This is a genomic window from Nitrosomonas sp. Nm84, from assembly GCF_003201565.1.
Classification (GTDB): domain Bacteria; phylum Pseudomonadota; class Gammaproteobacteria; order Burkholderiales; family Nitrosomonadaceae; genus Nitrosomonas.
The window spans coordinates 1-49,644 of the sequence record NZ_QJJP01000011.1 but is presented as its reverse complement, the minus strand read 5'-3'; the positions used below and the strand labels follow the sequence as shown (position 1 = coordinate 49,644).

At 45.9% G+C, this 49,644-nt stretch carries 41 protein-coding genes and 1 pseudogene; 21 read left to right on the top strand and 21 right to left on the bottom strand.

Features of this window, described 5'->3' with window-relative positions; genetic code table 11:
* The 3 genes from C8R34_RS16450 to C8R34_RS07360 all read right to left on the bottom strand — a co-directional run.
* Positions 1-2,969, bottom strand: a 2,969-nt coding sequence (locus C8R34_RS16450) for a hypothetical protein (protein ID WP_207896455.1), incomplete at its 3' end; no start/stop codon positions are given.
* The gene (locus C8R34_RS07365) at positions 2,962-3,231 is read right to left on the bottom strand and encodes a hypothetical protein (protein ID WP_110339331.1); all 270 of its coding nucleotides are present in this window, start codon (positions 3,229-3,231) and stop codon (positions 2,962-2,964) included. The genes C8R34_RS16450 and C8R34_RS07365, both read right to left, overlap by 8 nt.
* Before the next feature lie 684 nt (positions 3,232-3,915).
* Positions 3,916-4,809 (bottom strand): hypothetical protein, encoded by an 894-nt coding sequence (locus C8R34_RS07360; protein ID WP_110339329.1) that lies wholly within the window; start codon positions 4,807-4,809, stop codon positions 3,916-3,918.
* Between the two features lie 289 nt (positions 4,810-5,098).
* Here C8R34_RS07360 and C8R34_RS07355 point away from each other — a divergent pair, with 289 nt between their 5' ends.
* Complete coding sequence (locus C8R34_RS07355) at positions 5,099-6,589, top strand: YdiU family protein (protein WP_110339327.1); 1,491 nt, start codon at positions 5,099-5,101, stop codon at positions 6,587-6,589.
* Here C8R34_RS07355 and C8R34_RS07350 read toward each other — a convergent pair.
* Entirely contained in the window at positions 6,568-6,756 is a 189-nt protein-coding gene (locus tag C8R34_RS07350) for a hypothetical protein (protein WP_110339325.1), read from the bottom strand. The genes C8R34_RS07355 and C8R34_RS07350 overlap by 22 nt on opposite strands.
* Between C8R34_RS07350 and bioA the strand changes: the two genes are divergently transcribed.
* Together bioA and C8R34_RS07340 are read left to right on the top strand one after the other, a co-directional pair.
* Positions 6,755-8,095: an adenosylmethionine--8-amino-7-oxononanoate transaminase gene (gene bioA / locus C8R34_RS07345; RefSeq protein ID WP_110339323.1), complete on the top strand. Its 1,341-nt coding sequence runs from the start codon at positions 6,755-6,757 to the stop codon at positions 8,093-8,095. The two genes, C8R34_RS07350 and bioA, sit on opposite strands and share 2 nt — an antisense overlap.
* A gap of 33 nt (positions 8,096-8,128) precedes the next feature.
* Complete coding sequence (locus C8R34_RS07340) at positions 8,129-9,526, top strand: MBL fold metallo-hydrolase RNA specificity domain-containing protein (RefSeq protein ID WP_110339321.1); 1,398 nt, start codon at positions 8,129-8,131, stop codon at positions 9,524-9,526.
* 31 nt (positions 9,527-9,557) lie between these two features.
* On the opposite strand, the gene C8R34_RS07335 is transcribed toward C8R34_RS07340, so the two are convergent.
* From C8R34_RS07335 to C8R34_RS07320, 4 genes are all read right to left on the bottom strand, one after another.
* A complete protein-coding gene (locus C8R34_RS07335) occupies positions 9,558-10,775 on the bottom strand; it encodes an HD-GYP domain-containing protein (RefSeq protein WP_110339442.1) in 1,218 nt (405 codons plus the stop codon).
* Between the two features lie 103 nt (positions 10,776-10,878).
* Entirely contained in the window at positions 10,879-13,641 is a 2,763-nt protein-coding gene (locus C8R34_RS07330; protein WP_110339440.1) for a valine--tRNA ligase, read from the bottom strand.
* 161 nt (positions 13,642-13,802) lie between these two features.
* On the bottom strand, positions 13,803-14,159 hold the full coding sequence (locus tag C8R34_RS07325) for a hypothetical protein (protein WP_110339319.1): 357 nt from the start codon (positions 14,157-14,159) through the stop codon (positions 13,803-13,805).
* 27 nt (positions 14,160-14,186) lie between these two features.
* Entirely contained in the window at positions 14,187-14,627 is a 441-nt protein-coding gene (locus C8R34_RS07320; protein ID WP_110339438.1) for a DNA polymerase III subunit chi, read from the bottom strand.
* Between the two features lie 61 nt (positions 14,628-14,688).
* Between C8R34_RS07320 and C8R34_RS07315 the strand changes: the two genes are divergently transcribed.
* Positions 14,689-14,883: a hypothetical protein gene (locus tag C8R34_RS07315; RefSeq protein ID WP_146207583.1), complete on the top strand. Its 195-nt coding sequence runs from the start codon at positions 14,689-14,691 to the stop codon at positions 14,881-14,883.
* On the opposite strand, the gene C8R34_RS07310 is transcribed toward C8R34_RS07315, so the two are convergent.
* Positions 14,880-16,376, bottom strand: coding sequence for a leucyl aminopeptidase (locus tag C8R34_RS07310; protein WP_110339315.1), 1,497 nt, complete (start codon positions 16,374-16,376; stop codon positions 14,880-14,882). The two genes, C8R34_RS07315 and C8R34_RS07310, sit on opposite strands and share 4 nt — an antisense overlap.
* A 329-nt stretch (positions 16,377-16,705) precedes the next feature.
* Here C8R34_RS07310 and C8R34_RS07305 point away from each other — a divergent pair, with 329 nt between their 5' ends.
* The gene (locus C8R34_RS07305; RefSeq protein WP_110339436.1) at positions 16,706-18,166 is read left to right on the top strand and encodes a GGDEF domain-containing protein; all 1,461 of its coding nucleotides are present in this window, start codon (positions 16,706-16,708) and stop codon (positions 18,164-18,166) included.
* A gap of 52 nt (positions 18,167-18,218) precedes the next feature.
* Positions 18,219-19,058: a phosphoserine phosphatase SerB gene (serB, locus tag C8R34_RS07300; protein ID WP_110339434.1), complete on the top strand. Its 840-nt coding sequence runs from the start codon at positions 18,219-18,221 to the stop codon at positions 19,056-19,058.
* 141 nt (positions 19,059-19,199) lie between these two features.
* On the opposite strand, the gene C8R34_RS07295 is transcribed toward serB, so the two are convergent.
* Positions 19,200-20,810 (bottom strand): NAD-dependent malic enzyme, encoded by a 1,611-nt coding sequence (locus C8R34_RS07295; protein ID WP_110339313.1) that lies wholly within the window; start codon positions 20,808-20,810, stop codon positions 19,200-19,202.
* Positions 20,811-20,994: 184 nt separating this feature from the next.
* Here C8R34_RS07295 and C8R34_RS07290 point away from each other — a divergent pair, with 184 nt between their 5' ends.
* Together C8R34_RS07290 and C8R34_RS07285 are read left to right on the top strand one after the other, a co-directional pair.
* Positions 20,995-21,420 carry a group III truncated hemoglobin gene (locus C8R34_RS07290; RefSeq protein WP_110339311.1) on the top strand — a complete coding sequence of 142 codons (426 nt, stop codon included), beginning with the start codon at positions 20,995-20,997 and terminating at the stop codon, positions 21,418-21,420.
* Positions 21,421-21,607: 187 nt separating this feature from the next.
* Complete coding sequence (locus C8R34_RS07285) at positions 21,608-23,263, top strand: diguanylate cyclase (protein ID WP_258364410.1); 1,656 nt, start codon at positions 21,608-21,610, stop codon at positions 23,261-23,263.
* 150 nt (positions 23,264-23,413) lie between these two features.
* On the opposite strand, the gene C8R34_RS07280 is transcribed toward C8R34_RS07285, so the two are convergent.
* Positions 23,414-24,220: an SH3 domain-containing protein gene (locus C8R34_RS07280; protein ID WP_110339309.1), complete on the bottom strand. Its 807-nt coding sequence runs from the start codon at positions 24,218-24,220 to the stop codon at positions 23,414-23,416.
* A gap of 161 nt (positions 24,221-24,381) precedes the next feature.
* Complete coding sequence (locus C8R34_RS07275; protein ID WP_110339307.1) at positions 24,382-25,221, bottom strand: inner membrane protein YpjD; 840 nt, start codon at positions 25,219-25,221, stop codon at positions 24,382-24,384.
* A 144-nt stretch (positions 25,222-25,365) separates the two neighbouring features.
* Between C8R34_RS07275 and ffh the strand changes: the two genes are divergently transcribed.
* The gene (ffh, locus tag C8R34_RS07270; protein WP_110339305.1) at positions 25,366-26,715 is read left to right on the top strand and encodes a signal recognition particle protein; all 1,350 of its coding nucleotides are present in this window, start codon (positions 25,366-25,368) and stop codon (positions 26,713-26,715) included.
* Positions 26,716-26,834: 119 nt separating this feature from the next.
* Here ffh and dut read toward each other — a convergent pair whose 3' ends face one another.
* The 3 genes from dut to C8R34_RS07255 all read right to left on the bottom strand — a co-directional run bounded on the left by dut (position 26,835) and on the right by C8R34_RS07255 (position 30,188).
* Positions 26,835-27,284 carry a dUTP diphosphatase gene (gene dut / locus C8R34_RS07265; protein WP_110339430.1) on the bottom strand — a complete coding sequence of 150 codons (450 nt, stop codon included), beginning with the start codon at positions 27,282-27,284 and terminating at the stop codon, positions 26,835-26,837.
* 196 nt (positions 27,285-27,480) lie between these two features.
* Positions 27,481-28,479 (bottom strand): copper oxidase, encoded by a 999-nt coding sequence (locus C8R34_RS07260; RefSeq protein ID WP_110339303.1) that lies wholly within the window; start codon positions 28,477-28,479, stop codon positions 27,481-27,483.
* Positions 28,479-30,188: a multicopper oxidase domain-containing protein gene (locus C8R34_RS07255; protein ID WP_110339301.1), complete on the bottom strand. Its 1,710-nt coding sequence runs from the start codon at positions 30,186-30,188 to the stop codon at positions 28,479-28,481. Before C8R34_RS07255 ends, C8R34_RS07260 begins: the two co-directional genes overlap by 1 nt.
* A 312-nt stretch (positions 30,189-30,500) precedes the next feature.
* Here C8R34_RS07255 and C8R34_RS07250 point away from each other — a divergent pair, with 312 nt between their 5' ends.
* The 11 genes and pseudogenes from C8R34_RS07250 to C8R34_RS16445 all read left to right on the top strand — a co-directional run bounded on the left by C8R34_RS07250 (position 30,501) and on the right by C8R34_RS16445 (position 44,112).
* Positions 30,501-31,718 (top strand): efflux RND transporter periplasmic adaptor subunit, encoded by a 1,218-nt coding sequence (locus C8R34_RS07250; protein ID WP_110339299.1) that lies wholly within the window; start codon positions 30,501-30,503, stop codon positions 31,716-31,718.
* 22 nt (positions 31,719-31,740) lie between these two features.
* Positions 31,741-34,902 carry an efflux RND transporter permease subunit gene (locus C8R34_RS07245; RefSeq protein WP_110339297.1) on the top strand — a complete coding sequence of 1,054 codons (3,162 nt, stop codon included), beginning with the start codon at positions 31,741-31,743 and terminating at the stop codon, positions 34,900-34,902.
* 65 nt (positions 34,903-34,967) lie between these two features.
* Positions 34,968-35,456 (top strand): annotated as a pseudogene (locus C8R34_RS17250) (shikimate kinase); the annotation flags it as partial.
* Between the two features lie 108 nt (positions 35,457-35,564).
* Complete coding sequence (aroB, locus tag C8R34_RS07240) at positions 35,565-36,665, top strand: 3-dehydroquinate synthase (protein WP_309146181.1); 1,101 nt, start codon at positions 35,565-35,567, stop codon at positions 36,663-36,665.
* A 2-nt stretch (positions 36,666-36,667) separates the two neighbouring features.
* The gene (locus C8R34_RS07235) at positions 36,668-37,789 is read left to right on the top strand and encodes a deoxyguanosinetriphosphate triphosphohydrolase (protein ID WP_110339293.1); all 1,122 of its coding nucleotides are present in this window, start codon (positions 36,668-36,670) and stop codon (positions 37,787-37,789) included.
* Positions 37,790-37,962: 173 nt separating this feature from the next.
* Positions 37,963-39,036, top strand: a complete 1,074-nt coding sequence (gene hemE, locus C8R34_RS07230; protein ID WP_110339291.1) for a uroporphyrinogen decarboxylase — start codon at positions 37,963-37,965, stop codon at positions 39,034-39,036.
* Between the two features lie 31 nt (positions 39,037-39,067).
* A complete protein-coding gene (locus C8R34_RS07225; RefSeq protein ID WP_110339289.1) occupies positions 39,068-39,757 on the top strand; it encodes a response regulator transcription factor in 690 nt (229 codons plus the stop codon).
* Positions 39,738-41,012, top strand: coding sequence for a HAMP domain-containing sensor histidine kinase (locus C8R34_RS07220; protein WP_110339287.1), 1,275 nt, complete (start codon positions 39,738-39,740; stop codon positions 41,010-41,012). Before C8R34_RS07225 ends, C8R34_RS07220 begins: the two co-directional genes overlap by 20 nt.
* 150 nt (positions 41,013-41,162) lie before the next feature.
* Positions 41,163-42,119: a sodium-dependent bicarbonate transport family permease gene (locus tag C8R34_RS07215; RefSeq protein ID WP_110339285.1), complete on the top strand. Its 957-nt coding sequence runs from the start codon at positions 41,163-41,165 to the stop codon at positions 42,117-42,119.
* 46 nt (positions 42,120-42,165) lie between these two features.
* Positions 42,166-42,483 carry a DUF190 domain-containing protein gene (locus C8R34_RS07210; RefSeq protein ID WP_110339283.1) on the top strand — a complete coding sequence of 106 codons (318 nt, stop codon included), beginning with the start codon at positions 42,166-42,168 and terminating at the stop codon, positions 42,481-42,483.
* Positions 42,484-42,861: 378 nt separating this feature from the next.
* Entirely contained in the window at positions 42,862-44,112 is a 1,251-nt protein-coding gene (locus C8R34_RS16445; protein ID WP_110339281.1) for a hypothetical protein, read from the top strand.
* A 163-nt stretch (positions 44,113-44,275) separates the two neighbouring features.
* On the opposite strand, the gene ald is transcribed toward C8R34_RS16445, so the two are convergent.
* Genes ald through queD form a run of 5 tightly spaced genes read right to left on the bottom strand, consistent with a single transcriptional unit; the run spans position 44,276 to position 48,077 of the window.
* On the bottom strand, positions 44,276-45,388 hold the full coding sequence (ald, locus tag C8R34_RS07200; RefSeq protein WP_110339279.1) for an alanine dehydrogenase: 1,113 nt from the start codon (positions 45,386-45,388) through the stop codon (positions 44,276-44,278).
* Between the two features lie 21 nt (positions 45,389-45,409).
* A complete protein-coding gene (locus tag C8R34_RS07195; RefSeq protein WP_110339277.1) occupies positions 45,410-46,150 on the bottom strand; it encodes an SDR family oxidoreductase in 741 nt (246 codons plus the stop codon).
* Between the two features lie 36 nt (positions 46,151-46,186).
* Positions 46,187-46,831, bottom strand: coding sequence for an ankyrin repeat domain-containing protein (locus tag C8R34_RS07190; protein WP_258364409.1), 645 nt, complete (start codon positions 46,829-46,831; stop codon positions 46,187-46,189).
* Positions 46,821-47,606: a TatD family hydrolase gene (locus tag C8R34_RS07185; RefSeq protein WP_110339273.1), complete on the bottom strand. Its 786-nt coding sequence runs from the start codon at positions 47,604-47,606 to the stop codon at positions 46,821-46,823. The genes C8R34_RS07190 and C8R34_RS07185 overlap by 11 nt, the downstream gene beginning before the upstream one ends.
* Before the next feature lie 21 nt (positions 47,607-47,627).
* Positions 47,628-48,077, bottom strand: coding sequence for a 6-carboxytetrahydropterin synthase QueD (gene queD / locus C8R34_RS07180; RefSeq protein ID WP_110339271.1), 450 nt, complete (start codon positions 48,075-48,077; stop codon positions 47,628-47,630).
* Positions 48,078-48,123: 46 nt separating this feature from the next.
* Here queD and C8R34_RS07175 point away from each other — a divergent pair, with 46 nt between their 5' ends.
* A complete protein-coding gene (locus C8R34_RS07175; RefSeq protein ID WP_110339269.1) occupies positions 48,124-48,984 on the top strand; it encodes a radical SAM protein in 861 nt (286 codons plus the stop codon).
* 418 nt (positions 48,985-49,402) lie between these two features.
* Here C8R34_RS07175 and C8R34_RS16440 read toward each other — a convergent pair.
* A partial coding sequence (locus tag C8R34_RS16440; protein WP_181415482.1) for a hypothetical protein occupies positions 49,403-49,644 on the bottom strand: 242 nt, incomplete at its 5' end.

Sequence of the window (49,644 nt, the reverse complement as noted above, 5' to 3'; positions counted from 1 at the left end):
TCATAATAATGGCCATTGTTCGGGTTATAAAACTTCCCAACCTGATCGACGAAATAGTCATGCCAAGACACACCGTTATCGTCGCTGACCTGTATCGTCAAATCGTCCGTTCCGGAATAATCCAAATTGCCCTGATAGGACAGGCTACCCAAGGCGGTATTCAGATCAGCGATACTGCCGCTAAATTGCAGGGTACTTCCGGACGTCGTGCCGGTAATGCCGGCGGTGGTGCCCAGTGTCAGGGTACCGTAATTGGCAGCGATCTTGACGGTCAGGCTGGCGGGATTATTGGCATCGCTGACGGTCAGTCCACTAATGCTGATCGGCGTGTCCTCGTTGCCCGCGACCGACGATCTTCCCTTGATCGACGGGGCGTCTTGAACATTGACCGAGAATGCGGCATTGGTGGTTTTGCCGTCGCTCTCCGATAGCGCAAGATTAAAATTACGCAAACCGACGGTAGCGCTTTGGTAGCCGATATTTTTAATGAATTCGGATACATTGGTTGTGGTCGCGTTACTATTGAGGGTAACAGTCAAGGTATGGCCGTTTTGACCATCATTGGTGGCATGCACGGTCCCGATCGTCGTTCCACCAACGGTAACGGTTTCACCCGCTGCAAGCGTATGATTACCGCCGGAAGCAGCATTGGCACCATCCAGAGAGAAGCTTCCGTTAGCGGTACCGGATGTGGTGGTGATGACCAGGGTGCCGCCATTGAAATTGGTTGTGTCGCCATCGGTGATGGTGACCGCCGTGCCGGTATCGATCGGCACAGCCCAATTGACTGTCGTCGCGGCGGCATCGCCGTTCAGGTTGTTCAGAATCGGAGCATCGTTGACTGCATTGACCGTGACGGTCAACGGTACGGTTCCCAGTGTGCCGAATCCAGTGCCGCCATATTCGACGATGTAGCCTTGTATACCGGGTGTGTTCCCGGGAACGTCATTCCAAAATCCATTTAACAGAAGGTTAGGATAGTCTTCACCCGATTGATCATTGGGCTCACCGGATATCCAATGACTATAGCGCCCGTTCACAGCGCTTCCATTCGCCGCCCCTGACCAGAATTGCGTACCCGCTTCAGGTCCGGTTACCCAGCGCCAATCACCCTCGATAGCTGCATCACTGGCCCCGAACCAGCCCGAGCCACCCAGCCTGGCGGTAATATAATCACTTTCCGATTGCAAGGTAATCGTTGCCAGATAACCATTCAAACCATATAGCGTGCGACTCTCTGCAGCTGCCTTGGCGCTTGCCCAGTCTATCCCGTAAATGCTGACATACTCATAATAATGACTATTGTTTGGGTTATAAAACTTCCCAACCTGATCGACGAAATAGTCATGCCAGGACGCACCGCTATCGTCGCTGACCTGTATCGTTAGATCGTCCGTTCCGGAATAATTCAAATTACCTTGATAGGACAGGCCGCCCAAGGCGGTATTCAGATTGGCAATGCTGCCGCTAAATTGCAGGGAATTTCCGGATGTCGTGCCGGTAATGCCGGTGGTCGTGCCCAGCGTCAAGGAGCCTTGATTGGCTGCTATCTTGACGGTCAGGCTGGCGGGATTGTCGGCATCGCTGACGGTCAATCCAGTAATGCTGATCGGCGTGTCCTCGTTACCCGCTACCGACGATCTTCCCTTGACCATCGGATTGTTTTGAACATCGACTGAGAATGCGGCATTGGCGGTTTGGCCGTCGCTCTCCGATAGCGCAAGATTGAAATTACGCAAACCGGCAGTAGCACTCTCAAAGCCGATGTTTTTAATCAATGTGGCGACATTGGTTGTGGTCGCATTACTATTGAGTGTGATGGTCAGGGTACGGCCGTTTTGGCCATCATTGGTGGCATGCACGGTACCGATCGTCGTTCCACCGACGGTGATGGTTTCACCCGCTGCGACCGTATTATTACCACCGGAAGCGGCATTGGCGCCATCAAGGGAGAAGCTGCCGTTGGCGGTACCGGATGTGGTGGTGATAACCAGGGTACCGCCATTGAAATTGGTTGTATCTACATCGGTGATGGTGACCACCGTGCCGATATCGATTAGCACAACCTGATTGATTGTCGTCGTGGCGGCATCGCCAGAAAGATTATTCAGAACCGGAGCGTCATTGACTGCATTGACCGTGACGGTCAGCGGTACGGTTTGCAGCGTGCCGAATCCAGTCCCGCCATATTCGACAACATAGCCTATTGCATAGTTGAGAAAATTATTTGGTGCATCAGCCCACTTATCCGCCTGATAAAAAAGACCATAATTTTCGCCCGCACCGTAATTATTCGGCTCTCCGCTGTACCAATTGTTATATAAACCACCGATAGCACTTCCAGAGCCATTTCCGGACCAGAACTGCGTACCTGCCTCAGGTCCGGTTACCCAACGCCAATCACCCTCTGTAGCTGCATCGCTAGACCCCATCCATCTAATGCCACCTAGTTTCGGTTTAATAAAATCATTTTCCAGTTGCGAGGTAACCGTTGTCAGATAGCCATTCAAACCGTAGACTGTACGGCTTTCCGCAGCAGTTTTGGCAGCTGCCCAAGTTATACCGGTAGCGTTGACGAATTCATAGTAATGGCCATTGTTTGAGTTATAAAACTTCCCGGGCTGATCGACGAGATAGTCATGCCAGGATACACCGTTATCGTCGCTGACCTGTACCGTCAAACCGTCCGCTCCGGAGTAATTCAAGTTGCTTTGATAAGTCAGGCTATTGAGTGCCGTATTTAGGTTTGCAATGCTGCCTTCGAACTCCAGTGATGCGCCTGCAGTCGTTCCGGTAATTCCCGTTGTCGTGGTAAGCGCCAAGCTACCGTGGCTGACACCCACTTTAACCCTGAGACTCGATGGATTGTCGTTATCGCTAACGGAAAAACCGTTAATTAAAATGGCACTGTCTTCATTACCCGTAATCGCCGATTTGCCAATAATAACTGGCACAAAGTTATTAGCCATTTTCCACCCAATCAATTTGAAAGTTATCCATGGCCGTTACGCGTAAATCTTGAGCAAATAAGAATGCAGGCAATACACTGGCAATCCCAACCGCACTATTGGTCACGACTGGTCTTGTGCGAGTTGAATCGGCCATATTGTTGGTCATACCATGCTCAACAACAAGCGATTCGATTGCTATTGTGTTATAGGTTTTAAGATTTAAGTCATGCTTATTGCTTCGATTGTTAGGCGTGAAACCTTGCAGAACACTGATAGCCATTAAGTATATCCTTAGTCTTTAAAACCGTATGAGATTGAAATATGTAAGCAAGAAACTACATCGCGTAGGAATATGTTACCCATATATCCGCATCGCTGAATCGTGTAAAACGCCGCTTTTTACTTCTTATTTCATTCAATGAAACCTTTGCACGGCAACGATCCTAGGGTACTGGGTCGGGTGTTATAACTATGTTCTAAAACTGATTATTGAAGTGATTGGCATGAGTTTTTCGGAATATGATGCAACTCGCCGCACCCGGAAAGGGAATTTCTTGAAGGAAATCGATGAATTGATAGATTGAAACTCGACAGGAAGCAATCGCGATGCATGTCCTATCCGATAAGGAGGTATTCCATTATTGAACGCTTCTTCAGTCGCTTGAAACGTGAATGGCTGACACTGACAGATAATGTTTATCAAACCAGAGAATCTGCTATTGCTGATACTTAAGCTTGCTTTAATTGACGCAAAGGAAGAATGGGGCGATAAAATTCATCGCATTGAATAACTGAGCTTGATCTAACAGACGCATCGTCAAATCGGGCAATTGTCAGATTAGGTCTGAATTACTACAGTTTATTTTAACGAAAAAGTGCCCCATTACTATTAGACACTATTTGCACAAAATCTAGGACACTTTCTGTCATTGAGATTGCTTCCACTACATCAAGTTACACGCTTTTAAACTTTACAGTAAGAAGGAATCCAGCTTTTTTCGATAATATAATCAGGCAATTGATTGAAATCAAAAGATTCTCCATCATTGATCATTTGTTTTACATCAAATAGTATGCCAACTTCTGGGATATCATTAAAAAACATTGTATAAAATGGTTTAACTAACCATTTAGAAACTCGTATCCCGACAGGGCCAATGAAATTTCTGCGCTGTCCAACGTGGGCCACTTCATCAATCGTAATTTCATCCAACAGTTCTTTGAGACGCATCCGAACTTCTGGTTCATTTACAAATAGCTCATCAATTAAACGATTTAAATGGCGATAGTAGGTAACCCCCATTAATTCCGTCACAAAAGCAGGTGTATCCAGTAAGAAATCGGGAAACTTTGGAAACTGCTCATAAATTTTTTCTTTAATCGGACTTAATGGCACCCACTCTACTTTATCCAAACCGCAGGTACGCAACATTTCATCGAACAAACGAACATGGCAGAACTCTTCTGCCAAATGTACACGACTGATCTTATCTTCAATTGAATGTGAATTATCCATATTTGGCACGGCATCCCACGCACCTTTAATGCCAACCCACTCATGTCGAGCAAATTTATACATGCCCGTTAACATTAGCGTCATATGATCCAGAGTCTTGGGATCATCCTGCATATCCACATAATTACGATAGAAAGCATCAGGGTTGGCTAGTGGCACCCTTAACTGAATCGGGTTATCTTTAAAGGAGTTGAATTTATTACGTTTCTTTACTAAATCTTTATCTTCTTCCAGTAATTCACCATTGTGATGCTGAGTAAAGAGCCAGTAATTCTCAAAATTGTTAGTTCGTTCTTGTTTAGATGCAGGTGTAAAAATAGAGCGAAACTTAGGTGCATTCATCGCGTGGCCTTTAAATGGTTAGTAATTCATTTTGATATTGAATGATGCGGATACTTAAAGCAGGCACATTCTTAGAATCTCAAATCAAGACCCTATGAGTCCAATTTCCAACAACCTTTTTTCTTCATTTTAATTCGAGCGACTCCAGATTATTACCACTTACTGATTGGCGGTTGTAGCGGAATTTCCCAGCAAAACGTTTGCAACCTATTCCCGCACAGCATGTCTCATCGGCTTATACTCTACAATACCTGTCTCGACAAATAATACTTAACGCAACACATACAATATGGTGCACACAAAAACAAATATAAAACCTACGAACGATCGCATTGGCTGGCGGTTTGATAACAGCTATGCCCGTTTGCCCAAATCTTTCTATGTGCAACTCCTCCCGGTACCAGTGCGCGCACCATGGATAGCGGTATTGAATCATGCGTTGGCAGAATCACTAGGATTGGATCTTCGTTCGTTGTCCGAGGAAGAAGCCGCGCAACTGTTTGCCGGCAATGTACTGCCTGACTCGGCTCACCCCATTGCGCAAGCCTATGCCGGCCATCAGTTCGGCAACTTTACAATGCTGGGCGATGGACGTGCGATATTACTGGGCGAGCATCTCACTCCGGCTGGAGAACGGTTTGATATTCAGCTGAAAGGCTCCGGTCAAACGCCCTTCTCACGGCGTGGCGATGGCCGTGCGGCGCTTGCACCCATGCTGCGCGAATACATCATTAGTGAGGCGATGCACGCGTTTAACATTCCCACCACACGCAGCCTTGCTGTCGTCACCACCGGTGAATCTATAATGCGGGAAACCATGCTCCCCGGCGCGATTCTCACCCGTGTAGCGGCCAGTCATATTCGGGTGGGTACATTTGAGTACATCGCGGGAACGGGGGATGAAGAAGGCATTAAAACTCTGGCCGATTATGTTATCCAACGCCATTACCCGGATCTTAGCTCAGCCGAGAACCCCTATCTCGCACTCTTGAACACAGTAATTGAACGTCAGGCCTCGCTCGTGGCAAAGTGGTCGCTGGTTGGTTTTATTCACGGCGTGATGAATACGGACAACATGACTATCAGTGGTGAAACGATTGATTATGGCCCTTGTGCCTTTATGGATGCGTACGACCCGCATACTGTATTCAGTTCGATCGATCATCATGGCCGCTATAGCTATCGCAATCAACCCCATATGGCGCAGTGGAATCTTGCACGCTTTGCAGAGACACTGCTGCCGCTACTCCATCCTGTACAAGAGCAAGCAGTGGTACTGGCAGAAGAAGCTATCCACGCTTTCCCGCATATTCATCAGACCCACTGGCTGGACGGGATGCGCAAAAAATTGGGATTATTCACTGAAGAAACAGAAGATATTCAACTCATCGAAGCCTTGCTGACATTGATGCGAGAACATCAGGCCGATTACACCAACAGCTTCCGTGCACTGGCGTCGGAAACCTTGCCCACTACTGCCGTATTCCATGATGCAGCATTTATTGCATGGCACGCACATTGGCAAGCAAGACTGTCGCGTCAGTCCGAATCCAGACAGTCATCGTTCTGCCTGATGCAGCAGCATAACCCTGCGATCATCCCACGCAACCATCGCGTTGAAGAAGCCCTGGCAGCAGCCACTGAGCATGGGGATTACTCGCCAATGCAACGACTGCTTGCGGCGCTGACAAATCCATACGCCGATGTTCCGGAATATGACGATTATCGTACTCCGCCAGCACCTTCAGAGCGTGTGTATCAAACGTTTTGTGGCACGTAATTCTGACGCAAATTGATACCCACAGGCGATTGTGATCGGATACCAGGCACCCGCTCAGATTCCGCTATCTTTTCACGCACACAGCGCTTTTCCTGGATGTTTGCCATCGCCACCGATACAATCTGAAACAAACCGCCACTGAATTTAATTTTCCATCTAATAAACATGCTGAACACTACCCCTACACCGTCGCCACCTTCTTCCGCACAACTCCAGACAAGAAGCCTCGAAACGGTATGGCATCCTTGCACACAAATGAAACAGCACGAAACCTACCCACTCGTTCCGATTGTCAGCGGCAAAGGTGTGTGGCTTTATGATGCTGCCGGCAAGCGCTATCTTGATTCGATCAGTTCCTGGTGGGTCAATCTTTTTGGACACGCCAATCCTACGATTAATGCGGCAATTCGCGATCAACTTGAAAAAATAGAGCATGTCATGCTGGCGGGCTTTACTCATGAACCGGTTGTCGCATTATCGGAGCGACTCAAGACCATCGCACCCGGCTCGCTCGGACATTGTTTTTACGCCAGCGATGGTGCTTCGGCGATTGAAATCGCATTAAAAATGAGCTTTCATTACTGGCTTTTGTGCGGACAGCCGCAGAAGAACCATTTCATCAGTTTGCAGAATGACTACCATGGTGAAACACTGGGGGCATTATCGGTTACCGATGTAGCCATCTTCAAAGAAACCTATGCACCGCTGCTGCGCCCGTGCACGCATGTTCCCACGCCGGATTGGCGTTATGCGGAACCGGGTGAATCAGCGGAAGCGTATGCCCTCCGTGCCGCGGCAGTGTTGGAACGCCACCTGGCCGATAACCATGCGCAGATTGCTGCACTTATTCTTGAGCCGCTGGTTCAAGGCGCAACGGGCATGGGCATGTACCATCCGGTTTATCTGCAACGCGCCCGGGAAATCTGCACCCGCTACCAGGTTCATTTAATCGCCGATGAAATTGCAGTAGGTTTTGGCCGCACGGGCACCCTATTTGCTTGCAACCAAGCTGACATCGCACCGGATTTCTTGTGTTTATCCAAAGGCTTAAGTGGCGGCTATCTGCCGCTGTCGGTCGTTATGACACCGGATGCGATTTTTCAGGCTTTTTATGATGACAAAACAGCGCGCGCTTTTTTACATTCGCACTCGCATACCGGCAACGCATTGGCTTGCCGTGCAGCATTAGCCACACTGGATATTTTTGAACGAGATCAAATCATTGAAACAAACAAAACCAAGGCAGCGTATCTGAATACGATTGCAGCACCGCTTGCGGCCCACCCCCAAGTGAAAAATTTTCGTAACTGCGGCATGATCTGGGCTTTCGAGGTCGAAACGAACGATCACGATTTTGCAGCAAAGTGCTTTCAAGCAGGTTTGGAGCAACAATTAATATTGCGTCCGTTGGGAAAAACCATTTATTTTATGCCGCCTTATATCATCAGTGAACAAGAGATGGATTTGCTGGTCGATGGTACATTACATGTGCTGAATACACTCTAACAGGCTACCAAACAATATCGGAGCTTTAATACCATGCAACTTACTTTCTTAGGCGCAGTCGGCGAAGTGACCGGATCCAGTTATCTTATTGAAACGGGATCCGGTCGCTTTTTAGTCGATTGCGGCATGTTTCAGGGTGGGCGGGAAGCGGATAGAAAGAACCGCACTGCCTTTAGATTCGATCCAAAAACTATCGATTTTGTCTTGCTAACCCATGCCCATATCGATCATTCCGGCTTATTGCCACGCTTGAGCGCATGGGGCTTCCGCGGCCCGGTTTATTGCACAGCGGCAACTGCGGACTTACTCCAGGTCATGCTCAAAGACAGTGCGCATATTCAGGAAAAAGAAATCGAGTGGCGCAATAAATCGCGCCGCCGCAGCCACGCAACGCAGGAACTTGCGCCGCTCTATACCCTCACGCAGGCGGAAATGCTCCTGAAGCAATTAAACCGTGTGGATTACGATACGAACATTTCGCCCCACCCTTCCATACGCTGCTGTTTCCGTGATGCCGGGCACATTCTGGGTTCATCGATCATAGAACTATGGGTCAAGCAGCATTCGGGTCACAAAAAATTTGTATTCTCCGGCGATCTGGGACAACCCGGTCATCCGATTGTGCGCGATCCCACGCCCATTCAACAAGCGGATATCCTGTTGATCGAATCAACCTACGGTAACCGCTTGCATCGCAGTATGCCAGACACGCTCGATGAATTGGCTTATGCCATCAACGATACACTGGTGCATAAAGGCGGCAACGTGATCATTCCGGCTTTTACCGTTGGCAGAACACAAGATTTATTGTTCCTGCTGACCGATCTGTATCGTCAGGGCAAGCTGGGGGACATGGATATTTATGTGGATTCACCGATGGCTCGGGCAGCAACGGAAATCACGCTCAAGCATATTGCGCTGCTGGATCAGGAAACTTCGGAAGCATTGCAATGGATGAATCAGAATGTGCAAAAACCCCGGATTCACTTTGTGCAGGATATTGAAGAATCCATGCAGCTCAACCAAATGAAGCACGGCATCATCATTATATCGGCCAGCGGCATGTGCGATGCCGGACGCATCAAGCATCACCTCAAGTATAATCTTGACAGACCCGAGTGCAGCATATTGATTACCGGATTTCAGGCTGCGAGAACGCTGGGCAGGCGATTAGTGGATGGTGCCAGGCAAGTCAGAATTTATGGCCAGGATGTTCGCGTAAGGGCTACTATTTATACCATTGGCGGACTTTCAGCACACGCCGATCAAGCGGGTTTAATCCACTGGCTGAGCCATTTCCAGACAATGCCAGAGAAAATTTTTGTGGTACACGGCGAGTCTGGTAACGCTTCTGCTCTGGTTACCGCCATTGAGCAAAAACTGCACTGGAATGCATGCGTTCCGGAACAGCTATCAACCATCTCCTGCTAGCGGATCGCTGAAATCCGGATTGCAATAAATCTCAGATGCCTTGTATTATACTGACATCAAGCTGCCACTTAAATGGGTCTTCAACACTCTCAATACTATCCATGCCTTTTGATAAATCTAGAATTTCCATTGGGATATGTGTATTGGCGCGAGCGGAAAAGAAAACCTTGATAATGGGCGTAGTTAAGCTTTTCTTCGATTGCTCAATGACTACACCCAGTCGACCGGATTTAAGCCTTAACAAAGTACCGTTGGGATAGATACCGATTGTTTTAACAAACGCATGAAAGACGACTTCATCAAAATGCCCGTTTTTCCATAACGCCATTTTGCGTATTGATTCAGCAGGTCCCCAGGCTTTTTTATAGCAACGATCCGAGCTGATCGCATCGTATACATCACAAACTGCCCCCATGCGCGCATATAAAGTCAGCGTATCGCCTGATAATTTTTCAGGATACCCTCGTCCATCCATACGCTCATGATGATGCAAGCAGACATCCAAGGCTACTTCGTCAACTTGATAACATGATTTCAGTATTTTCCAACCGCGTTGTGGGTGCTGCTTGACTATCTTAAGTTCTTCATCCGTCAGTTTATCCGGTTTATTCAATATATCGCTCGGTATCGCCATTTTCCCAATATCATGCAGCAATCCGGCAACGCCAACCTGTTTGAGTTGGTCGCCATTCAAATCCAATTGTCTGCCCAGCGCAACCATAAGCACGCACACCGCGACCGAATGCAGATAAGTGTACTCATCCGAGTTTTTCAATCGAACCAGACTGAGCAATGCATTGGTATTTCGTTCCAGCGATTGACTAATCTCATCAACCAACAAGCCAACCTCTTCGATTGCAAGCGCTTTACCCATTCGAACATCGCTAAACATGGTCGTAACCACTTCTTTTGCGTTGTTATGTATTTCCTTTGCGGAACTTAACTCCTCTTCCACCGAGACTGGCGAGGAAGCTTTTTTAGCCGGTCGCGGTGCTTCTATGGGTGGTTTAGCTGCATCAGCATCCAACGCCTCTGAAGATTCCGCCGGCTTTTCATCAACAACGACATCCAAGCCTTTGCTGGTATCAATCCATATCTCATCCATATTGCAATTCAGCAGTTTGTCGAAATCCTTCTGATTGTCCAGTTTGAATGATTTTCGCCAGAACGGATGCTCTAACCAGTTCCCACGGATCTCATGAATATACATGCCGAGTCGAACATCATCAGTTTTTATCTTCTTTATCATAGGACTCACAATATAGAAAAATAACTTCGTTAGTTGATTATCTACTACGCCAATTGATTCTGATGCGTTCAGCCACTTTGATCCTTCCAAACTCGCGCAGCGATTATTCCAATTTACCGAGTTGCTCTTTCAATTTATCTAATTTCGCATTGAAACCCGCTAATCGCTCCTGTTCCTGCGCGACTACATTGGCGGGTGCACGCTCGACAAAGCTGGAGTTAGTCAGTTTTGACTTTGCTTTACTGACTTCTACTTCAATCCGCGCAATTTCTTTCATCAAACGCTCGCGTTCGATCTTGACATCAACTTCAACTTTAAGCATGAGTCGAAACTCACCCACGATAGAGACCGGCGCATCGACATTGGGTAATTCATCCTGCTTAAAGTCAATTTCCGCTAATTTGGCCAGTGCCAGCAAATAAGGTGAAAATTCCGTTAGAACCGAATGATTGCCCGTTGCCAATAACGGCACTCGTAACGCCGGAGACAGATTCATTTCACTGCGCAATGTACGGCACGCATTGATAATGTCTTTCAGCAAAGCAATAGACTGTATGGCATTGTTATCTATTTGAGCCACATTAGCTTCTGGATAGGGCTGGCACATAATACTCTCACCTGTTTTCCCTGCCAAGGGCGCAACTTTCTGCCAAAGTTCCTCGGTAATGAACGGAATGACCGGGTGCGCAAGCCGCAGCATGGCTTCCAATACCCGCACCAAAGTGCGACGTGTCGCGCGTTGCACCGAATCCTGGTCACTATTTAACTGCACTTTGGCAAATTCAACATACCAGTCACAATATTCATCCCACACCAGTTCATAGATTTCACGCGCCACCAGATCAAAACGATAATTGCCAAATGCCTGTTCAACGGCATGTTCCGCCTGCTGCAGGCGGCTGACTATCCATTGATCGGGTGCGGAATAGCGCAGCGGCAATGTATCATCCACCCCGGTATCTTTACCTTCGCAATTCATCAACACATAGCGAGTTGCGTTCCACAGCTTGTTACAAAAATTTCGGTAACCCTCGCACCGCTGCATGTCAAATTTGATATCACGACCATGCGAAGCCAGGCTGGCGAATGTAAAACGCAAGGCATCGGTCCCAAAAGCCGGAATGCCGTCGGGAAAGTGTTTGCGGGTATTTTTTTCAATGGATTCGGCCTGTTTGGGATTCATCAATCCTGTCGTGCGCTTTGCCAGCAAATCCGGCAAGGTGATGCCGTCGATCAGATCCAGCGGATCCAGCACATTCCCCTTGGACTTGCTCATTTTCTGGCCTTCGGCATCACGAATCAGGCCGGTGATATACACTTCCTTAAAAGGCACTTTGCCGGTGAAGTGCAGCGACATCATCACCATGCGCGCCACCCAGAAGAAAATGATGTCAAACCCGGTGATGAGCACCGACGTCGGCAAAAATGTTCTCAGTTCCGGCGTTTCGTCCGGCCATCCCAGTGTCGAGAATGGCCAGAGTGCTGATGAAAACCACGTGTCCAGCACATCGTCGTCTTGCGTCAGGTTGTTTTTACCGGAGAGCTGCTGTGCTTCTTCCAGCGTATGGGCAACGGTGACATTGCCATCTTCGTCATACCACGCCGGAATGCGGTGTCCCCACCACAGTTGACGCGAAATGCACCAATCCTGGATATTCTCCAACCATTGATTGTAAACATGCGTCCAGTTATCCGGCGTGAATTTGACTTCACCTTGCGCAACCACTTCCAATCCACGTTTGGCCAGACCCTCCATCGCGACATACCATTGATCGGTCAGCATTGGTTCAATAATGGTATTGGTACGGTCGCCGCGCGGCGCCATCAGCTTATGCGGCTTGGTTTCAACCAAAAACCCCCGCGCTTGCAGATCACCAACAATCTTTTTCCTGGCGTCAAAACGATCCATGCCTTGGTACTCGGTTGGCGCCAGCTCGTTGATTTTTCCATCCAGCGTGAAAATATTGATCGGCACCAACTGATGCCGTTGTCCGACCTGGTAATCATTAAAGTCGTGCGCCGGTGTGATTTTCACACAACCGGTGCCAAATTCCAGATCGACATAGGTATCCGCAATCACCGGAATAGTGCGTTCGCACAGCGGCAACCGCACATGGCGTCCAATCAGGTGCTGATAACGCGGATCGTCAGGATGCACGGCAACCGCCACATCCCCCAGCATGGTTTCGGGGCGGGTGGTCGCAACGATCAAGGCTTCTGCTGGGTTCGCTTGAGTACCGTCGGCTTGTTCGACGGGATAACGGATATGCCACAAGGAGCCATTTTCTTCGGTTGCTACCACTTCCAGGTCGGACACTGCGGTTTGCAGTACCGGATCCCAATTTACCAGCCGTTTGCCGCGATAAATGAGTCCTTCACGATACAGGCGCACAAACACTTCAGTCACTGCACGTGACAAAGCGGCATCCATGGTGAAACGCTCGCGTGTCCAGTCGCAGGAGGTACCCAGGCGCCGCATTTGCCGCGTGATGGTGGAACCGGATTCTTCTTTCCATTGCCACACTCGTTGCAAAAATGCTTCCCGTCCCATTTCGCGGCGATCAAGATTTTGTTGGTCCAATTGACGCTCAACCACGATCTGAGTAGCAATACCGGCGTGATCGGTACCCGGTTGCCATAACGTGTTATCACCCAACATGCGATGATAGCGCGTCAACGCATCCATCAAAGTATGTTGAAACGCATGGCCCATATGCAACGTACCCGTCACATTCGGCGGCGGTAGCATAATGCAATACGCGGATTGGCCTGCAGCAGTTGTCGGTCTGAAATAACCTGTTGATTCCCAGATCGAATACCAACGATCTTCAATATGTTTCGGGGCAAAACTTTTTTCGAGTTCCATGAAATTTAAAGTTGGATTGAGTGATACAAACAAGACCGTCATTATAGCGGATGACCTATCGGCACGTATGCTAAGTGGCAGATTCCATTTTCAATTTACACCACTTTGTCGGCGCTATCTGTCAGATGGAATATATAAATAACGTAAGTTTTTGAGTACAACTATTTGACTTGACCAGTCAAACGAATCTCCAACGCATTCGCCAAAGCTTCTCTATCCGACGTATCCATTTCTATATGGACATCTTCCAGCGCAGCATCCAGTATCTGCTGAATAGATTTCCGGCGCTTCGGTTGCGGTTGAATCACCGACGGATGAAGTATCACGACTTCAGTGAGTGTTGGTATGTCATCCGGCTCTGCTGCCGGCAAAATTCCATCTACTGGGGGAATGTCCGTTGCGGTAGCGGTAACCGGATGCGTTACTCTGCCCTGGCTTTGGTATTTATTCAGTAAATTAGTAAACTTGGCCAATATCTTGGCGTCATCGAGATCTGTTGTATCGTTATCTTCGTTCATGATAAAAAGACCGTCATTGCCACAGCTTTACTTAACAGGCCGTTCATCATCAAGATTATAATGCTGGATCTCGTAACCGGCATCCTTGTAAAAACGGTAGCGCTCACGGGCAGCCAGCTTGTCCTCATGCGCAACACCCGCAATCTCGATCAGTCTGTCGAATTGATCACGCAACGGTGGAGGCTGGTGATGCAGATTAAGCAGCACATCGAAATGATCATCCGGGTGTATCTGGTCGCTCAAAATGACCGGCGTCATATCGGTCATTTGCTTGTCGCTCTGCTTAACACAATGCGGAATAAAGCTGGTAGCGGAAAACGTCCACAGCAATTCATCGAGCTGCTCAATTAATGCCGTATCAGGTATATAGATTATTACGCTCATTTTTTGTTGTACCGCCTTAGCACATAGTCGACAAGCTGTTTTCAACTTATCATTGGATCCTGAATAGAAGAAAATTTGCGTCATCGAATGATCAATGTGCATTGCATACAAGTCGCTATTGCTGATTAATTCACAAAAGTATGGAATGAATCCGCTGGCCTTCACCCATCAACAGGTGCTGAAAAGCTATCTGCGTTGCCGCTGCGGCGTTAAAAACAGGTTCAAAATGCTCACTTATAAGCATAAACTGCGCTTCTTCGCCCGCTTTGGCCTTGCAACGGCTGCCTCGAATACGTTTTTCAACAGCCTGTTAATCAGCAAATCTAAGAACCACATTTAGTTGGCCGTTTTGGCCTGTGCAATCAGAAACTGCACTAACAGCGGCACAGGACGTCCGGTTGAACCTTTCTCCTTGCCGGATTTCCATGCTGTGCCTGCGATATCCAGATGTGCCCAGCGATATTCCTTGGTAAAGCGCGACAAAAAGCAAGCAGCCGTGATGGTTCCGGCAGCCCGTCCACCAATATTGGCGATATCTGCAAAGTTACTTCTCAATAGATCTTGATATTCATCCCACAAAGGTAACTGCCAGGCACGATCACCCGCTTGCTCGCCAGCAGATAGCAGTTCTGCAGCCAGTGCGTCATCATTACTCATCAATCCCGTCGTAAAATTCCCCAGTGCAATCACACATGCGCCAGTCAAAGTGGCGATATCAATCACTGCTTTCGGGTTATAGCGTTCCGCATAAGTTAATGCATCACATAGAATCAGACGCCCTTCCGCATCGGTATTCAGAATTTCAATCGTTTGGCCGGACATACTGGTTACCACATCACCCGGTTTTGCCGCCTTACCGCTAGGCATATTCTCGGTGGCAGGAATGATTCCGACCACATTGATCGGCAATTTCATTTCGGCGATCGCATACAGTGTTCCCAGCACACTGCCGGCGCCACTCATATCAAACTTCATCTCATCCATATCAGCACCGGGTTTGAGTGAAATACCGCCGGTATCAAAAGTCACTCCCTTCCCTACCAAAACAATGGGATGCTCTTTTTTTCCTGATCCGTAATATTCCAGCACAATCAACTTGGCCGGCTGTTCACTGCCGCTTGCCACAGCCAGCAGCGAGCCCATGCCCAGCTTTTCCATATCTTTTTCTTCCAATACCGATGCTTTCATTTTATGGGTCTTGGCAAGATCTTTAGCCTGCTTGGCAAGGTATGTTGGGGTACAAATATTCGGTGCAAGATTACCGAGGTCTTTTGCCAAGCTCATACCTTGTGCAATCGCCAAACCTTGCTGCATAGCGACTTCACAGGCGGCCAATTCAGCACGATCATTAATGCATAACACCATCTTACGTAAATTGCTCGGGACGCTATCCGGCTTACTCTTCAACTGATCAAACCGGTAGCTGTTGCTGGTCGCGGCTATGATAGTTTGTGTCACCTTCCATTCGTTGCTCCGCCCCTTAACAGGAAAATCGGATAAAAACACTGTTGCGTCAGCAACTGCTGTTTTTTGTAAGGCACTCAACACAGTATTGAGTGTCGCCAAAAATGTTTTTTCCTTGAACTCCTGTTCCTTACCCAATCCAACCAATAAAATCCTTTTGAATTGGGTATCCGGTACATTATGCAATAACAGTGACGTATTGGCCTTACCATCCATGTCACCGAGCGCAAGGATATTTTTAATATACCCTTGCGTGATTTTATCCAGGATTTTAGCCGAATCCGCTTGCTTTTTTGATTCAAAAATACCGATCACCGCACAAGCTCCGCGTTGTTTCTCCGGGGTTCCTACTTTTATTCCAAAATCCACATCAGACTCCTTTATCAAGAATTTTCTTTTAGGCAACACATTGATACAAATTTATACCATGTAATCTATGGAATATTAGTCATCTTATAACTGCTTTGTTCAAATAATCAAAACAATTTCACGAAAAATCCAACAATGTAGCATCCGCTCAATTAGAATAAGCAACGAATTCCTACCATATCAATAGAGATAAGAGGGATAATCCCTACCAGCTCCCACAAATAATTCTCTTGAAAACGAGCAAGAATGCCATGTTTATAATATAATAGAGAATAATCACTATATTATTCAATACTATATAAGTGTTATTTAATTTCAAGGATGATAAAGTGCTTGATGATAAATTGAAATCACGACTTAATTTTTGCACAACACTTCCAAGTCTGCCCGCTGTTGCTATCAAAATCATCGAACTGGCAAATGATCCTGATGCAGATATAGGGGCTGCCTGCCAATATATTTCATTAGATCCGGTACTTTCCGCAAAATTACTTAAAACAGCAAATGCACCTTTATATAAATCCCGTCGCGTCGCAACCAATGTCCGGCAGGCGGTCAGCATTCTTGGCACGCATTCGGTCATCGTTATCGCCTTGTCTTTTACATTAGCCAATTCACTCATGAAGAAACCGGCATCGAGCAATCTGCTGGATTTTGATAACGATATGTTTTGGCGTCGGTCTATTACGTCAGCACTTGCCTGCCGCGCGCTCGGAGAAAAGCTGAATCTAAACTTCCTGGATGATTTGTTTCTAGCCGGATTAGTACAAGAAATCGGTATCTTGGCCTTCTCAGCCATCATGCCCGAAGAATATGGAAAAATCTTTTCGCCGACTGTTGATCACGACTTACTGCTTAAAAAAGAGCGTGAAACATTTGGTGCCGGACATGATGAGCTGGGCTGCGCACTGTTACAAAAATGGCACATTCCTGATTATATCGCCCTGGCTTGCATCGCCAGTCATAACCAGCCGGAACCCAGAGATTTAGGACCCAACCTACAGTCTTGTGTTGCTGTATCTCGCTACCTGGCAGATTATTTTCTTTATCCGCAAGAAACCGAAAAAATGACAGCCTTAACAGAAGCTGCCAAAAATTGGCTTGGACTTGACGATGCTGCACTGGTGGATGTGATTAAGCTCATGGAAGTTGGCTTAAAGTCCATCGAAGAATTATTTGATATCCGTATTCATCACACCGCCGAAGCGGCAGAAATCATGGCTGCGGCCAAAGAATTGCTGATAATCCATAGCCTGTCGAGAGTGAAAGAGTTGGAAGAGAAGTCGCAGCGCGACGGGCTGACTGGTGCTCACAACCGGATACATTTTGATGAAACACTGCGGCGCGAATTTAATTTGTCCGTGCAATATAACCTCCCTCTCACTATCGCCATCATTGACCTGGATCATTTTAAGCAAGTCAACGATACCCACGGACATCTCGCAGGCGACTCGCTGCTGGTCACTGTCGTCAGTACAATTTACGAGCAAATGCGCCAGGACGACACACTCAGCCGCTATGGCGGTGAAGAGTTTGCTTTAATCCTACCAGGCACAACACTTACTGCTTCAAGAAGTCTTATTTCTCGATTGAAAGATGCGATTGCAGCCATTAACTATAAATTGGATAATCATTACACCATTCATATTACCGCCTCTATTGGTGTCGCCTCCAATGAAAAAGACGCAACGTATTTTTACGCACCGATGGATATGATTAAAGCCGCTGACTCCGCACTGTATGCTGCAAAACATGCGGGCCGCAATCAGATCATCGAATGGAGTCCATGATGGATATTCCATTTTCATCCGACCCTTGCACATTACAAATAACTATCTACTTATGAATCTGATTATCCAAGGATTGGAAGTTAGTAACAGTGACTTACGAGCTCTTGCAAAACTCTCCCACGCAGATAGCATTGAGCGGATTACCGGCCAAGCCTTCCGATTGACAAACGCCACTGATACAGCCGATATAGCGGATTATTGCGCTGAAGCGGCATTGGATTTTGCTTTTGTAAATCCCGATCGCAAACTCTCTGAGTTCAAACTGATAGCAATGGATATGGATTCAACGCTGCTGGCGATTGAATCCATTGACGAAATTGCCGACATGCACAATATCAAACCGCAAGTTGCTGCCATCACACTGCAAACCATGCGAGGTGAAATCAGTTTTGAAGAGAGCCTCACACGTCGCACCGCGCTATTGCAAGGTCTATCTCAAGAAGCGCTGCAGAAAGTTTATGATGAGCGTGTCCGGCTCAGTCTCGGTGCAGAAAAAATGTTGCAACAGGCTAAAATAGCCGGCTTAAAAACCATGGTCATTTCAGGTGGCTTTACATTCTTTACTGAACGGATTAAAGCAAAACTGGGACTCGATTATGCCGCCGCCAATGTGCTGGAAATTGAGAATAACCGATTAACCGGAAAAGTGATCGGGGAAATTATCGGCAGGGAAGGAAAAGCACACGTATTAAACCAAGTGCGCGATGAGTTGGGAATTCAACGTGAACAGATTATCGCTATTGGCGATGGCGCCAATGACCTGGGCATGATGGGTGCAGCCGGAATCAGTATTGCTTATCACGCTAAACCGATCGTCAAAGACTATGCAACCTATTCAATCAATCATGTAGGATTGGATGGTGTCACCAACTTATTTAGTCACCCCAATTAGCAGACCGTTGAGAATCGTTTTTGAGGCCAGCCGATACCAGGCAAAAATAGGCGAAAAAGCGCAGCTTATGCGTAATCAATGAGCATTCTGAGCCTGTTTTTAACACAGTAGCAGCAACGCAGATAGTTTCTCAACGACTTGTCAGTAATCCGGTTCATACATCAGCGACCTGATATAACTATCCAAATCGTCCGGCAAGTTGGCATCCGTTAATCCTTCATGAATTACCACCCCGCAAACAGCTACCGCAATGGCATGCGACACCTTGCGCACACGCGTCAGCGCAGGATAAATTGCTCCAGTATCAATTTCTTGTTCGGTAACAATGTCTGCCAGAACTTGGGCAGCTGCTAAAAACATACTCTGTGTGACAACACGCGCAGCGCTGGCGTAAATACCTAAACCAATCCCTGGAAAAATATACGCATTATTGCCTTGAGCCGATTTAAATAACCGATCGTTATATTGCACCGCATCAAAAGGACTACCACTGGCGAAAATGACCCGCCCATCACTCCACTGGTAAGCCTGTTCAGCAGTGCATTCAGTATGCGAAGTAGGATTTGATAGAGCAATAATCACCGGACGCTCATTGACTGCTGCCATTTTACGGACGATGTTCTCATCAAACGTCCCTGCTACACCGGTGGCACCAATCAGCACGTCAGGTTTGATATCTCCAATGGCGTCCACAAAACTGCGTGCCACGTGCTCATGCGCAAAAGGCTTGATACGCGGTTTAATATTGTCGTTGCTTGATGTCACCAATCCCTTTCTGTCAATAAACCACAGCCGCTGCTGTGCTTGTGATTTACTTAATCCTTCCGCACAGAATGCATCTACCATCAATTCCGCAATACCGCCAGCCGCAGAACCCGTACCTAAGAACATAATATTCAAATCGGAAAATCTCTTCCGAGTAATACGGCATGAAGTATAGATGCCCGCCAATGTAACTGCGGCAGTGCCTTGTATGTCATCATTAAAACAGCGGACTTCTCCGCTATAACGGTCTAAAAATTCAAACGCATGCGGCGTCAAAAAGTCCTCAAACTGTATCAATGCATACGGGAAACGCAATTGAACGGCTTTGACAAATTCATCAACCAGCGACCGGTAAACATCTCCACTGATCCGCGGATACGGATACCCTAGATAGAGCGGATCCTCGCGCAAAGAAACATTATTAGTGCCAACATCGAGCATTACCGGCATGCATTGTGCCGGATTAATTCCAGCACAGGCGACATATAAAGCAACCTTGCCGATGGATATTCCCATACCATTGGCACCTAAATCCCCCAACCCTAGAATCCGTTCCCCGTCAGTCACAACAATCACGCGAATATCTTCTTCAGGCCAGTTCCTTAAAATGGTTGCAATTTCTCCACGATCTTCAGGGGTAATATAGAATCCTTGCGGCCTTCTAAAAATATGTGCAAATTCTTTGCACGCCTCACCAACAGTCGGGGTATAAACCAAAGGCATGATTTCTTCAATATGATCAATCATGGTCCGGTAGAAAAGCCGCTGATTGCGCTCCAACAAAGCATTTAAAAAAATATATTTTTCAATAGCAGTGCCTTTGCAACGCATGCTACCTAATACACGCTCTATTTGCTTATTGATGCTTGCAACATCGTACGGTATCAATCCACGTAATCCATAGCGTTCACGCTCTTCTCGCGTAAATCCCGTGGACTTAGTGAGCGCCGAGTCAAGCAGTAGCGCTTTCCCATATAAATCCTTCATGTTAATTCATACTCCTGGTCAGATGGTCTTCATACATGGATCTTGATATAACAATAGCTCAAATCACATCACAATTGGACAATCCGCAGAACGAAAGATAAACTTCTTTGTCTCACTTACAGAAAAGCAATTTCGCATATTTATTTATCTTTATTATTAATAAGTGTTATCCAGAATAAAAATTATGAATCAGTCACTATTTCCAACACCTAATCCAAGTTTATACACTGAAGAAGAAATTGCAAAACTTGTTCATACATTTTATGCAAAAGCTAGAAAAGATCCTGGACTTGGCCCTATTTTTGAAGAGCATGTCATTGATTGGGATGCACATTTTGTGCAAATGACTAATTTCTGGTCTGCTCAATTACGCGGAACCAGTCGATTCCGTGGTGCACCCATGCCTAAACATATTGCATTGCCGGAACTGACAGCAGAACTATTTGAACGCTGGTTAAAACTTTTTCGTCAAACGACTGAAGAACTTGGTAATCCAAACTTACAACATCATGCTGACGCAGTTGCTTCATTTATTGCTACCAGATTGTGGCAAGGCTATCAAATTAATAATTACCCAGATAAACAACCGATAGCGCTTCATATCGTTTAAATTAGCTTAAGATACTAATTACCTCTTTTATCTCTATCAAGAGTTACCCTAAATAAGGGCTTCCCACCCCAAGTTAACGGGAAATTGGTGCTATAAAAATTAAAAAGAGGTAATAAAGTACCCTTATTCGGTTATGTTCCTACACTGACCATACTGTAATATTCCTTTTGCTATAAGGATATTCGCGTTGAAAAGTATCAAAAGCAAAATTATCATTTTCGCTATTCTAGCCACCTTAATCCCTTCATTAGGATTAGGAATACTCTCGTTTCAGCAAAATGAAGTGATGATCAGCGAAAATGTAACACGTGAGTTACGCGCCTTGGCAAATCATGCGAGTCGTGAACTAGATTTATGGACAAAAGATCAAATTTATATCGCTCGCGAACTTTCAACTTCAAAGGTTCTTATTGAAGGACTTTCGTTAACAGATCAATCTCAAAAGAACAAATTGTTAGCGCAGCAAAAGATATTAGAACACTATCTAAAATCTGTACACAAGAAGCTGGAAACGGTACTCGAATTAACTGTAATTGATACAGAAGGTGAAATAGTTGCCAGTAACATAGCATCGCCTACTCCAGTGCCACTTCCACAAAATTGGCCAGAAAGTGCATCAATCCAGGGAAATGTAGTCATCCCACCCCATTGGAACACACATTACACAACGGCAACACTCAGTATTTCAGTTCCCGTATTATCGATTGATGATTATATTTTAGGCGCATTAATCGTAACTTTTGATTTACGCAATATTCAATCGAGCTTAAAAGATTCAGCAAAATCGCCACCGGGTGAAGTTCTTTTATTAGATAAAGATGGCGACATTATGTTGGCAAGTAATATTTTAGTACCCGATGCTGACAACCCTGTATCACTTGATTCCAAAACATTACAGAGATTACAAGATAATCCGGGTGAATTTGAAATATTTCAAGGATTACATCTACAAAAAGTGATCGGCTTGGCTTACACGTCGGAAACCCCTCCCATCACAATCATAGCTAGCAGAAATTATGAATCCATATATGCCGCTTGGATACAACAACGTAATTTATTCATCGGATTAATCAGCGCTATTCTACTTATTGTTACCACAATTGCTTTTAGAATGGGACATGCCATTGTTATTCCTCTGCAAAGACTAATTTGCGCAACTGAAAAAATTGTGAAGGGAGATCTGAACGTTGAGTTGACCACTACACAGCGCAACGAAATGGGTCAACTCACACTTATGTTTAATCAGATGACTGATAAATTGCGCCAAAATCAAGCTGACATTGATGCTGCCAGCACTGCGATGAAGCTAAAAAATCAATTACTAGAAACGTTGTCGATAACAGATAGCCTTACAGGACTCTATAACCGCAACAAACTTAATTTAATTATTAATGACCAACTTGCCAGATACGCTCGTAACAAGCGCCCTTTTGCTGTACTTATGATCGATGTTGATTATTTTAAAACACTGAATGATAGTCTGGGGCATATCGCCGGTGATGAAATATTAACTACTGTGGCCAAAAAGATTTATCATTGTATCCGTAGTGTCGATTTTGCTGCGCGCTATGGCGGCGACGAATTTATCCTCATTCTGACCGAAACAACTGTTGATGAAGCCGTGAAAACCGCTGAACGCATCCGGTCTCATGTGGCCAGTATTTATTGCACTGCAATCCACGAAACAGTCAATGTGACGCTAAGCATCGGTATCATACAAAGTGAACCGGAAGATACATCATTAACTATTCTACTTTCTAGAGTCGATAGTGCACTTTATGAAGCCAAGCATGCCGGGCGCAATCAAGCCTACTGTATGCAACCTAAGCCCACTGCTGCCTAAGCTAAAACCTAGCAGGCCGTTGAAAAATGTTTTCCAGACAGAAGCCCCCGCCGATACAAAGCAAAAACAAACGAAAAAGCGCAGTTTATGCGTAATCAATGAACATTTTGAGTCTGTTTTTAACACTGCAGCGGTAACGCAGATAGTTTTTCAGTCCTTCTCGGGATTACGGCTTTCTTCTCTTTCTACCGCTGTATGCAACACCCAACCTTGCAATTTATCGCTTTGAACTCGCAACCAAGGTCCCTGATTGGCGTTAGCCACGAGTACGGTATCTTTCTTCAAGGTGCTCAAAACTTGGGCGTGTGCATTAGGTTCTTTGCGTAAACTGACATTCTTGTTAGTGCGTAACCTTACTGGTATATGGAATTCAAGCAAGAAATGATCAATATGCGATACTTTCTTTCGGCTCTGATCTAATATCAAACTAATAAAATTATTTGCTTGTGCGACATGATTCATCGCTGCAGCATACTGATCTTTTGAGTAAAATAATGTAGCCGTCTCTAACAATCGCTGCGCTTGGGTTTGTAATATTTGATCAAATGAGGAAATTTTCGCTTGTTTCAAATGCTCCAAACTCGCCTCTACCTCGGCAATAGCAGAAGCTGTGCCAGGTTTTGTAGCTAAACGATGTAACTTCACTTGAGCACGAGTCGCTTCTTTATTGGTTTCCCGAAGCACGTGTGCTTGGCTTTGTTGACGAATTTTCTGGTTTTTAATCAATTCATCTTTTTCCGCAATTATTTTTTCCAGTCGCGCAATTTCATTTCTTAATTCTTCACCATGTGATACTGGTGCTGAAATTGGCTCAACCACTGGGAGAACCTGTGGTTCTTTGGGAAAAACACATCCGAATAAAGTTACCACGAACAAGATAGCGAGTAATGCGTACCCTCCCCGGCTAGAAATCCCCGATAAAGAAAACGACATCGTTCTTGCCAATAATTTCATCATCTTATTCTCTACAATTCCTAAGCTATTCGCATCATGGCTACTCTTCTTACTTTTTCATTGTTTTGTTATCCATGGATACAAGAATTACAGTACCCAATGAATTAGATATTATGCAACACAATGATTTTTATATTGATGCGTAATCCTATAAATAAAAGACATCAGCGATTCAATATAATCTCTAACACAAACTTGCTACCAATATATGCCAGCAACAATGTCACAAATCCGGCTAATGTCCAACGAATAGCTATCCTACCCCGCCATCCATACAGTTGTCTGCCTGTAAGTAGCGCTGCAAAAACGCCCCATGAGATAAAACCAAAGAGGGTTTTATGTGAGAATGTCAGTGATTGACCAAATACTTCCTTTGAGAAAATTACGCCACTTAACAGCGTCAGAGTCAGCAAAACAAATCCAGCCCAGATAATACGAAATAACAATTTTTCCATCACTAGCAGCGGCGGCAAGTTTGTTAATAATGAATGTGCTGCCGGGTGATGTAAATGGCGCTCCACCGCGGTCATTAACAAAGCATGCAGTGCCGCTATGGCTAACAGACTGTAAGCCATCATAGCAACCAGCAAATGTGCTTTAAACGCAGGCAACTCAGTATTCTCAAGGGGTTTCACAGACGGGAAAACCAATGGCAGTAAAATTGCAATTGCGGCGGCGGCTGCAATGGGCGCAACCAAAGTTTGTAATCCTTGCAAACGACTAAAGAATCCCGAGAACCAGTAGATAAACGCTGTCAGCCAGACAATGGACGAAATTGCGTTACCTAAACCAAAACTCAATCCAGCCCCAATAAACATTGATTGATATAACGTTACTGCATGCAACGCCAAAGGAGCAAGCATGGCATAGTGCATCCAGTTAACCGTAACAAACTCACGCTCACCGATCTTTGATGGTAACGAATGCCACATATTTCGCCAAAAATACCAACCGATCAGTATATAAAGCAAAAAAGCCACAAGATAAGTTAAAATGCTGGTCATCGATATCACGATTTTTTCAAGAAGCAGAAATAACTGATTAGTCTACATGGCACTTCAACAAATTCAAAGTGCCAAACCTGGATAATTATTTAAAATTGCACAATCGCGCTATTCTACATCCATCTAATTTTTGAGGTTTTAAGTATGTTTGAGAATTTAACCGGCCGGCTCGCCGGTGTAATAAAAACATTACGAGGTGAAGCAAGGCTTACTGAAGATAATATCCAGCAAGCATTGCGCGAAATTCGCTTGGCATTGTTGGAAGCTGATGTCGCCTTACCGGTCGTTAAAGATTTCATTGCACGTGTCAAGGAAAAAGCGATTGGCCACGAAGTGATGACTAGCCTCACGCCTGGTCAGGCGTTGGTAGGCGTAGTTCATCAAGAACTCATCGCCATTATGGGTGGAGAAAAAACTGATCTGAATCTCACCACTGTACCTCCTGCCGTTATTCTCATGGCGGGATTACAAGGTGCCGGCAAAACCACCAGCAGCGGCAAGCTGGCAAAATGGCTAATGGAACAGAGGAAAAAGAAAGTATTATTAGTCTCATGCGATATTTATCGTCCAGCTGCTATTCACCAACTAGAGCTTCTGGCGAATCAAACAGGTGCCGACTTTTTCCCCGTTAAAGACGGACAGAAACCTGGGGAAATCGGTGCAGCCGCATTAGATTATGCACGCAGACATCACCACGATGTGATGATCGTTGATACGGCCGGCCGATTAGGTATTGATGAGGCTATGATGCAAGAAATCAGCGAGCTCGAAGCGCTGTTAAAACCGATTGAAACGCTGTTTGTGGTTGATGCAATGCAAGGACAGGATGCTGTTAATACCGCCAAAGCATTTGCCGATGCATTGCCCTTGACCGGCGTCATCCTCACCAAACTCGATGGAGACGCACGTGGTGGTGCGGCATTGTCAGTCAAACACATTACCGGCAAACCAATCAAATTTACCGGTGTTGCAGAAAAATTAACAGGCTTGGAAGCATTCCACCCCGACCGGATGGCATCACGTATCTTAGGTATGGGTGATGTGCTCGGGTTGATTGAAGAAGCACATCGCAGCGCTGATCAGCAGGAAGCTGAAAAGCTGATGAAAAAAATGAAATCAGGCAAGGCGTTTGACCTGGATGATTTCAAGGCGCAATTTCAACAAATGCGCAATATGGGAGGCATGAGCGCTTTAATGGATAAACTTCCTGCGCAATTCAGTCAAGCAGCACAAAATGTAAAAGTGGACGACAAAATAATTAGCCGGACAGAAGGTATTATTAATTCGATGACGAAGCAAGAACGCGCCAAACCCGAGATCCTCAAAGCTTCGCGTAAACGCCGCATTGCCGCAGGCGCTGGAGTGTCCGTACAAGAGGTCAACCGCCTGCTGGCGCAATTCGAGCAGGCCAAGAAAATGATGAAGATGATGAATAAAGGAGGGATATCAAAAATGATGCGTGGATTGAAGGGAATGTTGCCTCGTCTCCATTAGTACACCGTTGAAAAGCTATCAATTAGCGGTTGCGGGTGCTCTCTCCAATCCAATGACTTGTGCACCTGCTGTTATTTTTCTTGCCGAAAACCGCTCCATATTCATTGCAAGAATAAGTATCAATGTTTACCCGTGCTACCAAAACCATCTTCACCTCGATGGCTCTGATCAAAATTATCCACTCGATTGAATTCGACCTGAATCACGGGAACGACAACAAGCTGTGCAATGCGCTCCAGTGGATTAAGGCAGAAAGATGTCTGTCCACGATTCCAGCAGGAAACCAAAATCTGCCCCTGATAATCCGAGTCAATCAAGCCCACCAAATTCCCCAATACAATCCCGTGCTTGTGACCCAATCCGGAACGTGGCAGCACTAATGCGGCCAACCCCGTATCAGCAAGATGCACTGCAATACCTGTGGGAATAAGGCAGGTTTCTCCCGGATTGATTGTGATGGGCTGCTCAATACAAGCGCGCAAGTCCAGACCGGCTGAGCCTGGTGTTGCGTAGGCAGGAAGCTGCTCATTTAAACGCGCATCAAGAATTTTGATATCAATTTTTTTCATACGTTTAGGATCATTATCGTTCTTTTTTTGCGATGAAATATTCATCATCCACAAACTCTACGCCGCAAGCAATGGGAAATATAATTTGAAGAGATTAACCGCTGCGATATTAATTCATAAAAAAACCAATCAGACGAATTCAAATTTGGAATCATCCGATTGGTTACAGAATCATTAGCTTAAAGCGTTTTACAACTTAATCACTCTTTTTTCGAAAAAGAATTTTCTTAAACAAGGGGATGCTTAACAACCCAATAAGCACACCGATCAACATCATGCCATAATTTTGCAAGTTATTATTTGTAAACGCAGTTATCTGCTTTACCACCGCATTTTGCTCAGCTTTATCGGAGACTTTTGGTAAGTTTTCCGCTTCATAGGTATCATTGACATTGTATGGCGTTACACCGGGAATACTCGGTATATTCTCCCCGCCTTTTCCAACCACCAATTGCGCCTTCATACCTTTTTCCATATGGTGGGAAATGTCGCAGTGCACCAGGAAGGTATCGTCGGATCCCGGGACAATAATCGTGCCGGATACGGTTTTTGGACCGGTGACTTCGAGGTGAAACATGCCATATTTATAAAGATATTTGGGCAAGCCATGCATCATGAATTGGTGACGGATATTATCTTCGTTGACAAAATGAAAGGTTACTTTCGAGCATGGCTTGACATGCCATTGTTGTTGATCAAATGCGAAAGCCGTTCCGGGGAATTTTGCGGCATATTTTCTGCCGGCACGCACGGTTATCTCAACTTCTTGTGAGATACTTTTACAGCTACTGGGAAGTTTATCCAGGTTTTGCCCCATAATCATGGTGCCCTCATGATCCATGAGATGATCGTGATCCATATGATGATGATGTTGGAGATCACCATGCTCCGTAGCATGAGTATCATGAGCACTGTGATCGATGGCATGGTCATGCCCATGATCCGTAACGGCGCCGTGTTCGTTTTCATGATTCGTCGCAGCACCACTGTCTTTGCTCATACTATGACCGCTATGATCATGCTGGCCTTGACTCATATCATGACCACTATGATCATGCTGATCTTGACTCATGTCATGACCACTGTGATCATGCTGATCATGTTCGCTTGGTTTGGTTTGTTGCTGTGCAATAGCACTTGCACTGAAAGTAAGAATACCGACAAGTAAGAAAGTAATTGTTGTAGTCTTAGCCATTATTGGTTACTCCCTTTTGGGCTTTTTAGACGTGAAACTGCTGCAACAGCGCTTTGTTTGATTTGCTCCCGTTTAGCAAAAACCAGATAGACGAAAAGTCCAATCAGCAATCCATATAGCGCATTAAGCAACGAGGTTTGCGTCGCAGCATTAACACCCAACTGTCCGGCAGGCGAACCGAGACTCGCCGTTTCATCAAGATCCTGCCATATCGGATACCTTCTCTCGTAATATTCTTTAGTAAAGAAATTACTTAAATCGATACCAAAGTGACTCACCTTGGGCAAACCGCTGTCGTCCAGATAAGATGTATAAACAATGGAACTCATGCTGCCGCCTTCGGCCATACCATTCGTGGTAATTCCCTTTTCTCGGTGATCATGAATCAGCCAGTCGCCTTCGCCATAACTGTGTTTACCATCATTGACAGTTTCCAGTTTCAGATCCAGACGTTGCGCCGGCGCCATGTCGAACACATCGCGCATAATCTGCGCAACCGGATTATGTTCCACACCGTCATAATGCGTAATGGTGGCGTGGTGACCGTGAGTATGAATAGCGATAAGTTCGCCACCACTGTTTAACAAGCGCAGTTTTATCTTTTGGTCAGGCTCAACGACAATTAAAGATTCCCTTAAAGTATATGGGAATGACAAACCATTCAGCGTGTAGTAATCCTCAGTTGAGTCGGTAGCGTCATAACGTTGATTCATGTCGCGTGCAATAAGCCGTGGATCGTTATATTTCTGAACGATCTCAGTTAATTCTTTGTCCATCGCGTGATAGTGCAGATCATATTCCTGATCGAATTGTTCTTTGACAGCGACGGATGGATGACGAACATGTCCCGCGCCTATATTTAAGGTTTGCAGCCAGTTATTCGGTTTATTTTCTTCAACCACAATCATTCCGCCAAGCCCCATCGCTAAATGGGTATGCGTCTGAACATGGCAGTGATAAAACATGGTACCCGGTTGGCGCGCCTGGAATTCATAGATACGCCGTTCTCCAGGCATTAGCTCCCTTTCACTGGTTTGCGGCACACCATCATTTCCGCCATGATCCTTATGAGAGAAAGGATGATCGACACCATGCAGATGAATACTATGGGGAAAATAATGAGTATTTTCCAACACGATTTGTACAATATCGCCAACCTCGACGCGAATAACAGGTGAAGGAAGTCTAAGTAACGGATTAGCCCTCACACTCTCAAAATTCTCTGTCGACATACCACTCGTTTTGGGAGCAAATACCCATGCACCCGGTTGTACGCCAGGTGCAATATCAAATGTGGGCAGCAGTCCTGGAAAATCGGGAGATTTGCCATTCAGTTCCATGATCTCCAACTTGATGATAATTCGGTCAGGATCGCCATCACCATCCAGATCATCGGTTTTAATGATGGCATCCGGTGAAAGACCTGTTTTCATCAAAGTTTCCATCGATATGCGATTGGTTCCTTTAACCGCTGCAGCAATCCAAGCGGGATTATCCGGACTACACCCAGGCGACGCTTCAATTTTGATACCTTCAATTTCCTGAGCTTCCCGCCATGCGGATGAAATTTTCGGATCACACATCGGCTCTGTAGTTAACGCAGCCGGATCGACCTTCACTGTTTCAGGCAGCTTCAACGATGCCTGAGCACCGGCTCCGAACAACATCAAGTAGAAAGTCAATATGGCAATAAATAAATGGATAGGCATATCAACGCACCTTTAAAAATTATTTAATAATTAAAACAAATGTGATTAATCAGGCCACACAATGTGTATACAGTCGATACCCGTTTTAATAACCAGTATCTATCTGATACCAGGCCTGGAGGTACACATACTTAACTGTTTATCTGTAGGTAGGTAAAATTATGAGGAATATCTTATCTTCATATATGCAATACTTCTACATTATCCGTCAAGCTATCATCTCAGTTATTATACAGAACCCTATTACGGTTTTGTGGTTTTTGCATAATCGATTGGATTTTTAATCTCTAACGTATGAAGCAATTATCCCGAATGACAATTCATCATTTTTTTACACTATTGCGTGATCTCAAATATCCGCGAACCGTTAAATCAGTTAAGAAAGCATGCGCTGTTTTTTTCTGTTGCGGATTAGTTGGCTTATTATTGATTGCATGTGGCGGTAATAAGTCAGCCCAACAAACGCCTCGTATGGATGCAGCGATTGCAGCGACATTCATGATTGCAAAACCAGTTAGCATGCCCACTAGTTTGGAAACAATCGCGCAAACCGAGGGTGCCAAAGAAATTGAAATCCGTCCGCGAGTGGGCGGCATACTACTCAAGCGCCTTTATACGGAAGGCGCCGCAGTTCAGGCAGGGCAATCTTTATTTTTAATTGATCCGGAGCCCTTTCAGAATGCCTTGACAGAAGCAAAAGCCCTACTGAGCGAGCAAAATGCACGTGTCACGCGTGCCAAAATTGATGAAGATCGCCAGCGACAATTACTGGCTGAGAATTTTGTCAGTCAGCGCGCCTATGATTTGGCAAAAGCTGATCTGGCCATCGAAGAAGCTGCTTTACAAGCGGCGAAAACCCGTGCACGGCAAGCAGAGCTCAATCTTTCCTACACCACTGTCAAAGCACCTGTCGATGGAATGACAGGCCGCGCACTTTTCTCCGAAGGTACGTTGGTAGCCGCCAATAGTAGTTTGATGACGACATTGACTCAATTGTCACCGATATGGGTGCAGTTTAGTTTTTCGGATAACGAAGTGGCACAATTAGGCAGTCATTTAAACGAAAAAAACATACATAGCGTAACAATGATCTTACCCGATGGATCTGAATACCCACGAGCAGGCAAAATCAATTTTTCCGCCAGTAAAATTGATCCGCTGCTCGGCACACAATTACTACGCGCAGCCTTTGAAAATAGCGATCAGCGTATATTACCCGGTCAATTTGTGCGCGTGCGGGTAACTGCCGGAGAAACCAGGAATGTTTACGTGGTGCCCCAGGTTGCGGTATTGACTTCGGATTTGGGTCGATACGTCTATGTGATCAATGAAGACAATACCGTGATACAACGCCCTGTCAGCGTGGGTGATTGGATCGGCAAGGATTGGATTATTCTGGATGGATTGAATGCAGGCGATAGAGTGGTGATAGACAATATGATTAAATTAGCGCCTGGTAAAGTGGTTGATCCTCAACCGCGAGATATTTTGCCTTCATCACATTCGAATGCTGCGTTTTTAAATCAATAGCAACTGCACAAACTCTGCTCACATGGCCAAATTTTTTATTACGCGACCGATTTTTGCATCGGTTCTGTCGATCATCATTGTCCTTGCCGGATTGGCTGCTGCTACGCAATTACCGATCGAGCAATATCCACGGATAACGCCGCCAACGGTTATCGTGACGGCAACATTTCCGGGTGCCAGTGCTGAAACGATGATAAAAACCGTGGCCGCACCGATTGAGGAGAAGCTCAGCGCTATTGAAGGACTGTTGTACTTTAGTTCCAGTGCTGATTCGAGCGGTCGGCTTACGATTACCATCACCTTCGAAATCGGAATCGACATTGATCGCGCCACGTTCAATGTGAGCAACGAAGTTAATACCGCATTGGCGCGCTTGCCCGATGAAGTAAGACGCACGGGCATCACTATTCAGAAACGCTCCAATGATCTGCTGATAGTGTTTGCGGTTACTTCCAAAGACCCCAAACACACGACACTGTTTCTCAGTAACTTTATTACCAGCAATATTCTGGATGATCTGAGGCGTGCACCAGGCGTCGGTGAAGCGAGAATTTTTGGTGCGCAGGATTATTCCATGCGCATTTGGCTACGGCCCGACCGCATGGCACAACTGGGTATCACAACCAGCGATATCGCAACCGCCATTCGAGCACAAAATGCGCAGCAAGCCGTCGGGAAAATAGGTCAGGAGCCAGCATTGGTTGATCAGCAACTGGTTTATTCCGTAACCGCGAAAGGTCGGTTATTAGAACCGGAGCAATTTGAGAATATTATCCTGCGCTCGGGTGGACCGCGCGGCGTGCTGTATCTGAAAGATGTGGCGAGAATTGAACTCGGTGCGCAAGATTATGCGACGCGTACACTGCTCAACGGCGAACCGGGTTTGGGTGTTGGTATTTTCTTGCGTAGCGGCGCCAATGCCCTGGAAACGGCGTCAGCGGTTAAAGCCACGATGAATGAGTTGACGCATTATTTCCCCGAAGGCATGCAGTACGTTATTTCCTACGACACCAGTCTGTTTGTTAAGGAATCCATCTGGGAAGTGATCAAGACTCTGGGAGAGGCCATGCTGCTGGTCGTTCTGGTGGTCTATGTGTTTCTGCAAAGCTGGCGTGCGACACTGATTCCCATCATCGCCATACCGATTTCCTTGGTCGGCACCTTTGCCGGGCTATGGCTACTGGGTTATTCGATTAATACGCTGACGCTGTTCGCAATGGTACTTTCGATCGGTATTGTGGTGGATGACGCGATTGTCGTATTGGAGAATATCGAACGATTAATATCGGAAGAAAAGCTAGCACCGATTGACGCGGCCATCAAAGCGATGCAACAAGTATCCAGCGCCGTAGTCGCGATGACAATGGTACTGGTGGCGGTTTTTATACCCGTGGCTTTTCTCGGTGGCATTGCCGGAGAACTGTATCAACAGTTTGCAGTGACCGTAGCGGTCGCTGCCGTTATTTCCGGCATTGTGGCTTTGACGCTGACACCCACACTATGCGCGGTTTTACTTCGCTCCACGCATCGTCAGTCCGTTTTTTTTACTTGGTTTAACAATCGGTTTGAGCATATGCGCGGATTTTATGTCGGCATGGTCGGCCTGAGTCTTCGCCACAGCACCAGAAGCGCGCTGATATTCCTAATGGTGATTGCCGGTCTGATTTATCTGGTGAGAAATATTCCGGACAGTCTGGTGCCGCCGGAAGATCAAGGCTACGTGATCGCGGCAGTAATACTACCCGATGGTGCAACGCTTGCAAGAACAATCAGAACGGCAAGTGCCATCACTACCGAAATGGCCAATGAGCCTGCCATGGCTTTTCAGTTCGCAGTCAATGGATTGGACTTTATCGGCGGCGGCAACAAGACCAATGTTTCGACCATGTTTGTACGACTGAAAGATTGGTCGGAGCGTACCACTACCGCAACCGATATTGTGAATAAGCTGTTTCTAGTTGGCGCACAACAACCCGATGGTCTAGCGATTGCCTTTAATCCACCGGCGATACGCGGCTTGGGCAATACCGGTGGTTTTGAACTCTATGTACAGAGCCGCACAAATTCTGATACCGCGCAATTGGCCAGTGTAGTCAATGAGTTTATGCAAACCTTGCGGCAGGAACCCAGGCTGGCTACCGTAAATACTTTTTTGCGATCGTCGGTGCCGCAGTATTTTATTGAAGTCGATGAAGCCAAGGCCATCGCACAGGGTGTCCCCATTTCAGACATCTACGCCACGCTGCAAAGCACCATGGGTTCATTGTATGTGAATGATTTTAACCGCGCTGGACGGACTTATCGCGTACAACTGCAAGCTGAAGCGGCTTATCGCATGAAAGCGGAGGATCTGGGCAAAGTGTATGTTCGTTCCGAATCCGGCTCGATGATTCCTTTGTCAGCCTTGAGCAAAGTAAATTCTATCGTAGGTGCCGAACAACTGGAACGGTTCAACGGATTGTTGTCGGCAAAAGTCATGGGCAGCGGTGCCAGCGGCGTCAGTTCCGGAGATGCGATTGCCTTGGTTGAAAACATTGCAGCCAGAACGTTGCCGGAAGGCTATCAGATTGCTTGGACCGGCGCTGCGTTTCAGGAAAAAAAGATAGGGTCGGCAGCAATTTTTGCTTTTAGCTTGGCCGTCGTGATGGTTTTCTTGATATTAGCCGCGCAATTTGAAACCTGGGCGTTGCCATTGGCGGTCATTATGGCCATTCCTTTTGCGATGATGGGCGCATTGGTTGCGATTTTGCTGCGCGACATGCCGAATGACATCTATTTTCAGATCGGCATGGTGACATTGATCGGATTGACGGCAAAAAATGCGATTCTGTTGGTCGAATTCGCCAACCAGAGAATGAAACAAGGTGTCGATATTACACAGGCAGCCATCCAGTCGGCCCAACTGCGCTTTCGGCCCATTGTGATGACTTCGATGGCTTTTATATTGGGGGTCGTTCCTTTGGTCATTGCGACTGGCGCGGGTTCCGCAGCACGGCAGTCGATGGGAACCGGTGTTTTTGGCGGAATGATTATGGCAACCACGATTGCAACGATATTTGTGCCATTATTTTTCTCCTGGTTTGTACGAACACAGAATTCCAAGTCATCGGGAAGCAAGCGAAATGCACCACAGCCACCGGTGGCACTATCCTATAAACCTGTCAGGAAACCCCGGGGTAAGTGAGTCAGGCGCGTTGAATCAGCAAGTGAATCTGCGTACTGACTGGTAATTCGGCTACAATCACAGGTATGAATTTAAGCAAAACAAAAACACTCCAGCCCGCTCAAAAAAAACTGGGAGATACCAATATCATTCTGGTTGGCATGATGGGTGCCGGCAAAACAACCATTGGCAAAGCACTGGCTAATTTCCTGGGTAAGACGTTTATCGATTCGGATCATGAAATTCAGGACCGTACCGGCGTAAAAATTCCGGTGATCTTTGAGATTGAAGGCGAAACTGGCTTTCGCAAACGTGAATCTGAAGTACTGGTTGAACTGGTTAAAAAAAGTAATATCGTTCTGGCTACAGGGGGTGGCGCGGTGTTGAGCGAGGAGAATCGCCAGCTACTTAAACAGAATGGCATCGTCATCTACCTGCGAGCATCGGTCAATGATTTACACCGACGCACTCGGCACGATAAAAACAGACCGCTGCTACAGACACAAAACTTATATGCACGATTGCATGAACTTTATATCCAACGCGACGCCTATTATCGTGAAGCCGCACATGTCATCATCGATAGCAGCAAGCAAGGCGTGCGTTACTTGATACAAAAACTTATCAATAAGCTAATTTCTATTAATCTCGATACTATCAAACAAAATGGCAATGAAAATACTATGCAAACCATTTCAGTAGATTTCACTATTTCATCAGAAAAACGCAATTATCCGATACACATAGGCCATGGAATCCTGGGAAAAGCTGATTTGATCTTATCGTGCTTACCACAAAAACGAGTTGCCATCGTTAGCAATACAACTGTTGCACCATTATATTTGGAGAAATTGCGCCTGGCGTTGGAAAAACTGGGCATCGTATCGGTTCCAATTATTATTCCGGATGGCGAAGCACATAAAAATTGGGAAACTCTAAATTTTATTTTTGATGCATTGCTGAAAAACCACTGTGAACGCAACACCACGATACTAGCACTTGGTGGCGGCGTGGTGGGCGATCTCACCGGATTTGCAGCAGCAACCTACTTGCGCGGCGTACCGTTCATCCAGATCCCCACCACATTATTGGCACAAGTGGATTCCTCAGTAGGCGGCAAAACCGGCATCAATCATCGATTGGGTAAAAATATGATTGGCGCTTTTTATCAGCCACGCATGGTTCTGGCCGACAGCGCCACTTTGAATACTTTGCCTGATCGGGAATTACGCGCGGGACTGGCTGAGATTATTAAATATGGTTTAATTCGCGATCCGGCCTTTTTTGATTGGCTGGAACAAAATATGCGCCGTCTTTTGGCACGTGATCCAATCATTTTAAATGAGGCCATCCAACGCAGTTGCGAGAATAAAGCGGAAATAGTCGCCGCCGATGAAAGGGAAAACGGAATACGGGCTCTGCTGAATCTGGGCCACACCTTTGGTCATGCGATTGAAAATGGGATGGGATATGGTGTTTGGTTACACGGCGAAGCCGTGGCGGCCGGAACCGTGCTGGCAGCGGAATTATCCCAGCGCATGAAACTCATCAGTGAAGCTGATGTTCAACGTATCCGTAAGATTTTTATCCTAGCCGGATTGCCTGTTGCAGTACCCAAAATGCCATTGGAAAAATATTTGCAACTGATGATGCTGGACAAAAAAGTGGATGCTGGAAAAACGCGCTTCATCCTCTTAAATCGGATCGGTGAAGCCGTGATGCGCGCGGACATCCCTCCTGCATTGCTCAGTAAAACAATATCAGCGTGCATGACCGATGAATAACGATGAATAAATTGGCTGCTTATGCGGTATCGTCCAATAACTCACGCGGACGTGTCATTCATGAAACGCCGCCTGCAGGGCGTAGCGAATTTCAGCGTGACCGCGATCGCATCATACATTCCGCGGCCTTCCGTCGACTGGAATACAAAACCCAGGTATTCGTTAATCATGAAGGGGATTTGTTTCGTACGCGCCTGACACATAGCTTGGAGGTTGCACAAATAGGACGTTCGATCGCAAGAAACTTATGTCTGAATGAAGATTTGGTGGAAGCGATTTCACTGGCGCACGATTTGGGACATACGCCATTTGGGCATGCCGGTCAGGATACATTGAATGATTGCATGCAGAATCATGGCGGTTTTGAACATAATCTCCAATCCTTGCGGGTTGTTGACGTGCTGGAAGAACGATACGCTGCTTTTAGCGGTCTTAATCTTTGTTATGAAACGCGCGAAGGTATACTCAAACATGTCGCCAAAAAGAATATCGCAAAACTGGGTGAACTCGGAGAACGTTTTCTGCAACACAGAAGACCATCGTTAGAAGCCCAGTTGGCAAATTTTTCAGATGAGATCGCCTACAATAATCATGATGTCGATGATGGCTTGCGCTCAGGCCTCATTACGTTGGATCAACTGGAAGAAGTTACTATTTTTTCGCGTCATCTCACACCAATAAAAAGCAAATATCCGTCGCTTCCGCAGCGTCGCATGGTGTATGAAACCATTCGCAGCATGATCAATACGCTGGTTACCGACTTAATTCAGCAAAGTACCACGAGCATCAAGCAAGCCAGTGTGAATAGTCTTACCGACGTGCATCTAGCACCGCCGCTCATCGGATTTAGTCAGCAAATAAAAAAAGAACAGCAAGAATTAAAAAAATTTTTATACGATAATCTTTACCGGCATTTTCGTGTCGTGCGTATGAGCAACAAAGCACGCCATACCATAGAAAAATTATTCTCGGCTTTCAGTTCGGAAATACGCCTATTACCCACTGAATATCAGAAGAAATTTGAACACGAAGGATATCAGGTAATTGCCGACTATATCGCCGGCATGACGGACCGTTATGCAATTAAAGAATATCAACGGGTATTTACGATTGCCGAGAACTAATTTTCCGCACTTGATTTTTAACCGTACCACTTCATTTTTATAAGGTATCTATTTCTCATACCCGATTGGCAATATACGGAATGGCTATTCGCTGGTAATATTGTCGATGATAAGAGAATAATCCGCTTGTATAGGGACAGCTTTCCAAAATAACAATAACTACAGGCTTTTTAATGACAATACTCAAAAATGATACGTTTCTACGGGCGCTGATGAAACAACCTGTGGAGTACACACCCGTTTGGCTCATGCGCCAGGCCGGTAGATATTTGGCAGAATATAATGCAACACGGGCGCGCGCAGGTGATTTCCTTTCCCTATGCAAAAATCCAGGTTTTGCGACTGAAGTGACCTTGCAGCCACTGGCACGTTTTCCGCTGGATGCTGCCATATTGTTTTCCGATATTCTCACGATTCCTGATGCAATGGGTCTAGGTTTATATTTCTCGCACGGTGAAGGACCTATGTTTGAACGCCCTTTGCGTGAGGAAAAAGCAATTCATGCATTGACGGTTCCCGATCCCGGCGCGGAATTGCGTTACGTGATGGACGCAGTCTCAGAAATCCGCAAAGCGCTGGATAATCGAGTACCGCTGATTGGTTTTTCCGGCAGCCCATTTACACTTGCCTGTTACATGGTTGAGGGTCGCGGTGGTACTGAATTTCGTGAAATCAAGACCATGCTGTATCAACGCCCCGAGCTGTTGCACCATATACTGGATATCAATGCAAAAGCTGTAACGGCTTATCTGAATGCGCAAATAGAATCCGGCGCGCAGGCTGTCATGATTTTCGACACGTGGGGTGGCGCATTATCACAGGCTGCTTATCAGGAATTTTCACTACGTTATATGCAGCAAATCATTGCCGGATTAAAACGTGAGCAGGATGGCGCACGAATTCCAAGTATTGTTTTTACCAAAGGTGGCGGTTTGTGGCTAGAAGCCATTGCAAATATTGGTTGTGATGCTGTCGGATTGGATTGGACAATTGATATTGGTGAAGCGCGTCGGCGTATAGGAGAGAAAGTTGCATTGCAAGGCAATCTTGATCCATCGATACTTTTTGCATCACCCGAAGTCATCACTGCGGAGGTGGAAAAGGTACTCGCTAGTTATGGTAATGGCAGTGGGCATGTATTTAATCTGGGGCATGGTATTTCTCAGTTTACTCCTCCAGAAAATGCAGCGGCCCTGGTAGAAGCTGTGCACACATTAAGCCGTAAATTTCACTCGGTGAGCACTTAAACAGAATTGAATTATCATCGTAGGTAACTGTATGCATATATTGATTATTGAAGATGATTTGGCCATCGCTGCCAATCTTTATGACTTCCTGGAATCTCGAGGGCATAGCGCCGATGCAGCCGCTAACGGTATCGCTGGACTTCATTTGGCTGTCACGCAACGGTTTGATGCCATTCTGCTTGATCTAGGCTTGCCGGGAATGAATGGAATTACCTTATGCCGGAAGCTGCGTCAAGAATCACAAATTGATACGCCCATCTTGATGTTGACTGCACGTGATACATTGGAGGATAAATTAACTGGTTTCGAATATGGCGCTGATGACTATCTCATCAAACCGTTTGCATTAAAAGAAGTCGAAGCTCGCCTGCTGGCGATGCATAAAAGACATATTGGCAAAGTCGCCAATCGTAAACTGGAATTTGACAAACTCTCTTTTGACCCTAAAACCCTCACCATTCGTTTCGAAAATAAAAATGTTAAGCTCCCACCCAAGTGTATACGCTTATTGGCACTGATGATGAGTGAACCCGGTCGGGTATTCAGCCGAGAAGAACTCGAACTGGAAGCCTGGGAAGACGTTCAGGAAACCAGCGATACATTGCGCAGTCATATGCACATTTTGCGGCGCGCACTCACAAAAGCGGGGGGTTACGATCCTATCGAAACCGTTCATGGTTTAGGTTACTGCTTGACTTCTCGTGATCAGATTCCCGATTGAACATAGCCTGCGCTACCGTGTTGCAGTAGCGCTGGCAACATTCAGCATTTTTATTGTCGGGACACTTTGTATTATTCTCTATTTTGCTTCGGATAATATCGAAGAAGCTCATATAGAACAGGTGATTGAAATGGAAATGGATCATCTTGTTCATCGCTATCAAAAACACTCGGATTTCATTTCTCAAGTAGGCTCACATCTCAAAAGCTATGTTATCCATACTATGGACGACGAGTTACAAATCCCTGCTTATTTACGTGGATTACAAGCTGGCTATCATCGAATTTACTACGGTCTTGAGGATTTTCATGTTTTGGTGCGTACTACTAATGCAGTGAAGTTTCTTGTAGCCTACCGAATTTCGCTGCATCAACAGCGATTAAGTAAACTGAGGCTACTCATTCTGTTATCTTGGGTGATAGTAGTTGCCATTGCATTTGTGGTAGGATACTTGCTTGCCGGAATACTCATCAAGCAGGTGACAGAATTAGCGGAGCGAGTAAGCTTACTAGCCCTTGGAGATATTCAGGTTGGATTGCTGGCACAGCCTGACATGGATGAAGAAGTGGCACAACTTGCGCACGCATTGGATGATTTTCAAAGCCGTATTAAACGCATGCTCCAACGTGAACAAGAATTCACCGCCAATATCAGTCACGAATTAAGGACCCCGATTACAACCATCCTAACCAGTTGTGAGTTGCTGGTTGCAATACCTGATTTACCCGTCAGAGCGCATCATCGAATAAAGATGATTGAAGCAGCTGCCACACGTATGGGCGAACAATTACAAGCCTTACTATTCCTGGCACGCGAGCAAGCATTAGGCGTTATGGAGCCCGTTGCGATAGCCGAATGTGTTTTTGATGCAGTTGAACCAATATGCGCAGAAATCTATCGAAAAAAACTGAATTTTCAAGTTAACATTGCACCCGCAGTTACTGTCACACTCAATCGTCAAGCATTACATACCGCACTGATGAATCTGCTTCGAAACGCTGTACAGTATACTGAAAGTGGCTTTATTCGAGTTGAGTTCAATAATCAACGACTGTCAATTTCAGATTCCGGCATTGGAATAGAGCCCGCTTATTTGCCACTGCTATATGAGCGTTTTTTTCGCGGCTCCGCGCAAGGACAAGGACTAGGTATCGGACTCGCTATTGTCAAACGAATCTGCGATCACTATGGTTGGCTCATCGAGGTAGACAGCATTCCTGGAAAGGGCACCACATTTCATATTATTCTCCCTTAATCTTTGATAAATAGTATTTACTTTATTCACGAATTCTTCACATTTCTTATGTTAACGTTTCCGTGTGAAGGGCAATTCAGTCACCAGACTCAAGAAGTAAGAATATTAATAAATCAAATAAAACATAACTAAGTAAAGAGGGAGTTTTGCATGGCAACTATACAACCAGTTGTACTGTTTTTTGTATTCGGGGTTTTGGCAGGTGTAATAAAATCTGACCTAAAAATACCCGAGGCTTTATATAAAAGCTTAAGTATCTTTCTATTGATTGCCATTGGTTTTAAAGGTGGCGTATCGATGGCCAAATATGAAATCATGGAAGTGCTGCCTATCGCAGGTTCCATGGTTGTCTTAGCAGCGATGATTCCATTGACGGCTTACCCGATATTGAGATTTTTAGGTAAATTCACCCAAGCTGATGCAGGCGCCATTTCTGCTCACTATGGTTCGGTGAGTGCGGTAACTTTCGCCGTAGGCGTGGCTTTTTTGGCCGCAAAGGATGAGTATTCCGAAGGCTATATGGTGTTGATTATGGCATTGATGGAGATACCGGCACTGGTAACTGGCACAATCTTGGCGCGTGCGGGTGCTGGCGGTCAGAAAACCCAGTGGGGCAAGTTGATGCACGAAATCCTGACGGGTACAAGCCTTTATTTATTGCTAATGGGTGTGGTGATTGGTTATTACGCCGGAGCGGTGAATCTGGTATCCCCGCTGGATAAAATGTTTATGGATTTGTTTATGGGTGTGCTGGCTTTCTTCCTGTTGGAAATGGGCTTACTGGCATCAGCACGGCTGAAAGTAGTTGCAGCAAAAGGTGTATTCATCATTTCATTTGGTATACTATTTCCACTGTTGGCTGCATTTTTTGGTGCTTACTTGGGTTGGCTGTTTGGTTTATCGGAGGGAGGCACAATGTTGCTGGCTGTCTTGTATGCTAGTTGTTCCTATATCGCCGCTCCTGCAGCCATGCGTATCGCGGTGCCAGATGCAGACCCGGCACTTTCATTGGGAGCTTCTCTAGGTGTGACTTTCCCCTTTAACATATTCATTGGTGTACCGATTTACTGGGAAATGTCGCATTGGTTCCATAGCATCGTAGTTTAGAAATTATTACATTTTATTTAATGATTGATCTTCCTGGAAATGACTTATGAATAATACAATAGCAATGAAAAGATTCGAGATTGTCATCGGAATAGAACAGCTCGAACAATTAATGGACCTGTTGGAAAGAAGTGAAGTACGCGGATATACTGTCATTAAAAATGCAAGTGGATATGGATCGCGAGGCGCACGGAATCCTGATGATGTATTCCTGACAGACGAGAATGTTGTAGTTATTCTTGCATGTAAAAATGAACAAGCACAGAAAGTACTTAACGAACTAAGACCGGCAATGAAAGGCTTAGGCGGCATGTGTCTGATTTCAGATTGCCAATGGGTTGAAGGGCCTGCTGTTTCATACTAAATTTATTCAGTAAATTTCTGTTAATGGTAACTGTAATACGCGTAATTCTTGTTGTTGATAACGCGTATTACAGAACAAAATTGAAATTAAGTTAAGCCGCCTCCGGCAAAACGGGGGTGTATTGCCAAAGTTTATCAAAGAAATTTTTGCGCACCGTTGAAGCGACATTTATATACTTAGTTTCAACTGATCATCGCGTTCATCTTCCTGCTTTCTCGTTTACACATTCAGATCATCTGACCATCCAGCTTCACCGTCGACACGAAATACCCACTAGCTCCGAAATTTTCACCCGCAAACCCTGCTTCTCATTCAGTATCTATTCAGATTCTCCTCTATATGATAACAACTAGTATAAAATCTTGAGGCGAGGGAGATATGAAAAAATTTAAATTAACATGCATAGCTATCGCTCTGTGTGGATTATTTTCAGCAAGTCTCGTGAAAGCCGACGGAGATGGAGGTGGCGACGGAGGTGGCTTCGATGGCGGCGGCTTTGATGGAGGCGGTTTTGATGGTGGTGGCTATGATGGCGGTGGTTATGATGGAGGCGGCTTTGATGGTAGTGGTTATGACGGAGGCAGCTTTGATTCTGGCAACTATTACGACCAAGGTAATGACTTCAGCGGTGGTTACGACCCAGGTGATTTCGATCAAAGCGATGCCTTCTACCCAGACGATGGGTTTGATCCACAAGAAAACTCTGGATTCTCCAATGATCCCAATCAGGGAAACGACTTTAATCAAACCGGTGAGTTTAACCAACCAAACGATTCTGGAATAGATAATAATTCTGGCCAAGGTATCGAGTCTGCGCAAGGACAAGAAAGCGCATCAGAGCCTCTGCAGGATAATTTGACAACCCAAAGCAATGAATCTGCCGAGACCGGGTCATCGACGCTGAACAATGGAACCACTCAGGATAATCCTTCTGTTCAAAACGCCGACAACCAGAATAATACTGATTCAAATCACGATGCTGCCACTGAAAATTCCAACACTCCGAATGATCAAGCAGCTCAGAACAATGAATCTACCACAACCGATCAAGCGGCACAGAGTAGCGGAACCACTCAAGATGGTTCTACCGCTCAGAATGTTAACATCCAAAATAATATTCAGACAGATCAGAATGCTGGCAACAACAATAACTCTGATCCGAACAACAACTGGAATCACCATCACGGCCATCACCATCATGATGGATTCGGCTTAGGGGTAGGGGTGGGCCTCGGACTCGGTTTTGGATTTGGCCCATTTAGTCCTTTTGGTCCATTTGGCGGTTTTGGTTATTATGGTTTTGCGCCCTTTAACAGCTTCGGTTTTTACAATAACTGGGGAGGCATCGGCTTCTATAACAATTTTGCTTTTGGTCCCTATCGCCGTTTTGAAAGCTATTATCCATTAGGCGGTTATCCTGTGGGAGTTGTAAGTGCTCCAGTATTAGCATCACCAGTGGCGCTTGTACCGCCTAGACCAACCTATATCCAGCAGAATACTGTTTCCCGCCCTGCCCCGCCCGTGCAAAGAAATAATTACTGGTATTATTGCCGTAATCCTGAAGGATATTATCCCAATGTGAAGCAATGCTCAGGGGAATGGATAAAGGTGCCTCCACAACCTTCTTAACATTGTATTCGCTAAGAAAGACCATGATTCTACGTGCAATATCAACCGTATGATCAATAACGATTAGATGACAAGAAAAGCATAAGAGCACGAAGTGGATGGTTCCTTTAAATACTGCCGGTGCCGTCATGCGGAACGTCTGACGGTAATGCTAATTTTACAGTCACAGCATATCCATCGCGGGTACATACATCAGTCCCAGCGCTTGCGCTACCGCCTCATGCGCCAGTCGTCCTCGATAAATATTCAGGCCACTGCGCAAATGCACATCATCCACCAGTGCTTTCTGGTAACCTTTATTAGCCAACGCCAGCACAAACGGTAAGGTAGCGTTATTGAGTGCGAAAGTGGAAGTACGCGCGACTGCACCGGGCATGTTGGAAACACAATAATGCACTACGCCATCCACGGTAAAAATGGGGTCTGCCAATGTCGTGGGTTTGGAGGTGGCAAAGCAGCCACCCTGATCAATCGCAACATCAACCAGCACAGCACCACGATTCATCCGACTAACCAATTCACGGCTGACCAGCTTAGGTGCTGCCGCTCCTGGAATCAGCACCGCGCCAATGACCAAATCTGCTGTAGCGACATACTCTTCCAATGCATCCACTGTCGAGAAAACGGTATTAATCCTTGAACCATACTGAAAATCCAACTGTTGCAGCCGGTGAATGGATTTATCCAATACCGTGACATGGGCTTCTACCCCCATGGCTACACGCGCCGCATTAGTCCCGACAACACCGCCGCCAATAACCACGACGCGCGCAGCAGGTACGCCGGATACGCCACCAAGCAGCATGCCGCGACCTCCCTGATCCAATTCCAGCGCGTGCGCACCTGCTTGAATCGCCATGCGACCGGCCACTTCGCTCATCGGTGCCAGCAGCGGTAAGCCCCCGTAGCTATCGGTCACCGTTTCGTAAGCAATGGCAATACAGCCGGAATCCATCAAACCTTTGGCTTGCACAGGATCAGGCGCAAGATGCAGATAAGTAAATAACACCTGTCCTTCGCGCAACAATGGAATCTCTGATGGCTGCGGCTCTTTTACTTTGACGATGAAGTCAGCTCTGGCATAAATCTCCTGCGGTGTTTCAACGATCTCTGCACCTGCGCTCAAATATTTATCATCGCCTAAATCAATCTGAAATCCGGCATTCTTCTGCATCATCACGTGATGACCATGCGCAACCAGTTCACGCACCGCCGTAGGCGTCAGCCCCACGCGGGATTCATGAATTTTAATCTCCTTAGGCACGCCGATACGCATCTGATTCTCCATTCCTATCTGTTAAATAATTCCGCCATTGACGCCAATATCCTGCCCTGTCACCCAACAGGCTTCGTCACTGACCAGAAACAATACCACTTTGGCGATATCGCTGGCTGCACCAATCCGTCCCAATGCAGCCATAGTCGCCATGCGTTCAATATCCGCTGCGGTTTTCCCCGCACGAAACAATTCCGTATCGACCGGTCCCGGTGAAACCGTATTGGCGGTGATTCCTCGTTTGCCCATTTCACGGGCGAAAATTCGCGTCAATTGCTCCACGGCAGCTTTGGTTGCGGCATATGCACCGTACTTGGGCAACATCATCCGCGTCACCGTACTGGAAATATTCACCACGCGCCCATGATCCGCAAGCTTTGTCGTTGCTTCACGTAGCGTGTAAAAAACGCTCTTGAAATTCACATCGACAATACGATTGAATTCATCATCCTGAATGTCGGCTATTTCCTTAAACAGCAGGATTCCGGCATTATTCACGAGAATATCAATCTGCTTAAAATATTCGGAAGTGGTATCAAATAGCCTACGCACCGCAATCGGATCGCTGATATCAGCTTGCACCGCCACGCATTCCCCGCCGGTGCCGGAAATCGCCGCGCATACTTTGTCGGCCGCTGGCTTATTCTCTACATAATTGATGACTACTTTTGCTCCAGCACTGGCTAGCGCAAACGCAATCTCCGCGCCGATTCCCCGTGACGATCCGGTAACGATGGCGACTTTTCCATGCAGGGATCGCATTGCTAAAACCTTGGCAGGAAAAAACGCTGATCAGATTTATTGCGTCGCACCATGGCTTTTAAGTAATTTCACGATACTTTGATGGTCTCTTTTTTCCGCCCAATCGAGCGCATTGTCACCCTGCTCATTTTTAATACCCGGATCTGCGCCGTTGTGAAGCAGCAATGACACCGCATCCTCATGATTTCCCCTGACTGCCATCATCAATGGCGTAGTGCCATTATCCGAAACCGAATTAATATCGGCGTCGCTGGTCAAGAGCAATCGAATGGTGTCAGAGTGCCCGTTGGAAGCCGCATACAGCAAGGGATTCCAGCCACTATGATTAATTTTCGCACCTTTGGTATAGAGTAATCGCACCATTTCGGTTTGACCGTTATAGCTGGCCAACATGACCGCCGTTTCACCATACTTGTTGCGGATATCCAGCTTGGCCCCCACATCCATTAGCAACTCAGCAAGTCTCAAATTCTTAGTCTGCGCAGCCATCATCAATGGCGTGTATCCCTCGCTATTCGGCACATCCGGATTAGCACCTTTTTTAAGTAGCTCGGATACCTGATATAAATTTCCCTTTTCTATCGCCAAAATTAAATCCTCTTGAATCCCGGCGGAAGCATCAAGTGGTAAGTAAAAGAGCATGATGACAACCATCAGCGAAAGACGGAGTTTAACTAGCATATAGCCCATTTTTGGATACTCTAAAACAGTTAAAAAAATTATCCGTAGTCGCTATTGCAATCTCTTCTAATTCAGCGCCACGTAGGCGCGCAATCTCTTCAGCCACATGGCACACAAATGCAGGCTGGTTTAATTTACCACGAAATGGCACTGGTGCCAGATAGGGCGAATCTGTCTCGATCAGCATTCTATCCAGGCGGATATTCTTGGCGACTTCTTTTAAAGTCACGGCATTTTTAAATGTCACGATGCCTGAGAAAGAAATATAAAAATTCATTGCAATCGCCTGCTGCGCAACTTCCCAGCTTTCGGTAAAGCAATGCATCACTCCGCCCACGTCATCAGCACCTTCTTCTTGCATAATCCGTAACGTATCCGCAGCGGCTGAGCGCGTATGAATGATCAATGGTTTATTTACTTTTCGCGCTGCACGGATGTGCTGGCGAAAACGCTCCCGTTGCCATTCCAAATCACCTTGCAAGCGAAAGTAATCCAACCCGGTTTCACCGATGGCAATGACCTTAGGATGCTTGGCCAACTCGGCAAGTTGATCCGCGTGCGGTTCGATCTGATCTTCATAGTCAGGATGCACGCCAACTGAAGCAAACAAATTTTCATGGGCTTCCGCCAATGCCCGGACTCGGGGAAAATCGGGCAAGTTAACGCTTACACACAATGCATGCGTCACTTGATTTTCCTGCATATTATGCAGCAGTCCATCCAGATCTTTGGCGAGATCAGGAAAATCAAGATGACAATGTGAATCAATGAACATAGCTATTAAGTCTTCAAAAAATTATTGCGTTCCACGCAATGCATCTGCCCAACAGTTCGGTGTTTCAAATAAACGTACCCGTTCTAATTGCAGATGATTGCCGTAAATATCCTGATAAGCGTCGTCTAAAATATCAAAAGCAATCAAAGCGAGATTTTCCGCGGTGGGCTGAACATCCAGCACAACCGTTTTATGATCTTCAATCGACTGTAAAAATTGCAAAACTTTGGTATCGCCGGAATAAACCAGAAATGCATGATCCCAGTGATCCACCAATGCTGATTTTGCAATCTGTTTCACTTCGGAAAAATCCATCACCATGCCTTGCTGCGCAACACCTTCATCAGCGATAATGTTACCGGATAGCGTAATTTCGATCATGTAGCGGTGACCATGCAGATGACGACACTGGCTGTTGTGCGTTGAAATGCGATGGCCCGCATCAAATTCCAGTTTGCGTGTAATTAACATACGTACTATTTCTATAGCGCCAAAATAAATAAATGGGATTGTAACATTGCCATCAAATTCTGACCGATTGAAAACGACCGATCACAGTCGTGATAGTGCTGGATTGACATATGTTTATCCGGTGGTGTCACGTCGTGCAGGCGGTGTTTCCATTGGTATCAATCTTAATCCTAACAACGCCTGTAACTGGCGCTGTGTTTATTGCCAAGTGCCTGAGCTTAAACGCGGCTCCGCCCCGCGCATCGACTTAGATAAACTCGAAACTGAACTGCGGTCTTTCCTGCATGAATTGGTAAATGGTGATTTCATGCATCGGCATGTGCCACCAGAAGCCAGAAAAATTCACGATATCGCTTTATCAGGCAATGGTGAGCCGACCAGCGCCAAAGAGTTTGAACAAGTCATCGAATTGATCGGCAGCATAATACAAGACTTCGATGTGCTAAAAAATTTGAAGTTGGTATTGATCACAAACGGCAGCTTAATTCATCGTCAATCCGTACAAGCCGGATTACAGCACATGGCGCAATTGAATGGCGAAGTGTGGTTCAAGTTTGATCGCGCATTAGCTGAAGAAAGGCAACGCATCAATAACACGACAATCAGCTTAAAAAAAATTCGCCATCACCTGCAAATCGCGACATCGCTCTGCCCCACTTGGTTACAAACCTGCGTGTTTCAAATCAATGGAAAGCCACCCAGTGAATCAGAAATCGATGCTTATCTTGGTTTCATCAAAAGCCTGAAAAATGATGGGGTATTGCTACAGGGTGTTTTACTCTATGGGATTGCACGCCCTTCATTGCAACCCGAAGCACCACAGCTTTCTCAAGTCAGTGAATCCTGGTTAATCGCTTATGGTGAAAAAATCAAGGCACTCGGGTTACCTGTTAAAACGCACTTCTAACATCATTTCAATTGATCTTTTGCTGAAATTCTTGGCAAACAGTACACACAATTCCTGTGTAACAAATTTACAACAAAGTGCGCCTTGTTGATATTTATCAATGCGAGCCTTTTATATAACTGATATTAAATGCATTTGATATTCAACATATTAGGAAATCAAACTTAAGCCAAAATAATTAGTGCAAAAGCATTTAATCAATGCTTTAAGATAAATTGTTATCGCATATAATATGCGACCTAGATCGTTTAGGAAAAACAACACCATACCATTAAAAATGTTTTGCGCCGCGTAATTAATATCGCATTAATCCAGACAACAGGAGTTTCGTAATGAATTCATCCAGCATTTTTTCTTTCTCAGCAAAATCCTTTGCTGAATTAAAAGTGCATTGCGTCAAAAGCATACAACTTCAGTTCTATCGTTTCTGCTGCTGTATCGGAGGCATGTGTTTGGCTTTCCAAGCACATGCAACCAATCCGGCCCCAGCAAAACCAGCCGACACGAACGCACCCGCTGCTACAACACCGGCAGCACCGGCAGCTCCTGCGGCTGCAGCAGCCAACCCCGGCAGCGGCACTTTTGATATGTCCAAAGTGCCCTTTGTCACCGCAGCATCGCGCCCCGGTTTATTTATGCTGCCACCGACCACACCGGGCT

Coding starts and splice junctions, on each gene's coding strand:
- C8R34_RS07315 (WP_146207583.1), top strand. CDS start 14,689: ATGAATCCGCTGGCCTTCACCCATCAACAGGTGCTGAAAAGCTATCTG.
- C8R34_RS07275 (WP_110339307.1), bottom strand. CDS start 25,221: ATGACCAGCATTTTAACTTATCTTGTGGCTTTTTTGCTTTATATACTG.
- C8R34_RS07280 (WP_110339309.1), bottom strand. CDS start 24,220: ATGATGAAATTATTGGCAAGAACGATGTCGTTTTCTTTATCGGGGATT.
- C8R34_RS07330 (WP_110339440.1), bottom strand. CDS start 13,641: ATGGAACTCGAAAAAAGTTTTGCCCCGAAACATATTGAAGATCGTTGG.
- dut (WP_110339430.1), bottom strand. CDS start 27,284: ATGAAAAAAATTGATATCAAAATTCTTGATGCGCGTTTAAATGAGCAG.
- C8R34_RS07295 (WP_110339313.1), bottom strand. CDS start 20,810: ATGAAGGATTTATATGGGAAAGCGCTACTGCTTGACTCGGCGCTCACT.
- queD (WP_110339271.1), bottom strand. CDS start 48,077: ATGTTAATTACACGCAAACTGGAATTTGATGCGGGCCATCGCATTTCA.
- C8R34_RS07260 (WP_110339303.1), bottom strand. CDS start 28,479: ATGGCTAAGACTACAACAATTACTTTCTTACTTGTCGGTATTCTTACT.
- aroB (WP_309146181.1), top strand. CDS start 35,565: ATGCAAACCATTTCAGTAGATTTCACTATTTCATCAGAAAAACGCAAT.
- C8R34_RS07215 (WP_110339285.1), top strand. CDS start 41,163: ATGGCAACTATACAACCAGTTGTACTGTTTTTTGTATTCGGGGTTTTG.
- C8R34_RS07350 (WP_110339325.1), bottom strand. CDS start 6,756: ATGTTTATTAGATGGAAAATTAAATTCAGTGGCGGTTTGTTTCAGATT.
- C8R34_RS07225 (WP_110339289.1), top strand. CDS start 39,068: ATGCATATATTGATTATTGAAGATGATTTGGCCATCGCTGCCAATCTT.
- C8R34_RS07195 (WP_110339277.1), bottom strand. CDS start 46,150: ATGCGATCCCTGCATGGAAAAGTCGCCATCGTTACCGGATCGTCACGG.
- C8R34_RS07235 (WP_110339293.1), top strand. CDS start 36,668: ATGAATAAATTGGCTGCTTATGCGGTATCGTCCAATAACTCACGCGGA.
- hemE (WP_110339291.1), top strand. CDS start 37,963: ATGACAATACTCAAAAATGATACGTTTCTACGGGCGCTGATGAAACAA.
- C8R34_RS07245 (WP_110339297.1), top strand. CDS start 31,741: ATGGCCAAATTTTTTATTACGCGACCGATTTTTGCATCGGTTCTGTCG.
- C8R34_RS07185 (WP_110339273.1), bottom strand. CDS start 47,606: ATGTTCATTGATTCACATTGTCATCTTGATTTTCCTGATCTCGCCAAA.
- ffh (WP_110339305.1), top strand. CDS start 25,366: ATGTTTGAGAATTTAACCGGCCGGCTCGCCGGTGTAATAAAAACATTA.
- serB (WP_110339434.1), top strand. CDS start 18,219: ATGAATCTGATTATCCAAGGATTGGAAGTTAGTAACAGTGACTTACGA.
- bioA (WP_110339323.1), top strand. CDS start 6,755: ATGCTGAACACTACCCCTACACCGTCGCCACCTTCTTCCGCACAACTC.
- C8R34_RS07325 (WP_110339319.1), bottom strand. CDS start 14,159: ATGAACGAAGATAACGATACAACAGATCTCGATGACGCCAAGATATTG.
- C8R34_RS07210 (WP_110339283.1), top strand. CDS start 42,166: ATGAATAATACAATAGCAATGAAAAGATTCGAGATTGTCATCGGAATA.
- C8R34_RS07290 (WP_110339311.1), top strand. CDS start 20,995: ATGAATCAGTCACTATTTCCAACACCTAATCCAAGTTTATACACTGAA.
- C8R34_RS07255 (WP_110339301.1), bottom strand. CDS start 30,188: ATGCCTATCCATTTATTTATTGCCATATTGACTTTCTACTTGATGTTG.
- C8R34_RS07250 (WP_110339299.1), top strand. CDS start 30,501: ATGACAATTCATCATTTTTTTACACTATTGCGTGATCTCAAATATCCG.
- C8R34_RS07365 (WP_110339331.1), bottom strand. CDS start 3,231: ATGGCTATCAGTGTTCTGCAAGGTTTCACGCCTAACAATCGAAGCAAT.
- C8R34_RS07190 (WP_258364409.1), bottom strand. CDS start 46,831: ATGCTAGTTAAACTCCGTCTTTCGCTGATGGTTGTCATCATGCTCTTT.
- C8R34_RS07355 (WP_110339327.1), top strand. CDS start 5,099: ATGGTGCACACAAAAACAAATATAAAACCTACGAACGATCGCATTGGC.
- C8R34_RS07360 (WP_110339329.1), bottom strand. CDS start 4,809: ATGAATGCACCTAAGTTTCGCTCTATTTTTACACCTGCATCTAAACAA.
- C8R34_RS07320 (WP_110339438.1), bottom strand. CDS start 14,627: ATGACGCAAATTTTCTTCTATTCAGGATCCAATGATAAGTTGAAAACA.
- C8R34_RS07335 (WP_110339442.1), bottom strand. CDS start 10,775: ATGATAAAGAAGATAAAAACTGATGATGTTCGACTCGGCATGTATATT.
- C8R34_RS16445 (WP_110339281.1), top strand. CDS start 42,862: ATGAAAAAATTTAAATTAACATGCATAGCTATCGCTCTGTGTGGATTA.
- C8R34_RS07340 (WP_110339321.1), top strand. CDS start 8,129: ATGCAACTTACTTTCTTAGGCGCAGTCGGCGAAGTGACCGGATCCAGT.
- ald (WP_110339279.1), bottom strand. CDS start 45,388: ATGCGTATCGGCGTGCCTAAGGAGATTAAAATTCATGAATCCCGCGTG.